Here is a 57,671-nt window from a genome sequence, read left to right as displayed (position 1 = left end):
GAATTATTTTATATTATTATTAATTATTTCAACAAATTAATATTAATAATAATTAATTAAATTAATTAATTTTAATAGGATATTTTACTTATAATATAAATTATATATCTATAAATTATATACCCATTCGTTTATTATCATTACTATCTTGTTGATTATATATATTATCAATTATTATTGATAATTTTAATTTTAATAAAAATTATAAAAATTATAAAAATCATAAATAAAAATAATATAAAATTATAAAAATATAAAAATATATTAATAATGAATTCTATAAATAATATAATAATTGAAAATAATTATAATTTTTTTGTTATTTATTAACAATTGGTTAAAAAATGAAAATAAGACTAAATCAAGATCATGCTATAGCTAAGAAAATTGGATTCATTCCGAAATACTTCAAATTAAACTCTAAAGTATATATGGAAAATGAAAAAAAGCTTTATATAGATTATATTGAAGTTACACAAAAAGGAAAGAAATCTTTTAAAAAATTTTTAGAATTAGCTCATAAAGAAGGATTTAAAATATACATCCCTCAAGCTCCTGTTCATTTGAAAAAAATTATTAGGCAGTATCGTCTCCCTTTTGATCTTTGGGTTGCTGAAGACGAGAAATTATGCTTAGATAACTATGCTGTTATCCATTTACATTGGTTAGAGATTCATCCCGATGAAAATGCTGAAGAAAAGTATTATAATGAAATAGAAGACCATTATTAGATGGATTTAATATACTTTGATTCTATTATTTTTTTATTAGATGAATCTAATATACTTTGATTCTATATTTTTTACAATCTATTATTTTTTATTATTTTTTTATTATTTTAAGTTATTACCTAATATCGTGTTTATTTTCACTACAAGGACTATCAATTTCATTTTTATAAGAATTTAAAGTTTGATTTTCATTATCATCTTCATAATTCTCATATCCAATTTTTTCAAGAACTGTTTTTATATCTACTTTAGTTTTAAAACAACCTGCTCTTGAAAGTAAGACTCCTTGTGGTGCAAAATTAGCTAATTTCATCATAGTCAAATTTAAATCTTCATAACAAGCTACTCCAAGTACAGATTTAAATTCATTGTTTTTAACAATTTTTTTAACAAAAGTTGAACCTGGAATAACAAAGACTTTATAACCCATTTTTTCAGCTTTTGGCTTGATTATACCAATTGCACATTTACCACAGCAATCACAAACAAGACCAGTTTCATCTAATATAGCTTCACATTTAGGATTTCTAAGACAATGTGGAAAAACGATTATTTTATCTTTAGGTTCAATATCATTGAACTTCTTTTCATTAACCTTATTTCTAACTTCTACCCCAATATGATCGACCATAGATTCATCAAAACCTAAACTTTTAGCTAATTGTTTAAGTGGTGAGTAGAAAACATCTAATACAAAGATAATTAATCTTGGAAAAATAAGAATATTTTTTTTAAGAAGGGTTCTACCTAAAATAAGAGCCAAGACTAGTAAAATAAATAGCATAATAGCTATTATAATTAATGTCTGACCAAAAATCTGAAATAAAGTTTCAATCATTATATTACACACATTTTTTATTTTTACAATTAAATTGTATTTTTCTAATATGTTATTCTTAAATAATAAGTATAACTATATTATTTTTTATATATTTTTATAGAGTTATTTTGTTTATATAGGTATTATGATTTTTATAATACCTTGTTTTATATTATAATTAATAAATTAATTTATTTTTATTTATATTATTAAAAATAGTATTATTGAGAATTTATAGTTACAATGATTCAATTTTATAATTTTCAATCTCTCTATTAATAGCTAATCCATTCTCTGTTTTGTCTAATTTTAACCCTGATAAACTATCACAAGAACACAAAATATCTTGTTCAGGATGGGTTCCAGGAGTTATATTACAGTCAAGTTGAACTGATTCTCCAATAGAAAGGACTGTTTTCAGCCTTTTTGAACTTGGATGATCTTTTGGAAGAACAATTATTGGAGATTCCATTTCACGTGTAAGATATACAAGAGCTTTAATTGCTTTTTCATATTTTTCTCCAGTTCCAAAAGCTGATACTGCTATTAAATCATCTTTTTCAAGATACATAACAATTTCTTCTTTTTCAGGAGTTCCTATAAAAAGCATCTGATTATTAGCTACCTTTACAACTCCAACAGTTCCAGTATCTCCAATTAAAAATAATATTTCACTTGGTTTAAGATTAATTTCAGTTTTCAATGTTAAATTCCTCTTATGAAACTATATTTCTATAATTAGCTTAAACATTAGATTAAACATTAGTTTAATAATATTAATTTAATAATATTAGCTTAATTATATTAATATTTAATTAATTTAACTATATTAACTTAATTTAACTTAATTATTAAATTAAAATTTGATTCAATAAAATAAATTATATAAAATAATTAAAAGTTGAAATAAAAGTTGAAAAATTAAAAATTTGATAAGTTTATTCTAAACATTCAACATTATCGCTTTGGCATGATGGACAAACTACTCTTTTACCTAATCCTTTAAACTCATTACCGCAATCTAAACAACGGTATCTTTTAGTTTTGAGATTTTTCAGTTTAACATCTGCCATTGGTCCTCCAACAGTACACATAAAATCACCTTTTTTTATTAAATATGGTATATTATATATTGTTCCTAATATTTATTTTTTTCTTATTCTTTTTTTATTCTTTTTTATTTTTTGATTTAAATTTTTCATTTTTCTATTTATTTTTTTATAAAATTTATGATAATCGTTTATGATTACTATATTCATGTAAATTTAATACTATTACTTTTCATATACTCTTCGAAACTCATTAAATATTAAATTTTTCATATTGTTATACATGAATCAAAAAACATTATGGGATAGTATAGAAGAAACACAGACCATTTTTAGAGAAAAAGAGGTTTTTACTATTGAATATATTCCTGAAGTTGTAGATTATCGAAAAAATCAAATTGATAAAATATTATATAATCTTAAAGATAATTTAGATCAACATAAGCGCCCTTATCATATGATTCTTAATGGATCTTATGGGACGGGTAAAACTTTAACAATTAATTATATTTTTTCTCAAGTAGAAAAGAGATATCATCATGTTAAAACAGTTCATGTGAATTGTAAAAATTATAAATCTCAATATCAGATTTATTTAAAGATTTATGAGAAATTATTCAATAAAAAAAGGCGTGTAGATGGGTTATCAACCTTTACTATTCTCAACAATATAATAAAAGAAATTGTTCGAAGAAATATTATTCTGCTAGTTGCTTTAGATGATATCAATTCTGCAAAATCAGATAGGGATCTTAATAATGTTTTATATAATCTTTTAAGAGCTTCTGAAAGTGATAAGAATGCTAAAATTACTGTTTTTTCAGTTACTAATGATGAAGTGGTTTTGTTTCTAGATAGAAATGTTCAAACTGTCTTTAATGGGATTAATGTTAATTTTCCAAATTATAATTATAATGAGATATATAATATTTTATCTGAAAGATGCCACATAGGTTTATATGAAGGTGCAGTATCTGAGAAGACATTAAGTGACCTTGCAAGATACACATATGATCTTGGTGATTTACGTAAAGGCTTTGATGAAATATATAAAGCTGGTTTAAATGCTGAAGAAGAAGGTTCTCATAAAATATTAAAAAGTCATTTTAGCTGATTTTTATTAAGATTATATTTTAAAATTATATCTTAAAGCTTCATTTTTAAATATTTTTTCTTAAAATTATATCTTAAAATTGTATTTTAAAATTTATATTTTAAAAATATTTATTTCATTCTTTATTTTTTATTTTTCATATTTTTATTTGTATATAATAAAATAAATATATTATAAAAAACTAATGTATAACTATATAAGCATTAATAATATTATGAATGAATTTTATATTGAAGATTATAGTATGGGTTTGCTAAATTGATATATGAAACTAATTGAGGTATAATCATGAAAAAAAATATTTTTCCATTTACAGCTATTGTTGGACAAGAGAAAATTAAAAAAGCTCTTATTTTAAATGCCATAAATCCTTCAATTGGAGGGGTTTTGATTAAAGGTGATCGTGGTACTGGTAAAACTACGGCTGTTAGAGCTTTAGCTAATCTTCTTCCAGAGATTGAAGTTGTTGAGGGATGTTCTTTTAATTGTGATGAGGATAGCTATCGTGAATTTGAACTTTATAAGGTTAATGACAAATCAGCTGATGATGATATTCTTATTATTAAAAAACCGATGAGTGTTGTTGAACTTCCTCTTGGTGCTACTGAAGACAGAGTTGTAGGTTCTCTTGATATTGAAAAAGCACTTAAAGAAGGGATAAAAGCTCTTGAACCAGGTTTACTTGCTCAAACTAATCGTAATATCCTTTATATCGATGAAATAAATCTTCTGGATGATAATCTTGTTGATATTTTGTTGGATGCAGCTGCATTTGGAGTAAATACTATTGAAAGAGAAGGGATTTCGATTTCTCACCCGTCCCGTTTTATTCTTGTTGGAACAATGAATCCTGAAGAAGGTGAACTCCGTGGACAGCTATCTGATAGGATTGGGCTTGAAATAGAAGTTGAGGGAATTGGGAATATTGATGATAGGATTCTTATTATGAAAAGAAGAGAAGAATTTGAAATGGATCCTGCTTCTTTCATAGCTAAATTTGATGATGAACAAAAAGAACTTCAAAATAGAATTATTGAAGCTCAAAAATTGTTAAATAATGTAGAAATAGATTCTACTTCTTTGGAGATAATAGCTAGAATAACTCTTGAATTAGGTGCAGAAGGCCATAGAAGTGATATATCTATTTTGAAAACATCTAAAACAATTGCTGCATTTAATAATCATCTCAAAGTAGATGATAATGATCTTGAAGAAGCTATTTCTCTTGTTCTTGGAAATGATAAATTACTTTCTCAAAGGATTCAAAAAATTAAAAAAGATATTGAAAAGAGAGATGAAGAAAATTCCTCTGATTCTTTAGAAGGTATTCAAAACAAAATCGAAGAACAATTACAAGAATCATTACAAAAAAAATTACAAGATATCAATCAAAATACAGATTTTGGATTAGATAAGGAAAAAACAAGTAATAAATCTGATATAGATGATAATAATAGTGAAGATATTGAAGATATTGAGAAAATTGATTTAGGAAACAATAAATCAAAAAAACTTGATTTTGTAAATGATTCTGATTTTAAAATAAAAGATGAATTTGATTCAAAAATTAACCAGGGGGAAAAAATAGAAAATTTCAATGATATTGATATTGAGGGGAAGCTTGATATAAAAAAATATTAATGATTGAAGGTGAAAAAAGAGAAAAACTCTATGGAAGAAGTGTTAATTCTAAAAATAAAAAAGGGAAATATGTTAAAAGTAAATTCTTAAATAAATCATCAGATGATATAGCTATAGATGCAACTTTACGAGCAGCTGCACTAAGGAATGCTTCTAAAGATAATAATATTAATAATATTGAGAATAATAATAACAATATTAATAATAATATTAAGAATAACAATAGCAATATTAATAATTTAGATTTGAATCATCTAAAAGTTGATAAAAATCTAGATAAATCAAAAAAATCATTAAACATTAAAAATGAAGATTTAAGGGAAAAAATAAGAAAACATGGAGCTAAATTATCTATTGCATTGGTTATTGATATGAGTGGATCAATGCTTAGTAGTGAAAAACTCAACAGAATTAAAGCTATATTACATAAAATTATTCTTAATGTTCATATTAACAAGGATAAATTAGCTGTAATAGGATTTAAAGGAAAAGATTCAGAAATTATTATCCCAAATACAAAAAGACCTAGCTCTTTTTTAGACAAACTTAATAATATAACAGTAGGAGGGACTACTCCGATGGCAGCTGGACTTGAAAAAGGGTTGGAAATTTTAAAAAAAGATTGTAAAAAAGAAGAATACATTCCAATGATTATGGTTTTATCTGATGGGGTAACAAATGTAGGTTTAGCTAGATCTAAACTTAATAATGGATTAGCTACAGATTATGGTGCAAATTTAGGAGTTATTAACAATTATAATAATAAAAAACTAATGAACAGCCCCATCAATGATGTTTTAGATGTTGGTGAGGAAATAGCTAAGTATAATATTCACACAGTAATTGTAAATTTTGAAAAAGAAAAAAATAAAGGACGTAGTGTGAATAAAGAGTTAGCCTTTGTAACTAGTGGCAGATTCTATGATCTAGAACAACTAGGTGATATATTAGCTGAGGATATATTTGAAGATGAACCTATTGATAAAGAATCACTTAAATTTGGTTCTTTTAAAAGTGATTTGTCTGATATGGTTCTTGAAAACATTTTAAACTATGAACGTGAGAATATTTAATACTTAATGATTTTTGATACTTTTATTTTTAATATTAGATTTATTATTTATTGTGATTTATTGTGATTGATTTCCATGAAAAAAAATATTTTTCCTTTTACAGCTATTGTTGGTCAAGAAAAGATTAAAAAAGCTCTTATTTTAAATGCCATAAATCCTTCAATCGGTGGAGTTTTGATTAAGGGTGATCGTGGTACTGGTAAAACTACGGGAGTTAGAGCCTTAGCTAATCTTCTTCCTGAGATTGAAGTTGTAGAAGGGGATATATTTAACTCTGATTTAGATAGCTATTATGAATTTAAGCTTTATGAATTTTATGGCAAAAATAAAGGTGATGAGGTTAAACTTATCAAAAAACCAATGAAAGTAATTGAACTTCCTCTTGGTGCTACTGAAGATAGAGTTGTAGGTTCTCTTGATATTGAAAAAGCATTGAATGAAGGAAAAAAAGCATTTGAACCTGGTTTACTTGGTCAAGCTAATGGAAATATTCTTTATATTGATGAGATAAATCTTCTTGATGATAATCTTGTTGATATTTTATTGGATGCTGCTGCATTTGGAGTAAATACTGTTGAAAGGGAAGGGATTTCAATTTCTCATCCGTCTCGCTTTATTCTTGTTGGAACAATGAACCCTGAAGAAGGTGAACTCCGTGGACAATTATCTGATAGAATTGGTTTAAAAATTTCAGTTAATGGAATTACAGATATTGAAGAAAGAATAGAAATAATTAAACGTATTGATGAGTATGAAAAAAATCCAAAAGTTTTTATAGCTAAATATAAGAATCAAGAGGAGAAATTACAAAAAAAGATTATAGATGGGAGAAAACTTCTTCCAACAGTTGGGATTACGGATGATTATATTGAAATAATAGCTAGAATAGTTAGAAATCTCGGGGCTGAAGGTCATAGGAGTGATATAGCTATTTTAAAAACTGCAAAAACAATAGCTGCTTTTAAAGGAAATTGGAAAGTTCAGATGGAAGATTTAAAAGAGGCGATTCTACTTGTTTTAGGGGAAATAAATCAATGTGATAATGAACAAATCAATAATCAAATTCAACAAGCTCAAAATGAAATGAACCAAGAAAATAATTTTGATGAAGAAAATCAAGATCAAGAAGATTATAATGATGATTCTAATTTTGATGAAGAAAATCAAGATCAATTAGATGATTCTGATAATTCCTCAAATTCTGAAGATTCTGGTGAATTTGGTGATAATCAAAGTTATGATGATAATCCTGATGAAAGTAATTATGATCAAGATGAAAATAATACTGATAATGAAGATAATACAAATATTGATAATGAAAATAATGAATCAAGTGAAGATAATCAAATTAATGATGATGAATTAGATGATTTTGAAGATGAAGATGAGAATGAAAATAATGATTATGGGAATGATAATCAACTTCAAGGGGAAGTAAATGATTCTGAAACATCTGATGATGAATATCAAGTGGATTATAATGAAAATGACTCTGAAAAGGAAATAAATGAGTTTGATATGGAAGATCTTGAGAAAGATATTCGTAAAATGCTTGTAATGGAAGGTCGTGAAAAAGAAAAATTCTATGGAAGTCGAGTTGATTCAAAGAGCGAAAAAGGAAAATATATTAAAAGTAAATATTCTCAAAAAGTATCTTCTTCAGATATAGCTGTTGATGCTACTCTCAGAGCTGCTGCAATGCGTTTTAAAAAGAAAGATAATAATACTGATTTTAAAACTAAAGATAATTTAGAAGTTTCAAATAATTCAAATAACTCAAATGGTTTAAAAATCAATATTAAAAATCAAGATATTCGTGAAAAGGTTAGAAAACACAAAGCAAGAGCTAGTGTAGCTATTGTAGTAGATATGAGTGGATCTATGCTTGGTGAAAAGAAAGTTAATAAAATCCGAGCTATTTTAGATAGAATCATTAAGAACATAAATAGGAATCGTGACAAACTATCAGTTATAGGATTCAAAGGTAAAGATTCTGAAATTATTATTCCAAATACAAAACGTCCTAATTCTTTCCTAGATAAATTAGATAAGATTACTGTAGGTGGAACTACTCCTATGGCATCAGGCTTAGAAAAAGCTCTTGAAATATTGAAAACTGAAAAAAGAAAAGGAGAATTTATTCCAATGCTAATTTTACTTTCTGATGGGATGCCTAATGTTGGTTTAAAAGATAGTTATATTAAAAAAAGTACTGGAAGTCCTGTTAATGATGTTTTAGCTGTTGGAGAAGAGTTAGCTGAAAATGATATTTATACTGTTATCATTGATTTTGAGAAAAAACATAAACATGGTAGAAATATAAATATGGAGTTAGCTTTTTTAGCTAATGGTCGTTATTATGATTTAGAAGATGTTTATAATCCGAGTATAGCTATTGATAAGATATTAACATATGAACGTAAAATTTTATGAGTTAATTGTTATTATTCATTTTTCATTTTTTCTATTTTTTATTTTTTTATTTTTTCTAGTTGTATTAACAGTATTCAATTCTTTATTTTATTAATCTATATTTTTTAATTTAACTTCATAGTGGACAATATTTCATCAAAAAGTACTTTATCTTGTTTTTTAAGTTCTTGATCACAATAAAATGTGATGACGTAGGTTTTTGATTGGTTTTTTTGTACTAATATTAAGTATTGCCAATAATCAGCTTTTGTTGTGCTTAATGAGAAAGCTTTTTTATTGTCAACAGTTATATTTTTGGGATGTTTGTATCTTTCTGTTTCTTGTTGTATTTTTAACTCTTCATTAATAGGATAGTCTGAAATGTAAAAAATTATTCCATCATCCCACCTACTAATATATTCTTTTTTAAATAAACTAATTAATTTCTTAAATTGATCATAGTTCCAATAACTAGGATATTGGAAGTAAATTCCACTTTTATTATAAATTTTAATTTTGTCTGTTGTTTTTTTATTGTCATTAAAGATAAGATTGTTTATATTGTTATTTTGGTTATTATTATTATTATTTGTTATATTTTGTGTATTATTATTTGTGAGATTAACTATTGGTTCTTTGTTTGTTTCTCCCTCAATAGTTGTTTTTATATCATTTAATGTAATATAAATTGGTTGAGTGTTTACAGTAGCTACAAATACAGCTAATATACACAAAATTATTATTAATATAATCGATTTATCCATATTAATCTATATTTATTTTATTTTTTATTCTATTTAGATTTTTGTTTTTATATTATTTTAAAAAATAATTATGCTAATTATAAAGAAAATATTTCACTATTTATGGAAGATTATCATTTATTTAAATGATAAAAAAACCAGTTATAAATAATCAATAAGAATATTTTTAATGATATGATTAAATAAATATCAATATTTGTGTTTTAAAAATTAAAATTATTTTTAATATTGATAAAGTATCCTGTGAGTAAAAATTATGATAAATAAATAATAGAGAAAAAAGATGAATAGTGTTATACCATTTATAGTATAAATTTAATATTTTAAAAAGAATATTTTAATAAATTTTTCAGTATTTTAATATCTGTAAAAATCTTTTAATTTCATTTATTTTTTGGTTTTTTAATATATTTTTTCTTCATTTCTGCAAGTTCACCTTCATTGAAAACGTGTTTTTCTTCTAAGAGGAAAAGTTCCTCGATTTTAGAACATTCAAGAATTCTTGATAATTTGTAAGCTAGAAGTAGTGATGGATTATATTTTCCTTTTTCTATCGCACTTATAGTTTGTCTAGTGACTCCCGCCATTTTAGCTAAATCTTTTTGATTTATGCCCATTTCCTTTCTCACATATCTTACAATACTATTCATAGATAAAATCCAACTTTGTTAGTTATTTTTTGTTTTCTATAGAAATGTTTTCATGAATAATTAAATATATTATACCTTATATTAATTATATTTATATTACATTATATTATTTTATTAATGATATTATATTAATGATATAAATAATATATTAAAATTTTTTCTATAAATAACATTATTTAAAATTCATTTTGAAAATATAACTGTTTTATATTTTAATAATAATTAATATTATAATCATATTTAATATATTTTTTCTTAATAATTAAATATAAAATTTAATATTATATATTTTTTTATTTTTTGTTTCAGCTTTACATTTAATTTTTCATTTATTTTAATAATGTATAGTATTTTATACATAATATGGCTGATTGATATATAATATTGAAGGTTGGTGAATATATGTATATTATTTGTCTTTATATTTCAACAAAGATTAATAATTTTTAAAATATGAATATACTATGTTAATATCTAATATTTAAATAATATGGAATTAAAAGGATAATCACTGATAATTTCTTATTTTAATCAAATATAATTAATAGTATATAATTAATATACAATTGAAATAGATAATTCAGAATAGTGAATATTATTAAATTTTGATATGAATAAATAATGGAATTATGCTTAAAAATAAATGAAAAATTTTTATAATTTTAATTTATCTGATAAGAAATAAATTAATAATATAAAATAATATAAAATCAAATGAAGCTTTTTAAAGCTTTTTAAATTAATTATGAACTAATACTCATAAATAAACAAAATGAATGTAAGAAAAATAGAAAAAAAGAAAAATATAAGAAAAAATATAAGAATAAAGTAAATTAAAAAATCGAATTTTTGTAATTTTATTTATAAATTTTTTATAAATTATTTAATTCAACTAATCAAACTTTTAATAATGCTAGTATTCCATTGTTCTGGATATCCAAACATGTAGAAACTTTTGTTATCTTTTGTGAAATAATAAAAGAAATCTTCATTTCCATAATTTAGTTTGATTTTTGTCACTGTAACATTGGCTATTTTTGTTTTATTAGTTTCATTTGGTATAGCTTTACCTGATCTCTCTTTGTATTGGTTTGATACATTTCTAGCTGCTGCAAGTGCATTATCATATGAACTTGTTGTATGAATAACTAAAGATTTATTGGATTTTGTTTCTCCATTGATAACTGTTTCGTCTGTTACTGTAATTGCTGAATCATTATTTTTTATTATATTATATGAATTATTTCCAGCATTAGTTGGCACTGTAAAATCAGTCCCATTTAGATTTTTCGTGATTTTATTTCCATAATTAAGACTTATTACTCCAGCTACAATAATAGCTATAATAATAACAATTATTACAAAGAATATCTTTCTTTTAGTTTCCATAATTATCACTCATTCAATATTATATATTTTAATATTATAATTTGTATAGATTAGATATTATATTTTATATTATTTTATATTATTTTACTAATGAATTAGAGTATTAAATATATATTATAAATTTGTATATCATGTTTAATGTATATTTTGTTTTCTTTTTTGATATTCATATAAATTTTAAAGTATTATATTATTAAATAACTTAATCTTTTTTATAAAATATTTAAAAATCAAAAATCACTAACATAACCTTTTATAACCATTTATAAATATTTATAACTAATATCATTAAGTATTATTAATTATCTATTAAATATCATTAAACATAATTAAATTTATTATATATAAAACTTAAATAATATTGATGAATGAAAAAATGAATCGATTGAAGATAATTGTTTTCCATGCAAATGAATGTGATAAGAAGAAATGCACTGCTTATAAGATGGAAAAACAAAAAAACTGCAGAATTATATATAATCTAAACCAGATCCCTCGTGGAGCTATTATTTTAAATCCTTTTGCAGAAAGAGCAGTTTCTCCTGAAGACAAACACCTTGTTGAAAAACGAGGAGTAGTTGGTCTTGACTGTTCTTGGAATAAAGTTTCTTCTTCAGCTAAATTTTTTTCTCTAACTAAATATCATAGAAGTTTACCATTTATGATAGCTACAAGTCCTGTAAACTATGGAAAACCATGTAAACTATCTACTGTTGAGGCAATAGCAGCTACTCTTTATATCACTGGTTTTAAAGAAGTTGCAAAAGATATTATGAATGGGTTTAAATGGGGTCATACATTTATTGAACTAAATTTTGAACTTCTTGAAGCTTATAGCTCAGCAAAAACCAGTTCTGAAGTTGTAAATATTCAAAATGAATTTTTAAAACAATACGAAGATTAAATTTTTTTCTTATCAATTTTTTTTATTTTTTTTATTTTAGTAATATTTTTACCTTGAATTGTATATGATAAGTTTTTACTAGTACATTGTTTTTATGTATTAGTATTGTTTATTTATATTCTTATTTTTCGTTTTTATGAGAATCTTTATATATTAGTTTTTTTATATATTTCTTTATTTAGTAATAATTATTTAAGAAAAAGTAATTAAATTTATATTAATTATTATATTTTCAATAATAATCTGAACAATTAATGGATTATAGTTTTTGAGTAATGTTTTTAGGTATATGGGTTTGGAGGGATTAGATAATGCTATATAAAAAAATTATTATAATAGTATTTTTATTGGTGTTCTTTTTATGTGTGGTATCTAGTGTTTCGGCTGCTGATCATACTGTGATTGGTTCTACTTTTGAGGATATTCAGGATTCTATTGATGGTTCTGGTAATAATGATCGTATTTTATTGGGTAATAAGACTTATACTGGTAGTGGTAGTCAGATTCGTGTTCTTAATAAAACAAGTATTGTTATTCAGGGTAAATCTGATAGTGAGCATGCGGTTTTAGATGCTCATCATTTAAGTCGTATAATTGGTGTTGATGAGAATTCCACTGTTACTTTTCTATTTATCGATTTTATTAATGGTGATTCTGGTATAGGTGGTGGTTCAGCTATTATTGCTCATGGTACTATAGTTGTTGAGAATTGTAATTTTAGGAATAATTGGGGTGAAAGTGGTGGAGCTATCTTTATTCGACCAGGAGTAGATGATTGTACTTTCATTAATTGTAGTTTTATTAATAATCAAGGTCGTTATGAAGGTGATGATGAGCATGTTGAAGGTGGAGCTATAGATTCACATGGAAATAGAACAATAATTATAGATTGTATCTTTAAAGGAAATAGTGCTTTGACTACTGGTGGTGCTGTTAATCTTGCTCGTGGAACTGGATATCAAGTGATTAATTGTGTTTTTGAAGATAATTATGCGAATTTTGGTGGAGCCATAAGAATAAACATGGGAGAAGTACTAATAGAAAATTGTACCTTTAAAAACAATATTGCCAATGAATCAAATGGTGGAGCAATAGATTCAAGATATGCAGATCTAACAATAAAAAACTCAAACTTCACAGGCAATACTGCAATTTCTAATGGTGGTGCAATCAATGATCTTTCAAACTCTAATCCTGCCTATTTAAATATTATAAATTGTAATTTTATCAATAATAAAGCTACTAATGGTGGAGGAATATATTCACAAAATCCATTAAATATCACGGATTCAAATTTTAATAACAATCGTGCAGACACTGGAAATTCAGGTGGTGTTTACTCAGCTAAAGCAATATTGATCCAAAATTCTAATTTTATTAGTAATACTGGTAGAGGATTAGTTTTAAGTGGTGATGGAACTATTATTTCAGGTAATAATTTCACAGGGAATAGTGAACATGCTATTAGAAGCAATAATCTTCAAAATGCAATAATAAATAATAATAGGGTCATAAACAATGGCGGCACAGGATTATATATCACTGGAAATAGAAATAAGATTTATAGTAACGTTTTCACAGGTAATAATATTGGTGTTAATGTAAATGGTAATTATACTAATTTTACAAATAATGTTGTCAGTAATAGTGATAGCAATGGTTTAGTTTTAACTGGTGTTGAAGCTATTATTTCAGGTAATAATTTCACAGGTAATGTTGAACATGCTATTAGAAGTACTAATCTTCAAAATGGAATAATAAATAATAATAGGGTTATAAATAATGGTGGTACTGGATTATATATTACTGGAAATATGAATAAGATTTATGATAATGTTTTTAATAGTAATAATGTTGGTGTTAATGTAAATGGTAATTATAGTAATTTTACAAGTAATGTTGTTAGTAATAGTGATAGTAATGGTGTAGTTTTAACTGGTTATGGGGTAACTTTTGTTAATAATAATATTTCTAATAATAAAGGTCATGGACTTGTTTTAAATGGAAACAATCCTAATATTAGAAATAATCGTTTTATTGCTAATGGTAATCACGGTATATATAGTCAATTGATGAATAATGCTGCTGTAACTAATAATGTTTTTTTAAATAATGGATTTCATGGTTTTTACTCTACAATACTTAATAATGGAGTTATAACCAATAATATATTTTCTAATAATAAAGGAGCTGGTTTTTATACTAAAGGAAATAATAATAAATTTTTTAGCAATAATTTCACTCTTAATAATGTAGGAATAAATATTATTGGTAATAATACTAATTTTAAAGATAATAATGTAGCATATAATCTTCTTGAAGGAGCAATATTTTTAGGTAACTACGTTTATGTGACATACAATAATTTCACAGGCAATAAAAGGAATGCTGTTGAAATCAAAGGTAAAAATAGTATTTTTGATTATAATAATGTTAAAGGTAATTCAATTAATAGTGCTGGAAATTGTGTAGTTTTAATCACAGGAAATAATGCAAAAGTAAGATATAATAATATTAAAGATAATAATTTTCACGGTATTCATTTATATGGTGATAATTCCCTAGTTTCTTATAATAATTTGTCCAATAATGTTGGAATAGAGCTGATTGTTCAGGGAAACAAAGCAAAAATAACTTATAACAATGTTTTTAATGGTAGGGGTAATGGTATTTACCTTGTGGGAAATAATGGAAATCTTCTCTACAATAAAGTCCATCATAATCAAATAGGAATAAGTATAAAAGGAAATTATAATAAAGTTTATAAAAACACAGCTAATTATAATAAAAAACAAGGACTATACTTCCAAGGCAATAAGTCAAATATCACATATAATAACTTTAATTATAATCTTAGAAATGGTATTAGAGGTGAGGGAAACAAAAACATAGTTAAGAATAATACTATTCTTAATAATTCTAAAAATGGAAAATACTGTGCAGTATACTTTAAAGGAAACTACAACAATTACACATATAATAAAATTTATAATAACTGGTATCATGGATTACATGCTGTTGGAAATTATAATCGTGTTTCTTACACTGTTTTAAAGAATAATAAACACACACAAGGCATTACAGTTGGAAATAAAAATCTTTTATATAATTTAACTGTTTATAATGGTTCTAAATCAGGATTTGGATTATATGGAAACTATAATAAATTACTAAAAAGTAAAATATATAAAAATAGAAATTATGGTCTTGCTGTTAAAGGTAATTATAATCAACTAAATAGAACAATTGTTTATGATAACAAGATAGGAATAGGTGTTAAAGGATCTAAAAACAGATTCCTACAAAACACAATAAAATCCAATAAAATTGGAATATATCACAAAATCGGCAACAAAGATTATTATAACTATAACTACATTGTTAATGAAAAATATAATCTGTATCGTGTAAAAGGAGCTATTAATGCAGAATATAACTGGTGGGGAGAAAACAAAAAAGCAAAAATTAAAAATACCAAAATAAATAACTATGTAGTAGCTTATTTAATTGCTCCAAACATATTAAAACTCAAAAAAGTTCATAAAATTGGTGTCAAATTTAGAGACAATAAAAACAAAAAATTAAAATTATCAATACCTTCTTTAAAAGTTAAATTTCGTTTTGATTGGGCTATAGTCTCACCTACTTATTATAATGTTACAAAAAATATAGCTAAAGCAAAAATAAAAGTAAAACAATATGGATATTATACATTAATAGCTAGAGTTGACAATCAAAATTTGTATAAATATTATATTGGTGATTCCAAAGGTAAATTGTATGATTTGAAAACTTATATTGCTATGGAGTTTAAAAAGCAGGGGATTAAAGCTAATTCTGTGTTGGTTAATAAAGTTTATAAATCTGCTGTTAAAAAAGCAAATAATGAAAAAAATAAAGGTGAATATAAAGCATATAAATCTCTTAGAGCATATTGGTTGGATATAGTGAAAAAAATGCCTGATGGTCCGAGTAAATGGTTAATGGGAATGGTTTTGGTAAATTTCCCTAAATATGACTTTAATCAGTATCTTAAAGCAGGAGGATTAGGGAAAATTATGAGTAATTTTAGGAATTTAGGTCCTTTTGGCATTTTCTTTGATTATTATACAACTGGAAAAATACAAGATGGGTTAAATAAGAATAATGGTGATTTCCTTAAAATGTTAGGAGAATCATATTTAAAATTTTATGGATATAGTAATATAAAAAATAATGATATTAAAAGTCTTTTAAGTATTATTTTTGGTATTGATAAAAATGGAAATATGAGTATATTCGACACATTGTTAAATGTTGGTTTATTGGCTTTAACGATTTTTACTGGTGGAACATCACTTTCTTCTAGAGCAGGAACCTCTGGAGGAAAATTATTAACAAGAATATTTGGAAAATATGCAAAGGATGTTTCTAGATTCTTTTTAAATCTTGGTGGAAATAAGCTTTTGAGTAAGTCTTGGGAGGTTTTGGTTGATGTTTCTAAAGTTCTTAATGGTAATCCTTTGCCTATATTGAAGAGGTTGATTCCTGATAAGGTTTTGACTGAAACTGTAAAACAATTGTATACTGGATTTAAGTTAAGTACTGGTAGTTGGACAACATTTTTATCTCAAGTACTTAAGTATCCTGCTATTAAAAGTTATTTAGGAAATTTTGGGAAAGCTTTAACATTTGGTCTGGGGTTAAATAGTATTTATAATGCTTATGGTAATGTTAAAAAAATTTCTTCCATGATCCCATCTTATTCTACTATTGTTAATGTTACAAATAATGTCAAATCTGTTGTTACAACTTCTATTAAAACTACTGTTAAAAAAGAAGTCACTAGAATAACTATAAAAGCTGTAAATTATTACAAGGGTGCTAAAACGGTTGTAGGTAATTTTATAAAAGGTACTACTGATTTAGGTAATAAAGCAGTTAAGGTGATTAAATCTACGGGTAATGCAGCGTATGGATTCGTCAAATGGGGTCTTGGAAAAATTGGAATTAAAATATAATCATATTTATTTATAATAGATTTCATGATTTAATAATTTTAATTCTCATTTTAATCAGTTAATATAAATAATTATAATAAAAAAAGATAAAAATTCTAAAAATAAATATTTTAAATATAGGGGAGTTTCTATTATGAGTTTGAATAATAGTGTTATAAATGAGAGGGAGAAGATTAAGAATTCTGCTAATGAGATATTATTAGATTATTCTGATTTGGATGGTTTAGATGATGTTTTTAATTCTATTTGGGAGGTTACTGGTTCTAAGAATTTTAAAGATTTTATTAAAAACATAAAAAGGATTATTAAATATTTTTTAGAATATGGGTCTTATGTGTTAGATGTTTCTAGTGATTTTGCTAATGAATTTCCTCAAATTAAATATATAATTGATGCGTTTCCACAAGGTAGATTTCATTATCTTCTTCCTCTTGGATTTAAAGACAAAATGGGTTTAGAAGGTTATGATAGTTTAAAAGACGTTATTTTTGGGGTATTGGCTTATAATGGTGAAGTTAATCTTTCTGATGTTTTTTGTATACTTAATAAGGTTATGGTTCTTTTGGATGATTTTGATAAAGATATTATTTTTAATGGTCCTGATAAAGAATATTTTATCAGATTAAAGGGATTAGAATTTGATAAAAATGCTAAAAAACTTTTAAATAAAATTGATAAAATTTATAATAAATATATGACAACTAATTCTGATGAGGTTTTTGATGAGAATCCTAATGCAGGTTACCCTTCTGCCATAGGTATTTTTATAGGTGTTAGTGATAAAGCTTTGGTTTTTTTGTGTTGTTGTAGTGCTGTTGTTAATAATCGTGCGGTTGTTATTTTGGATGATGTTATTTGTGCATTTAAAACCTATTTCAAATTATTAAATCTTATAAATAAAGATTAAAAAAATAAGGGACATTTTTAATAATAAATTTTGATATTTTTCGGGAGTGATGTGCTTATGGCTATTAAAATTGATTATGATGTTCCTAAAGAGATGGCTAAGAATAGAGATAAAGCTGATAAGATTTTGAATAATTTTTCTGATGTGGAAGGTTTGCCTATTGTTTTAAATCAGACGTTAAGTCTTATAGATTCTAAAAATATGAGAGTTTTATGTAAATCATTGATTTCATATGTTGAAAAGTTTCGTTTTGATGAATTTAATATTAATAGGATGGATGAAGATTCATTCGCTGAGAATTATCCTCAGTTGGAGTATGCTCAAGTTTTAGATAGATTTAAAATAGTTTATGTTCCTAGTTTGTGGGGAGATACTATTTTATTTGAAAGTTATACTGCTCTTAATAGTTTTTTAACTGGGATATTGTCTATGAAAAAGGAAAATAATGAAACTTGTATTGATGAAGTTTTAAATCTGTTAAATAAAGTCATGGCTTTATTGGATGATTTTGATAATGATGAAAGTTTTATTCCTCCAGATCAAGAATTTTTCAATAAATTAAAGAAAATGAAATGGGGTAAAAATGCTAATAAACTTTTAGATAAAATATTTGATATATATACTAAGATAGGGCATATGATTATAGAAACTCCTACTATTGATTCTCACGATAAATTTCTTACTAATTCTAGGTTTTCTTTGATTTTTTTGAGTGCTTGTAGTGCTATTCATTTTGGCAATAGTAAAATGGAAATTGAAAATGTAATTCATGCTTATCAAGTATATTACAAATTATTAGATGCAAATATTAGTGATTTAATCTAATAAAAAGGAGATGGTTTTTATGAAAATTGGTAAGCTTACAGCTATTTTTTTGAGTGTTGTTTTTTTCGTTATTGTATTAGCTATCATAGCTATTTCTATTGGAATTCTTTTTTCAGGATTTAGTTTTTCTAATAATTGGATTATTAGAATCATATTGCTTGCAATTACTTTTTTTATTAGTAGGAAATTCTATAATTATATTTATACAAATGTGAAAATCAAAGAAGGTAAAGATGAAGTCGCAGTATATTCTAAAGAAGATAAAAAAAGAAAAATAGCTGTTTTTGGAGTATTATTGATTTTTATAATAGTAATAGTTTATATTTCTGCGGGTTTATTATTTTTATCAGATAACAGTAATGATAATAGTAATGTAGCAACTATTAAAAATTTTAATAATTCTGATATTTCTTTTAATTATTCTAGTGATTGGAGTATTGAAAGTAATAATAGTACTGATATTGTTTTAGTGGATTATTATGGTAATTATTTATATATTTCTAAAGGTGAAGCTGGTGGTTATTCATTAGATGAACTTTATAATGTATATAAGTCTGTTTGGGATGATAATAAAAATATATCTGTTGTTAATTCTTCAAATGTTGTGATTAGTGGTATTCCTGCTATTGAAACTTATCTTAAGATAAGTTCTAATGAAACAGTTAAAATAGATGAAAATATTGCGAGTATTGCGTCTTTTTTCAATATAAAATCTAATGGAACACAATACACTAATTCTTATGATGTTCTCTTGCTTAAAGGGGATAATTATTATTCAATTACTTATTATTATACTGGTGATCTTGTAAATAGAGAAGAATTTAAAACATTTATAAAAAGCTTCAAAATATAATAAATAGCTAATAATAGTTAATAATATATTTAGTGATAACAATTAGTGCAAATTTATACATACTTGGAAATAATTATAGGGTATGTAATAATATTTTTAAAAATAATATTTAAATAAAAATAAATATTTAATTAAAAAAATTTTAAATAAAATAACTAAAGCTTTAAATACTATTAAATCAATAAATTTTAATGTTCTTAAGTATCATGAATATTAGAGAAATTCTTATTTTGTTTCATGATATAGTTACTAAGTAATTATAATTTCTTACTTATTATAATTCTTATAACAGATTACTAAATTTAAATATTAACTAATCAATTTTGTTGATTGTTTAGTTAATAAGGATCACGAACGTTTATTCGATCAATAACTAATATTAACTATTATAAGGAGGATTATCAATGGCTAGATTTGAAGAAGCTGAAAATAGAATTTTCAAAGTTAAAATTTGCTTAAAATGTAATGCTCGTAACCCAGCTGCAGCTACTGCTTGTAGGAAATGTGGTTACAAAGGTTTAAGATATAAAGCAAAAGAACCAAGAGGATAATCATTTTTGTAGCTATTTTTCATTAATTGAAATAGCTATAGAATTTATTATTTAATTTATTTAAATCTATTAATCTCTTTTAAAGAGAAAAGTTTAAATACTTAAAAAGAAATAGAATTTAATACTAGTTTTATTTACTTAAATTAATATTATATATTTCTTTATTTGAAATATATTGTTACATTAGTTTCTTGCAGGGATGGTCGAGCGGTCAAAGGCGATAGGTTGAGGGCCTATTGGGTGAGTCCCTTCGCGGGTTCGAATCCCGTTCCCTGCACCATTTTTATATATTTTTACATTATTATAATAGGGTATTGTTATATTTCTTTATTATTATGTTTCTTTATTTTTTATTTCTTTATTTATTGTCCATATTCTTTTGTTTTTCATTTTTATATCATCAAATTTATATTATTAAAGATTATTATCTATATTTATATCTATATTCCTTTATTTTTTTATTATTAATTCTATTACTCATTTTTATAAAATATATTTATCATTGGTTTTTTTTAATTTTATTTAATTAGTATTCTATTTTTACTAATTAGGCTATGATTTTTTTATAAATCTGTTATTTATTTTTTTTATTCGTTTCAACTTATAGTACCCTATTAGTATATTAATTATTTTTCATTTTATTTGAGTACTTTCACATATATTTAGAAGAGAGGTTCTTTCATCAACAAATGTATCTAATACTAATAGATTTAAATATAATTAAAACAGATATTATCATAGTATAAATTATTATTGATTTATAGTATTCTTTAATTATATGAAATATATTAAAACATTTAATTTTATTGATAAACGATAAAATAATGAATAATTAATATTATTGGGAATTTGTTTTATTATATTATCATTTATATTTATTATTAATTAATTATTATGGGTGAATGAATATGAAAGCCGTTATACCAGCAGCAGGTTTAGGTACAAGATTTTTACCTGCTACTAAAGCTCAACCAAAAGAGATGTTGCCAGTTTTTGATAAACCAACAATACAATATGTAATTGAAGAAGCTGTAGCTTCTGGAATTGATGATATTTTAATTGTAACTGGTAAGGGAAAGAGGCCTATAGAGGATCATTTTGATAGATCATTTGAATTAGAATATCATTTAAGTGAGAATGGTAAAGATGATTATTTAAATGAAGTAAAAGAAATATCAGATTTAGCAGATATTTATTATGTACGACAAAAAAAACAAAAAGGATTAGGGGATGCAATTTATTGTGCAGAAAAACATGTTGGAGGAGAACCTTTTGCTGTTATGTTAGGTGATACTATTACTAAAGGGCCTGTTCCATGCACAAAGCAGCTTATTGATGTTTACAAAAAATATAATGCTTCTACAATAGCTGTGGAAGAAGTTCCTTGTGAAAAAGTTGAAAGATATGGTATAATAAAAGGAAATGAAGTTGAAAACAGACTTTACAATATTGAAAAGCTTGTTGAAAAACCAAAGATAGATGAAGCTCCATCTAATCTAGCTATAATGGGTAGATATGTTTTAACTAATGATATCTTCAATCATATTGAAAATACTGAACCTGGTTTTGGTGGAGAAATTCAATTAACTGATGCTATGGCAAAATTAGATACAATATATGGTCAGGTATTTGAAGGAAAAACTTATGATATTGGTAATAGAATTGAATGGTTGAAAACTTCAATTGAATTTGCAATGGATGATGAAGAGGCTAAAGATGAATTGCTTAAATATTTAAAAGATATTATAGCATTTTCATGTTAATTTATATGATTTTAGATTTTCCTCAATTATATTTATAAAATTAAAGATATTATTTGTTTATAATATTATTTTTATTCCATTATTTTCATTATTCTTATTATTCTTATTATTTTAATTATTATAACTATTACATTTTATTTGAATTAGAATTTTATTATAAATTTTATATATTTCATTGGAATTGTGATAAGATGACATTTAATTTAAAAGAAGAGTTAGAATTTACTAAATCTGAACTTAAAAATGCAAAAAATGATATAAAATTAATTGAAGATAAATTGGAATACTGTCAAAATCGTCTTTTAGATATTCGTAATGATAAAGATGATATTAAAAAGAGATTAGATAGATATGAAATTTTAGACATTGATAAAAAGTTAGAAGATGCAGATAAACTTAAAAATGATTATTTAAAGCAAAAGCATAGATTAGAGGTTACTAAAGAACTTCTTGATGATTCTAGAGAAGAAATAATCCTTTTAAAAAAAATAATTGATGATTTTAAAGATTGTAGTGTCTTTAATTTTATTAGAAAAAACTATCCTGAAAGTATCAATAAACATTATATTAAATATGAAAAATATGGTAAATATAATAATTATAAAGATAAACTATAGAATATAGGGATAAGCTATAAAATATAGAGATAAACTATAGAATATAATATAAATATTATTCTAAGATATTAAATAAAAATTATAAAGGAGAAATTCTATGGAGACAGAAAAAATATTAGTTACTGGTGGAGCAGGATTTATAGGAACCAACTTATGTAATGAACTAAGAAGTCGTGGACATGAAGTATTAGCATGTGATCTTTTGCACAATGAAAGAGATGATTATGTACGTGCAGATGTTAGTAAATTTCGCCAGATAGAACGTGTTTTTGATGAAAATGATGATTTTGATTATGTATATCATTTAGCTGCTGAATATGGTAGATGGAATGGTGAAGGTTACTATGAAAACTTATGGGAAACTAATGTCATTGGAACAAAACATATGATTCGTCTTCAAGAAAAGTTAGGATTTCGTATGATATTCTTTTCATCAGCTGAAGTATATGGGGATTATACTGGTGAAATGAGTGAAGATGTAATGATAAATAATCCGATTAAAGATACTTATCAAATGAATGATTATGCTATTACTAAATGGGCTGGAGAATTAATGTGTATGAATTCAGCTACAATGTTTGAAACTGAAACTGTTAGAGTTCGTCCAGTTAACTGTTATGGACCTCATGAAGAATATTCTCCATATAAAGGTTTTATTCCAATATTTATTTATAAAACTCTTCATAATCAAGGTTATGATGTTTATGAAGGGCATAAACGTATCATTGATTATGTGGGAGATACAGCGACTACTTTTGCAAATATTGTAGATAATTTTATTCCAGGAGAGGCTTATAATGTCGGAAGTAAACAAGAATGGGAAAAAGATATCAGAGAGTATTCTGATATTGTTCTTGATGCTGTTGGAGCAGATGATTCTCTTGTAACTTATCATGAAGCTGAACCTTTCACAACAAAAGTTAAAACTATTGATTTCTCAAAAGCTATTCGTGATTTAAAACATGATCCTAAAGTTTCTCCAGAAGAAGGTATTAAAAAAACTGTTGAGTGGATGAGAGAATTTTACAATATTGATTAGTCAATTATTAATATTACATTGATATTATCATTAATATTTGACTTTTAATATTTAACTTTTATAATTTATATTAATAAATTAATTATTAAATGTAATTATTAGAAAATAATTTTATTTAGAAGGTAATTTTATGTCAAAATCAGTAGCTATTATTCCAGCTTTCAATGAAGAAGTAGCTCTAGGAAGTGTTATTCTTAGAACTTTAAAATATGTTGATAAAGTTATTGTGGTTAATGATGGTAGCTCTGATAAAACTAGTGAAGTAGCTAATCTAGCTGGTGCAGAGCTAATAACTCATCCTACAAATTTAGGAAAAGGTCAAGGTTTAAAATCTGGTTTTGAAGCCATAAAATCTCTTAATAATTTAATTGAAGATAATAATGAAACTTATGATATTATTGTAACAATCGATGGTGATGGACAGAATAATCCTGATGAAATTCCTGATTTGATTTATCCAATTGAATCTGGAAATGCTGATTTTGTTAATGGTAGCCGTTATGTTGATGGCTCTGTTGAAGATGATACTCCTTCTTATAGGCGTATTGGTCAAAAAGTTTTAGATAAAGCTACAAATATATCTTCAGGACTAGAAATAACTGATTCTCAAAGTGGATTTAGAGCATTTTCTAAAAAAGTTATTCCTTATTTTAAACTAAAAGATTCTGGTTTTGCAATTGAAAGTGAAATGCTTTCTGATGCTGCAGAAGCTGGATTAAAAATAGTAGAAGTTCCAATAACAGTTAGGTATGATCTTAATGGTTCAACTGAAAATCCTATTACTCATGGAGTTGGAGTTCTTTTAAAAATAATAAAAGATATGGAACTTAGAAGACCTTTAATTTATTTTACACTTCCAGGTCTTATAATATTCATAATTGGTATTATAACTGGAATTTGGTTTTTGAATGATTATATAAATGGTACTAGTATTAACTTTGGTCCAACTGTAATAGCTATTATGCTCATTGTAATTGGATTGTTTTTAATGTTAAATGGAATATTATTAGATTCAATAAGAAAATTAATCAATAGAAAATTGTAAAATTATTATTTATTGTTGAATTAAATTCAAATAGAAAATTGTAGTATTATTTTACATTATAAATCAATAATTATATTATAAATCAATAATTTTGTTATTTATATTTTTTATATTTTTTATATTTTTTATTTATTTTATTTATTTTAGTATAATTCAGTTCCTAATTCTTCTTCTATTGTATCCCAGAACTCACAAGCCCAGCTACTATCTCCAGCAATTACCATATCTAAAAGTCTTAATTCTCCATTTGATAATCTAAACAAGCGATAATCACTTTGTGTTTTTTTCTTTTTTCCAGGTTCTTTATTACAATCTAAGTAAAGTCCATCTGAATAGTCTTCTTCAAAATCACCAGATTTTACAAAATCTCCAACTAATGAATATCCATTTGAAACACTTTTATCAAGTTTTTCAATAGTTTTTAACCAACCACCTTCACTTCTAAATTTCATATCTGGATCTATTGTATTTATTTCTTTTTGCCAATTTAATATCATAAATATCCCCTTTGTTAATGTTAAATTATTTGTTTAAGTTATGTATTATCCCATTTAATAGCTATAATTTAAATAATATTATATATTAGAAATAAGATTTCTATAAATAAGATTTATCAATAATTTATTTATTATTTATTTATTATTAATCCAGTTTCTAATTGTTTTATGTATTTAAATTTATAGCTATTTTAATGAAATATATAAGGAATTACCAATTCTTTGTTTTTATTTCAATAAAGTCGCAATTTATTGAAAAAAATATTATGTTTATTAATTTATAAATCAATAATCCTAGAGAGTTAATGAGAAGTAATATCTAAAAAATTTTTGCAACGAATATTTATAAATATTTAATATCAGATAATTTTTTAATTTTAATTATTAAATATAACAAAATTTATATTAAAAATTTATATTAAATTTATATTAAATATTATATTAAATTTAAATAAAATAAAAATGTAATAATAATGATAAACATATTTATAACATAAATATTTTATTTTCATATATTTGATTATAAAATAATAAAAATAAATATCAAAGATGATTATCCTAATATAATCATAATAATTATTATAATAATTTTTTAAAAAAATATTCATAAAAAAATAAAAATAATCATAAATGAGTGATCTGATGGAAATACTAAATAAATTTGGAATAATACCTAATAATTCTAAGCTATATGAAATGGCATTCATACATAAATCATATGGGGTTAAACATAATATAAGTTATGATTATGAGAGATTAGAATTTTTAGGTGATGCAGTACTCAGCATGATTGTTTCTGAATATATATACAAAAAATATAAAAATATTGGTGAAGGAGATTTAACTAAATTAAGATCAAATTATGTTTGTGAAACTGCTTTAGCTAACTACTCTCATGATTTAGGACTAACTAGTATGATAAAGTTACAACTTGATGATAATAAAGTTAGTATAAATGAGGTTTTTTCTATTAGTGCTGATGTCTTTGAATCTTTACTTGGTGCAATTTATTTAGATCAAGGTTTAGAAACTACTAGAGATTTCCTTTCTAAAACAGTTTTTCCAGCTATTGATGAAGAAATTATATTTTTCAATGACTTTAAATCAAAAATAAAAGAATATGGGGATGCCAATGAACTTCTTGTAGAATATAATTTAATTGAAGAATATGGGGCTCCACATGATAAAACTTTTATTATGGGGATATTTATTGATGGAACAGAAGTTGGCAGAGGAGTAGGAAAAAGTAAAAAAGAAGCTGAGCAAATTGCTGCTGAAAAAGCTATTGAAAAGTTAGATATATAATTATTGGAAATTTAGAAATAATATGATGGTATAAAAATTAAAATAATAAAAATAAAATAAAAATAAGACAAGAATAAGATAAAAACAAGTTTAGAAAAGATAAGAATAAGATAAAACTATGATAAAAATATAATTAAACAAAATTAAAATATATAAAAAATAAAAAATTAAAGATTATTATTCTTGTTTAGATCTATAATCTTTGATAGCTGCTTGTAATGCGTCAGCAGCTAAGTTAGAACAATGCATTTTTACTTTTGGAAGTCCATCTAATGCATCAGCTACATCATTTCTACTAATTTCATATGCTTCATCAACTGTTTTTCCTAAAGCTAATTCAGTAATCATACTACTTGTAGCTATTGCTGCTCCACAACCAAATGTTTTAAATTTTATATCATCAATTTTATCATCTTTGACTTTAATATAAATAGTCATCATATCTCCACAAGTTGGATTTCCTACTGTCCCTTCACCATCAGGATTTTCGATTTCTCCAACATTTCGGGGATTAGTAAAATGTTCCATTACTTTTTCTGAGTACATTTTTTCACCTTTATTAGTTAGTTTCTTTAATTAATTTTTTATAGGTAATTCCTTTCGATAATTAAATATCACAACTTTCAGTATTATTTTTCCAAATGTCTTTGTCTTTATTCCAAATTGAAGACATACTTCGAAGTTTTTCTATGATAGGTGGTATTTCTTTAATTACAATATCCACTTCTTCTTCTGTATTTTCAGGACCAATAGTCAATCTAAGTGATCCATGAGAATCAACATCTTCAAGTCCTATTGCTTTTAGAACATGAGAAGCAGTAAGTTTCTTAGATGAGCATGCAGAACCAGTTGAACTAGCAATACCTTTTGCATCAAGCATAAGGACAATTGATTCACCTTCAATTCCAGTAAAACGGAAGTTGACATTTCCAGGAAGTCTTTTTTCTATATTTCCATTTATATAAGATTTTTCAACACTGTTTAAAACTCCATCAACAAGTTTATCTCTAAGTTTTTTAGTATATTCCATAGTATTATTTAGTTCTTCTTTAGCTAATCTACAAGCTTCACCTAAACCAACTATTCCTGGGATATTTTCAGTTCCTGGAGATAAATCCATTTCTTGTCCTCCTCCATAAAGAATTGGTTCAAGTCTTGTTCCTTTTCTAATATACAATGCACCTATTCCTTTAGGTCCAAATACCTTATGTGAAGAAATAGAAAGTAAATCAACATTCATCTCATTAACATCAACAGGTATCTTTCCAACAGATTGAACAGCATCGGTATGGAATTTAATTTTCTTTTCTTTAGCTATTTTGCCAATTTCTGCAATTGGTTGAATAGTTCCAATTTCATTATTTGCATGCATGATAGTAATGAGAATAGTTTCATCTTTAATAGCTGATTTAAGATCTTCTATTTTGACAATTCCATCTTCATAAACAGGAAGATAAGTCACTTCAAATCCTTTCTTTTCAAGATGAGCACATGTTTCCATTACAGCAGGATGTTCTATAGCTGAGGTTATAATATGGTTTCCTTTATCAGCATTTTTTAGTTTATATGCAATTCCTTGAATAGCTATGTTATCAGATTCAGTTCCACCACTTGTAAATATTATTTCATCTTTATTTGCACCAATAATATTAGCGACATGTTTTCTAGATTCTTCCATAGCTGCTTTAGCTTCTCTTCCAAGAGAGTAAAATGTTGATGCATTTCCAAATGACCTTGTGAAATATGGTTTCATAACTTCAAATACTTCTTCTCTTACAGGTGCTGTGGCTGAATGATCCATATATATCATGATATTACTCCATTAACTTTAATTTAATTATAATATTAATATTAATATAAATTCTATGGTTCTATTAAATGTTGAATATAAGTACTATGTTATTCATGTTTATTAAAATTATTGAAAAAAAAATTATAAATAATTTAAAAAATAATTGACTAATACATATAATTGATAATTATTATTTAATGTAAGATATAAATCTGTATATAAAATATATTAATTTTTTGCAATATATAAAAATTTTTTATAAAAATTTTAAAAATAAAAAATTATTGAATTAATATAATTAGTCTAATAATATAGTCTAAAAATTAGTCTAAAAATTAATCTTTATAATTAGTCTAATAATTAATATAATAATTAATACTTATAATATTAAATATTTGATTTAACTATTAAATTAATTATTAAAAAATTATTTTAAAACTTCAGAGTATTCTTTATAGATATCTTGGAAAACCCAATCCATAGAAAGATATCTTTCACCAGTATCTGGTAATATAACTAAAATCCGTTTTCCTTTATTTTCTTCTCTTTTAGCTACTTCAATTCCAGCATGAGTTGCTGCACCAGAAGAAATACCTGCAAGAACTCCTTCTTCTTTAGCTAATTTTAACATAGCTTTTGAAGCATCTTCATCTTTAACTTGAATTATTTCATCAATTAAATCACTTTCATAGATTTCAGGAATAAATCCAGCACCAATTCCTTGGATTTTGTGAGGTCCTGGGTTTTCTCCAGAAAGTACAGGTGAAGATGAAGGTTCAACAGCAATAGCTTTAAGATTTGGATTTTTTCCATTTTCTTTTAGTTTTCTAGCTATTCCAGTAATTGTTCCTCCAGTACCAACACCAGCTATAACAATATCTATGTTACCGTCTGTATCATTCCAAATTTCCTCTGCAGTTGTGCTATAATGTGTTTCTACATTAACAGGATTTGAAAATTGATGAACTGAGAAACTATTATCGATTTTCTCAAGTAATTCTTCCGCTTTAGCTATAGCTCCATTCATACCTTTATCACCAGGAGTCAAAACAATTTCTGCTCCAAAAATAGCTAATAGCTTTTTCCTCTCAAGTGACATTGTTTCTGGCATAGTTAAAATAAGCCTATATCCTCGAGCAGCAGCTACAAAAGCAAGACCAATACCTGTATTTCCACTAGTTGGTTCAATCAATGTGGTACTTTTGTCAATAAGGCCTTCATTTTCAGCTTTATTTACCATACCTACAGATATTCTATCTTTTACACTACTAAGTGGATTGAAAGATTCAAGTTTAGCTATTAAATCTCCATTTAATCCATCATCAATATTATTTAATTTTAACAAAGGTGTATTTCCTACTAACTCAGTTAAACTATTTGCAATTTTTTCACTCATTTTTTCATCTCAATCATTATTTTTTGTAATTTTCTTATTTTTATTTTCTTATTTTTTTATTTTATCCTTGTCATGTTTTTTTGGTTAATATCCTTTAATCTTCAATATTAATATCAATTTCATTTAGTTTATTTCTAATTTCATCTGAAAGATCATAATTTTTTTCTTCTCTAAGTTTTTCTCTTGTAAAAGAAATTATATCAAGAAGTTGAGAAGATTTGTCTTCCTTTTTTTCTTCTTTTATAGTAAATATATTTAATTTGAATATAGCTTCAAAATCTTTAAGTAATGATAATGATTCTCTAATGAATTTTAAATCTTCTATAGAAACATCACTATTATTTTTATCATCAATTTCATTAATATGTCCATTAATGACTTTTGTAAAACTTAATATAATAGCTAATGCTCTCGGAGTATTAAAATCATCATTCATATGAAAGAAAAATTCTTCTTTTGCTGAATTTAATTGATTTAATAATTTATATTTATTTGGATCATCAGTAATGTTAGATTTTTCAGAGGTTTCTAAAACTTCTAAGTTTTTTAGATAATCTAAAGTTTGTTTAAGGTTATCAACAGTTTTATTTAATCTATGTAAATTTTTTAAGGCTTGATTTAATGATTTGGATGAAAAGTCAATTGGGCTTCTATAATGTGTTGAAAGAACAAATAGTCTATAGGCCATAGGATTCCATTCTTTCAAAAGATCTCTTATGGTAATAAAATTTCCAAGAGATTTTGACATTTTAACTCCATCGACATTTAAAAAACCAGTGTGCATCCAATAATTTACCATAGGTTTTTTACCAGATATAGCTTCCATCTGTGCTATTTCTGCATCATGATGAGGGAATATTAAATCTAATCCTCCTCCATGAATATCATATTGTGGACCAAAATATTTTTCTGTAATTGCAGTATCTTCAATATGCCAACCAGGTCGGCCATTTCCCCATTTAGACTTATAAAAAGGAGTTTCATCAACTTCAGTTTTTTTCCAAAGTGCAAAGTCTTTTGGATCTTTTTTGGTTTTATCAATAGCTATTCTATGGGAATCTAGTTTGTCTAGTTTTCTATTTGATAATTTCCCAAAATCTTTAAATTTTGATGTTTCAAAGTAAACTCCAGTTTCTGTTTCATAAGCATAACCTTTACTAATCAATATTTCAATTTGATTAAAAATTTCATTTAAATGATAAGTTGCCCTAGGATATAGATTAACAGAATTGACATTAAGTTTTTCCATATCTTCTTTAAACTTTTCTTCAAAATCCCTAGCTAAATCTTCAGGGTCGATTTCTCTCTCTTTAGCTCTATTAATAATTTTATCATCAATATCAGTAATATTTTCTACATAAAAAACTGAATATCCAATAAATTCCAAATATCTTTTTATCATGTCAAATGAGATATAGGTACGCCCATGCCCAATATGAGCATCATCATAAACAGTGGGGCCACAAACAAAGAGATTAACGTTTTTATCATTGTTTATTGTTTCAAAAACTTCTTTTTTTCGACTTATTGTATTATATATCTCTAACATTTTTAACCTCTTTATAATGTTTGTTCTTTCTTGTTAATATTATTATCATTTTCCTTAATAATAATGAGTTTTTTATGATTATTTTATATTTTATTAAGATTTTTATTAATTATAATTAATTATATAAATTTAAATAATCAAGATAATCAAAATATATCTTAATCAAAATATATCTAAATCATAAAGTTTCATCATTATTGTTATTTTTCCTATTTTTATAGTATTTGTCAGCTTATTTTCTCTTAATTTTCATTCATTATCATTAAAATCCTTTAATATATAAAATTATTTACCAACAGCTTTATTTAATCCTTGATCAATATCAGCTATAATGTCTTCAACATTTTCAACTCCAATAGATAACCTAATAAAATCAGGTGTTACTCCAGTAGCTATTTGCTCTTGAACATTTAATTGAGAATGTGTAGTTGATGCAGGGTGTATAACTAATGATTTAGAATCTCCAATATTAGCTAAATGGGAAAGTAAATCAACATTATTGATGAATTTTTTACCCTCTTCTAATCCACCTTTAATAGCAAATCCTATAAGTGCACCATATCCGCCTTTTAAATATTTTTTTGCGAGTTTATGGGAAGAATCAGTTTCAAGTCCAGGATAATTTACCCATGAAACATTTTCATGACCTTCTAAGAATTTAGCTACTTCAAGTGCATTTTCACTATGTTGTTTCATTCTTAGAGATAAAGTTTCTGTACCTTGTAAAAGCAAGAATGCATTGAATGGACTTAAACTTGGTCCAACATCTCGTAGGAAGTTTCCTCTAGCTCTTATAATATATGCTAGTTCATTAAAAGCTTCTGTGTATGATAATCCATTATATGCAGGATCTGGTTTAGTAAATTCAGGGAATTTTCCATTTGCCCAATCAAATTTATCTCCTGTAACGATTATTCCTCCAAGAGTTGTTCCATGACCTCCAAGGAATTTTGTAGCTGAATCTACTACAATATCTGCACCATATTCTATTGGTTTAACAAGCCCAACAGCAGAGGTATTATCTACAATCAAAGGAATATCATTTTCATGAGCTAACTTTGATAATTTTTCAAAATCAGGAACATCTAACTTAGGATTTCCTAAAGATTCTGCATATAATGCTTTAGTATTTGAATCAATTGCTGCTTCATATGCATTTAAATCTTGAGAATCAACGAACTTTACTTCTCTTCCGAAGTTAGGGAAAGTATTATTGAATAATGAATAAGTCCCTCCATATAAGTTGTCTCCAGATACTATATTTTCTCCTACACTAGATAAGTTTAGTATAGATGTAGTTATAGCAGCAGCTCCTGATGCAAATGATAAACCTGCTACACCGCCTTCAATAGCTGCAACTCTTTGTTCAAGTACATCATTAGTAGGATTAGTTAACCTTGTATAGATTTGTCCAAACTCTTGAAGAGCAAACAAATTTGCTGCTTGTTCTGTATCATTAAAAACATAAGAAGTTGTTTGATAGATTGGAACTGCTCTTGCACCGGTTGCCGGATCTGGTTCTTCTTGACCAGCATGTAATTCTAATGTCCTGTTTCCATATTGTTTTTCTTCGTTATTATTATCACTCATATTAACACCTATAACAATTTTAAATTTTTGATTTTAATTGTAAAATAGTATTTTTGACATATCGTCAAAATCCTAATTTAACAAAATAGATCAATTTTAATATAGATTAATTAATAAAATAAACAAAATTAACTTAATATAAGAAAATTAGTTCTAATTTTAAGTTAATGATTTTTTATATTCTATATCTTGATTTTATAACTATTGTTATATAATAACTATTGTTATATTATTATTTATAAATGTTTTGGTTTTTCTTGTTTTTAAACTTAATGTCGATATAAAAATATTAACATTTATATACTATAAAATAGATAATATAATTTAATATAACAATTGTAATATTAATGTTATATTTCTAATTTGCCATTGTTAGATATGTATATCATTCTTGAAGGCATTAACATGTATTTATTGTAGTGATTTATTATAACTAAAAAATTTTATAGGTAATAAAGCATTTGCATAATAATTAATTGTTTTTAAAGTAGATTTTTGTAATTAAATTTTTCATTGATTTAAATGTTTAAAAGAATAAAAGAAGATATATTAATGGTTAATCTAAGAGATCCTGCAGCAAGAAGTTCATTTGAGATATTTCTCTGTTATTCAGGTTTACACTCTATATGGTACCATTTATTTGCCCATTATCTATGGAATCATGGCAGATATTTATCAGCAAGAATTGTTTCATCGATTAATCGATTTTTCACAGGAATAGAAATTCATCCTGCAGCTAAAATAGGACGTAGAGTTTTTATTGATCATGGAATGGGAGTAGTTATTGGTGAAACTGCTGAAATTGGTAATGATGTAATTTTATACAAAGGAGTTGTACTTGGAGGAACAAGCACAATCAGGGAAAAAAGACATCCTACTGTTGGAGATGGAGTTGTCATTGGTTCAGGGGCTCTTATAATTGGAAATATTACTCTTGGAAATGGATCTAAAGTGGGAGCAGGATCAGTTGTTTTGGATAATGTTCCTAATGGAGCTACTATTGTTGGGGTTCCTGGAAAAATAGTTCAAGAAGAAAGAAAATGTGCTATAGATCTTGAACATCAAAATCTTCCAGATCCTATTGATAAAACTCTTCAAATGCTTTTAAAAAGGCAAAAATATTTAGAAAATGAAATTATTAAACTTAAACAAGATAATAAAAGTTAATTATAATACAAAATTAAAAATATAAAATAAAAAAAGATTAATTAATAAATAAGTCTAGATTAAAATTGATATATTATGATATTATAACTATTATATAACTATTAATATGAATGGTAATTTTGAATATTAATTTTATTTAAAAAATTATAATAAAAGTTAATAAAGATATATTAAATATATAATGTTAATAATAAAATATACTGTGTTAATAATAAAATTTAAACATATAAAAAATTAAATTTACAGGAGGTGAAAATGATGAAACCACCATGTGAGATTGTTGTATGGTACTTAATTCCAGGAATTAGATCAGTTTTAGCTAAAGAACTTTTTGAGCTTGGAATGAAGCAAAAAGAGATTTCATCAATTTTAGATATAACCCAACCTGCAGTATCTCAATATCTTAGTGATAAACGAGGCAATGAAGTTGGATTTAATATTGAAATTTTAGGAATGATTAATAAATTAGCGCATGATTTAAAAGATGGGAAAATTGAAAAAATAGATATTATTCCAAGAATCTGTGAAATTTGCAGAAAAACTAAAGCTGAAGATATTTTATGTTTGTTACATAAAGAAAAAGATGTTGTTCCTGAAGGCTGTAAAGCATGTTTAGGTAGTGATTCAAGTACTTGTGATAATGAAGTTCTTCGTAAAAAGGGTATTGTTGCAAAAGATTGTAATGTTTGCTCTGATCCTTCAGAATATATATTATTTTATGATATTTAAGTGATAAATATATTATATTTAGTTTTATTTAGTTATCTGTATTTAATTTATATTTAATTCATAATTTATTTATATTCATTTTATATATTTTACATATATTTTTTATTATTTTTATTATTAAATATATTATAAATTAATTTAAATATACTAAAAATATACTAAATTTAATTATTATTACTTTATATTTAATTTATTTAGAAATTAATATAGTATAATATTAATTTAATTGATAAATATTGATTTAATATTTAATTAGAGATTCAATTAATAAATATTAATTTAATTGATGAATATTGATTAATTGATGAGATTTAATTGAAAATATTTTGATAATGTTTTTCTATTTTTTTAAATGCTCAGGATGAGTATACACATTGAATTTATCTTCTCTTGCAAATCCTATCATAGTAATATTAGCTTCATCTGCTACAGTATATCCAGATAGTGTTGGTGCTGCATTAGAAGCTATTAAAGGAATTCCTACTCTAGCTAGTTTAATCAATACATCTGCTGGCATTCTCCCACTATAAACTATATATGAATTTTTAAAGTCTAGTTTTTCTCTTGCAGATGCTCCAATAACCTTATCAACTGCAACATGTCTACTTATATCTTCTCTGGAAATAAATTTATCTTTTTCATTATTTACTAATCCAGCTACATGTGTTCCTCCAGTTTTTTCCCAAGTAGTAGCTTTTTCTCTAATTTTTTCAATATTCTCTAGTATTTCTTCACCACTGACTTTAAAATCTGATTCTACTTTGTTTATCAAATCAATTTTTGTTCTCCAACCTCCAAAACAATCAGATCCAACAATAAGTTCTTTCATAATATCAAAATCTTCCAAGTTCACAGTAGCTGTTATTTTGTTACCATTAACTTCAAGTTTTTCTATATTATCAACAGTTTCAATAATTCCTTCTCCTAACATATATCCCACAGTAAAATCTTCTAAAGAATTAGGGCTAATTGAAAAACTTCTTGTTAATGTTTCATTAATTACTACAGTTATTGTTTCATCAGCGACTATTTCTTCTTCTTTATCAATATAAGCTCCATTTTTATAAAATGAAGCTTTAACATTATCAGTCATTAACATATTTTTCAATCTCCTCTATATTTATACAAAATTTATAATGCTAGTTTAAAATATTGATTTAATTTAGTCTTAATTAGAAAATTTTAACAACCATTATAATCATCCTATTATCTAATTTATTTAATAAATAGTCTAATTAATCATTATTTTGATGTAGTTCTTTTTCAAGAACACTTATTTCTTTTAAACCATCTTCAATAGTAAAAGATGTTACATATGGTTTGATTTCTTTTGAAATCAATAAGTCTATAGCTCCAGGACCTACATTTGATACCAAGAGAATACTTACATCTTCGATTAAGTCTACACTATCAATCATGATGTTTCCTTCATGTTTTCCATTGTTACAAGGAGGATTATTCTCTCTATTTTCAAGAAATTCATAAGATCCATCATCTTTTATTTTATATATTAAAAATCTCTTTGCTTTTCCAAAGTGTTCATTAATATTTTCATTATCTGTACTTGCAACTGCAACTTTAAATGTCATTTTTTCCTCCTTTTGTATTATTTATATATTTATCTATTATTTTTATTATTTTTTATTATTTTATATTAAAATTGATTTATAATTGATTTAATTATTACATTATATTTTTCTATTAGAATTATTAGTATCAAAAAATACATATATTTAAATAACTATTGTTATAAATATTTAATAAAATTATTTAAATTATAGTATTTATATCTTATCTATAAGTAAAGTTATAAGTAAAGTCTATAAAAATGTGGAGTTTATGTAAAAATTAAGATTATACTATAAAATGAATAATGAACTTTTTTGAATAGTTATATAATAATTAAGATTCTTTAATATCCAAAAATTTAAATATTGATTAAATCTTATATTATAGTAATGCCAAGGTAGCTTAGAGGCCAAGCGGTGGACTGCAAATCCATTTTAACGGGAGTTCAAATCTCTCCCTTGGCTTTAAATATATTATTTAATATATTTGATATGATATTCTCTTTTTTAATAGTTATTATTTAACACCTTTTAATCTTAAAGCATCATGTAATAGTGAATTTCCATCACACTCATAACAATGATTCTCAAGACCCCAAGGAACTTTATTATTATAGACAATATCACTAGCTTCTAGTATTGTTTCTTTGTACCAACTTGCAAAAGGAGCCCTATGTCCTTCTAATTTAGATCCTGGATTTGGAGACCATACAAATGGAATAACATTAGCTCCTAACTCTGAAAGAAAAGTTATTCCTTCTAAAAATGTATTTTTAGGTTCTAATCCCATGACCATAGCTACATAAACATTTCCTTCTCCAAAAATCCCAATAGCTTGTTTAATTGATTTTATAAATTCATCATGACTTGTACTTGATGATTTTCCAGGACATATAGCTTCATAATATTTTGGATCCCAGACTTCCATATTAAAACTAAGAGATTGGATACCAGTATCATAGTACCCTTGAATTATATCATCTCCTTTTGCAGGAGCTGGAGCTATCAAACCTGGAATTCTTTCCATTCCTGTCTGATTTTTCATTTCAAATAATATGTTTCCAACAACTTCAAGCTCTTTTCCACTTATATAACAACCCCCTGTCATATTAATATGTTTAGCTTGACCTTCATTAAATGCAGTTGCTGCAACTTCACCTATATCCTTAGCTTCTTTTTTTCTAATCACTGATTTATAGGTAGTAGCTGTTGAAACAAGGTTACAAAAAGAGCATTGTTCATTATTTTTAAAATTAGAACAGTAATTCTGGAAACAAAAGAATAAACAGTCCTTTCCACCTAACTGGCCTATTTTAACCATTTCTTTTCCAGAACTTGTTTTTTGATTGTAGTATTCTGGACGATTCATCCATTTAACTTCACAGATCTCATGATTATTGTGGTGCAAAATTAATTTTTCCCCTTCAAGTTTTCGAACATTGTAGGGGGAAGAAGAATTTAATCTATATTGAACTATAGTGCCATCAGGAAGATAAAAATCATCTGGAAGTTTTACATCAACATGTGTTTCAAAATCCCAACCAAATAGTCCATGGTTCTGTTCTTTGTATTTTGTTCCAATATCTTTTAAACTTTCTTTATCTGCTCTTATTCCTTCGGTAAGTAGTGTTGCTTTTAATAATAAATAATCTACCATAATTATAACCTCCTTATAATTTCACTATAGTCTCATTTTCATCTAATATTTATCAATGTAGGCATCATTTCAATTCAACTTCAATAGGATTTGATTTGTTAGCTATTATATTATAAATATAAGCAGATATTGTAGTAAATATAAATATTCCTATGAATCCTCCTATAATACTTTCAATCAATATAATATAAGATATAGAAACAAATAAAAAAATCACTATAATAAGAACAATTATATAAGGAATAATTGAGGAAATAGCAGAAATTAATCCAAATTTCAATGGGTTAATGTAAATGACTTTATTAGTATAATTAACACTATTATTTACTTCATTAGTGCTGGTATCTAGTTTAACTCCATCCAGTTTAAGTATTATTCCTCCAATTTTTTTAGATATTAAATTATATACAAAAATTCCTAAAAATGGTAGAACAAATGATAATACAATAACTATTAAAATAATTATCGGGTTTGTTAAAATATCAATAGTTTGACCTATTGTTGAAATTGTTGGTGTAAGACTTAATAATGAAGATAAATCAGTTAAAATAACCTCTAAAATTAATTTCAAGAGTGGATAAGTTAAAATCACAAACACAATATTTATTAATGTTATAATAGCAGAAACTGGTAATATAGAAATTTTTTTAACTTGCCCATCATCATATAAATCAAATGAAACTGATATTTTTTTTGAAAGAAAGTTATAAAGAAAAGTTCCTATAAAATAATAAACAATAGCTCCTAATAAAGATCCAAATGCTATTGAAAATAGAATAGTCAATGAAAGAAAACTTAAATTTCCATTGATAATTGAATAAATAAAAGTCATTATTCCTAATATTATTCCCCAAATAAAAATTATATTTGACCCAACAAGAGTAACAGTACTTGAATCTATTGATTCTAATTTTTTTCGTTTAAACATATTATTTTTTCCTATAAAAATTCATTTAATGAATTCATTTTTATTTTTATTATTTTTTTATTATTTTTATTATTCGATGATTTATTATTATGTATAGATAAAATATCTAATTAATATTAAAATAATCATATAAATTATTAGACATATTCATGTTTGAACTATTTTATTCAGCTACAGAACTGTTTACAGTCACATTAGAATTATTATCTTCTTTCATTGGCATTGGACAGTTACATTTGCTTCCTTTTTCCATACTACACATATTACAACAGTAATTATCTCCAGAAGCATGATCATGACAATTCAACATTTTACACTGATGGCATATGTCTTCTTCGTCTCCTTGAAATATAAATAATGATATAGCAAAAACAGATATAAATACAAGGATTAATATCACAGCTATTATCACATAATTCTTTTTTTTCATATAATTCTCCTAATTATTGAGTATATTATTAAAGTCATATAATTAAATTATATAATTAAATTATGTATTATAGAACTAAATTATGTAATTAATTAGATTGACTAATATATCAAAATTTTTTAATTTAAGGTTCTAAATAACTTAATCCTGAAACTATGGTGTTTATGAATTGTCAGTTTTAAAACCATTCTTTTACAAAACACCAAATAAATTATTCAATCACATTCAGGACATTTTTCTTGTTTTGGAGCGTTTGAATCCTTATTGCCTCCATCTTTTTCATTATTGGTATTTTTTAATTGATTATTATTTAATTGGTTATTATCAGATTTTCCTTGAGTATTCTTATTCAGATTATTATCTTCTCCTTTTAGATTAGAGTTATTATTAGAACTACTTTTTAAATTTCCATCATTACTTAAATTTTCAGAAGAATTATTAGATGATAATTCACTAGAGCTATTGACATAACTATCTTGACAGTTATCTGATGTTTTAAAGAAACTTTCATTTATAGCATAAGCTCCAATAATTCCTGCAAATGCAACTATAATAATTGCTATTATTATTAAGTATTCTTTTTTTAAAATTTAAATCACCTTCAAAATCACGATCAAACTGTAGTTGCTATACTTTAAACGTTAATTTATATTGCTTCAAAGGAGAAAAGATATTGCCTGCAATATCTTTTATAGTCTTTTTTGGTATAACAATATAATATTTTATATTAGGTTTGAGTTTAGCTTTAGGACTTATTATTAACTTATTATTCAAAATTTTAACATCAATACTCACTTTTTTCTTATTTTTAGTATTGATTAAAGTAATTTTACTTAATGATTTAGAATTTACTTTGTCTATTTTCTCAGAATAAGCTATAACTACATTTTTACCTTTAAGTTTACCATAACTCTTAGGACTTGAAGATTTAATCTTTGGAACTACTTTGTCTATAACATATTTTTTAGTTAAAACATTGGAATCATGTCCTAAACTATCTTTACCATAGAAATTTAATTTTGAACTTTTAGTTATCTTAATAGGCTTACTATACAACTTATAAGCATCATTATTCAACTTATAATAAATTTTACCATTACCTTTGATTGATAAACTCACTTTAAAATTCTTATTAATCTTTTTTGATGAGGGATTAGCAGTAACTGGAGATTTATTTATTGTATAATTATAACTAAAAACTTTAGAATTTGAAGTATCACTATAAAGTATGAATTTCAAAATTTGGCTATGGTGAACCATTATTACTTTTCCATCATATTTTTTACTTTTATTTGTTGGTGCTGAACCATCAGTTGTATAATAAATAGTTCCATTACTACTTGAAGATACTTTAAGTGTGTGTATTTCACTATAATAAGTACCAGGTTTAATATTTGGAGTAATATTTGGATTTTCATCTATAATGTATTGATATGAGTATATCTGTGAACCAACACCTTTTTTATCATATGATATAAATTTTAAACTTTGACTGTGATGTATCATTATCACATCACCATCATATAGATTACTTTGATTATTTGGAGTAGATCCATCTGTTGTATAATAAATAACCCCACCACTACTTGAAGACACTCTAAGATTATGAATCTGATTATAATATGTACCAGCTACTAGATTTGGAGTTATGGTAGAATTTTCATCAATAATAAAGTCAAAAGTGTAGACTTGTGAAGTTTGTGAACTATTAGTAACATTATAACCAATAAATTTTAAAGTTGTATTTTGATGAATCATAATAGATTTACTTTGATTATAAAGCTTGCTTGATTCATTAGGTGTAGATCCATTTGTAGTATAATAAATATTTATATTTTCCTTATCCGATATTAATTTAAGATCATGTATTTGATTATAGTAAGTACCAGAATCATAAGTTGATTCAATATTAATCTCATCAGTAGCAGATAATGGAACTATTGTAACAAAGCATGATATTCCAATAATGATTAATATAAGATAAATTTTTTTTAACATATTCTTTTCCCTCTTTTGTTTTTTTCAATTTTTGTCATTTTATTAAATTATTTTTAGTTTAATGGCATTTTGTTTACTGAATATAGTTTAAATAAAATTTTTTTTATAAATTAAAATGCTCTTATTTTTTCTTTTACAAAATATTTTTCAATTTGATTGATAATTTTAATAATAAATACTGAAAGCAATGTTACAGTAACAACACCTGCCCAAATGTAAGGAACATTACCTGCCATTTGAGAAGTCATAATAAAATATCCTAATCCTTTTCCAGTTGTCATACCCATCATTTCAACACCAAATACAGCTAAAAATGCAAATATCACACTTAAACGAAGTCCTGTAAAAATATTAGCTAAAGAAGCTCTTAGCTGTACTTTCCAAAATATATCAAAATTATCAAAATTTGATGCTTTCGCTATTTTTATATATTCTTCTTTAATATTTCTTGCTCCTGATACTGTATTATTTAGTAATGGCCATAATGCTGCCCAAAATATCACTAAAACTATTGAAAGTTCATTTAATAATGTTAACAGGATAATAAAATGGAAAAATCCAAAAGGATTTAATTGTTCTAAAAATCTAAATAATGGATTAATTGATATTTCTAATTTTTTATAAAATCCAGCGACTAAAAATCCTAATGGAATTGCAACTAAAATAGCTAAAAAAACACCAATTGTTATTCTTAAAAAAGTATAAAGGGCATCTTCAATAATAATTCCATTAAAAATTAAATATAGCATAGTATAAGCAGTAGTTGTAAATGAAGATACAAAATTCTCATCAAAAAACCCAGTAATAGAAAGAAATTGCCAAACTATTATAAAAATAATAATAGCTATATATTTAATAAAATAAGACTTAATTAAGTTGAATATTTTATTATTAAATAGCTTATTATTAAATATTTTACTATTAGATATTTTGGATTTAATGAATTGATTTTTACTATTCTTCTCCATTATAATCCTCTTTAATTAGTTTATTTTGTTTTGTTTTATTTTTGATAAATTAATTCTAAAATTAAATCACCCTCTTTTGATACTTTTAAAAGTTCAGATGCTTTTCCAAAGAATAAATTTATACTATTAGCTCTCTGTTCCTTGTTGGAGATGTTTTCTACTGAGATCACTGATATTTTTTTTATTTGGCATTTTTTACCGTTATAATATAATTATTATAATTTTCATTTTATTCTATTAAAATAAATATAACAATTGTTATTAAAAATTTTAAAAAAAAGAAAATTTAAAATTTTAATTATTGATTAGGTAAATTAACGTCCCATGCATCTTTAAATTCAGTTGTGTAAAGATCTTTTGGTTCATACTCTCCTTCTTTTATCAATCCATCTGCAACCATTGCATCAATCCACTCTTGGATGTATCCATCTACTTCTGCATCAAATTTACCTGATGGGCTGTACCAATGAACATTAGCTGTATATGGTAAATCAATGTTTTTAGAGGTTATTTCTCCTGCTTCTTGACGGTTTTCATTAGACCATTGGTTTGATTCTTTAAATGCTTTTATAAAGTTTTTAACAACATCTGGATGTTCTTTTATGAATTTTTCATCAACTACAGCAAATGATAATCCTGCAGCAGGACCAAATGCTTCAGTAGATGTAGTAAGAATTCTTAATTTTTTACTTGAATCATTAGTATCATTACTATCTTTTTCTGCTTTTGCATAGAATGGTGGGTGTAATGTAGCAACATCTATATCTCCTTGTAATAAAGCTTGTTCTTGTTGATTATCAGGAAGAGTTACGTACTCTACAGTATCATTTGGGGTTATATTATTTTTTCTTAACCATGCATTAGTTTCAAGATCAGCACAGACACCAGTAGCTAATACTCCAATTTTGACTTTACGACCATTATCTTTTACAAATTTTTGTAAATCTTCAGCACTTTTTAAAGGACTATCGTCCTTAACTAGCCAATGCATATGTTCTTCTTCAATAGAACCGTTAATTGGTTCTGCACCAGTTACTGCAACAGCTTTGACTTTAACTCCACTTTTTAGTAAATTTATCAATGCATTTGGATGTCCATCATACACATTTAGCTCTCCACTTGAAAGTGCTGCAGGTTGTTGAGCATATGGGATATCTCCTTTATCAACTACAGTTACATTATTTTTTTTAAAGAATCCTTTTTCATTTCCTACAAACCAAGGAGTACCTGAACAATCTTTTGTTATTGCTCCGTTTATACTCCCTGCTTCAGTAGTTTGTGGTAAAAGTACCACGGCAGCTAAAACTGCAATAATAACTACAACAGCTATAGCTATAATTCCTAATTTTTTATTTACCATTTTGTTTTCTCCGAATTTTTTAAATAAATTTTAAATAAATCTTCAATGAGTTTTATTTTAATTTAAATTTTTTAGATTTCTAATTTTCATTATTATTTTATAGATAAAATTGATACAATTAATAAATTAATAAATTAATAAAATTATAAAATTATAATCATAAAATTATTAATCTTTAAATAAGAGATCAATCTTACTATTTTATGTATATTCAATTTATTGGATATGCGCGAAAAATAGGCAGGATATTATTTCCTGTCTATTACTTTTTAAAACTTCCATAAGTTTATTTTTTTTAAGTATCTTTTCTCAATACATCATTACATCACCTCATAATGTTTAAAGTAAAATATTAAATTAATATATCTCTTTTTTAAAGATTTTTTAATATTTTATTAAAGTTATATTAAAATTATTAAATTATATCAAACTTATTAAAGCTATATTAAAGCTATATTAAACTTATTAAACCTGTTAAACTTATTCAATCTGAATTATTAAACTTGAAATAGTTATATTTAAGCTTCAGTCTCTAGTTTCCATGTGGAAACTCTTTTTTCTAAATACATTAATACATAATTTACAATGTATCCAAGTATTGCAACAGTCACAATTCCTGCCCACATTTTAGGAATCTGCATGACCATTTGAGCCTGCATGATCATATGTCCTAAACCAGATGTTGAACCTAACATTTCTGCACCAATAAGCATGAAAAATGCAAATACTGCTCCCATACGAATTCCTGTAAAAACTGTTGGTAGAGAAGCTGGAATTAATACTTTTGTAAATATAGCTACTTTTCCAAGACCAGATGATTTTGCCATTTTTACTAAAACTGGATCAACATTTGAAATACCTGTTATTGTATTAAGCATTATTGGCCATTGAGATACCCAATATATAATAGATATCTTTGAAAGTTCACCTATTCCTAAAAATACAATAAATATAGGAAACAATGTAAAAGGGTTTGCCTGAGATAAAAGTTGCAAAAGTGGATTAACAGCTTTTTCAAAGTTTTTAAAAAAACCTCCTAATAAAAAGCCAAGAGGCAATGCAACTAAAATAGCTATTCCAAAACCTGCAAATACTCTCCATAAACTTACTAAAGTATTATATTGTAATGTTCCATCTAGACATAAAGTCCACATTTCAGCAAGAATTGTAGTTGGAGTTGGAATAAATATTTGATTTACAATGCCAAGTGTTGGAAGGATCTGCCATGCTAATAAGAAAATTATAATTGCAATATAATTATGAAGCAGAGATTTGATAATGGAAATTGGTGAAGTTTTTGACAAGTTAATTTAAATCCCTACTCCTTTATCTATAATTTCTTCAAATTTTCCATTTTCATTCTCATTCTCATTTTTGTTCTTATTATTATCATTATTGTTTCCATTATCCTCATCATTTTCCTTAATTTCTTCAGTTTCTTGAGATTTTATTACTTCTTCTTTTAAAAGTTCCCATATTTTATGTCTTAAACTAGAGAAATCAGAACTACTTTTGAAATCTGTTTTAAATCTATGTTTTCTTGAAAATGGAATATTTACTATTTCTTTTATCGTACCAGGTCTTGCTGTCATTATTACTACTTTATCAGCTAAAAATATTGCTTCATCAATACTGTGTGTAATGAAAACAACTGTTTTTTCAGCTTTTTCACTTTTTTCAGTTTTCGTTGTAATTTTTAGTAAATCTTCCTGTAATATAGATCTAGTTTGAGCATCTACTGCTGCAAATGGTTCATCCATTAATAATATTTCAGGATCAATAGCTAATGCTCTTGCTATAGCTACTCTCTGTTTCATTCCTCCACTTAATTCATTTGGATATCTATCTTCAAATCCAGATAATCCTACAAGAGATAAATATTTTTTACCAATTTTTTCTCTTTCTTTTTTATCAACAGTTGCTTCTAAAGGAAAAGTTACATTTTTTAGTGCATTTCTCCATGGTAAAAGAGCATATTGTTGAAATACAATTCCTCTGTCTAATCCTGGTCCTTCAACAATATTTTCATCAATTTTGACTTCACCAGAATCTGGTGTTGAAAGTCCTCCTATAATATCAAGTAATGTTGATTTTCCACAGCCACTTGGGCCTAAAATAACTAAAAATTCACCATTATTAATATCCAGATCTATTCCATCTAATGCTATCAAATCTTCTTTTGATTTATTTTTACTTTTAAAAATCTTTTTAACATTTTTGATACTTATTTTAACTGATTTATTTGGTTGTTCATACCATATTATACCTTTTTTATCTGTATTTGTTTCACTTATTTTTTCACCCTCCTTTAAATTTATTTTAATATTCAATTTTTTTCCTATTTTTTCTTATTTTTCCTATTTTTTTCTATTTTTTATTCTTGATATAACAATTGTTATAATATTTTTTATTTCATTTCTTTTAATATTAAAATACAAAAGATTAGTCTAAATTATTAAAAATAATATAATAAATTAAACTATTTATTTTATAAATGTTTAAAATATTATAAAATATAAAAAATAGTTATAAAGGACCTGCTTTATCATAAAAAAGATCTTCAATTAGGTTCAAACCACCATCATAACCAACATAATTACTTCCTAAAACATTTCTATTAAATGAAGGGAAAGAAACAGTTACATGTGTAGTTTCTAATTCACCTGTAATAACTGATTCGAGCGAGCTAGCATAGAGGTTTAAAAACGGTCTATCTTTTAATAGTTTAGTTATTTTAAATGAATCGATTTCAAAAATAATGTCTGGAGTAAATTGAATTTCTTCAGAACTTGTTATTTCATTAACTATACTTTCCCTGTATTCTTCAGGAGGATTATCAGTAATTATAACAATATCTGGAAGTTGACCAACTTCATCAGTCAGATATCTTGTGATACTTAAAGCAGTATTAGAATCAGCAACAACTCCAAAGTATACATTAGGAACATCAAACTGTAGAATATCCCCTGCATATTCAACCATACGATATACTCTACGATTTTCAGATTCAGTAAATTTTTTGAGTTTTTGTTTATTGATTGGAAGTATTTCGGCTAATTTATATAAGAATTTTGTTGTTTGTATAGGTCCTGTAGGTGAACCTGGAAAGCTAATATATGGTGTTCCAAATTTTTCTTCAAGCTTTTTAGCTGCTCTATGTCCTACCCATGGAGATAAAACAATATTATATGCAGCAGCTGGTATCTTTTCTATATTTTCAACTGTATTAAATTCTCCAAATAATACATTAGCTTCAATATTAAACTTTGCAAGCAAATCTTTTATAGCTTTAAGTTCTCCTTTCCAAAATATATGCTGATATGGAACAACACCTAATATATTCACGAGTGTCTTTCTTTTTCTTTTTGCAGGAGTCAGATATTGGTCTATAAGTGCTTCAAAAAACAACTCATAACCTTCAAATGAATTTCCTTTAAATCCAGGTGCATTCACATGGATAATTGGAGCTTTATCTCGAAATTCATTAACTATTGCATCAACATCATCTCCAATAAGTGATGGTACACATCCTGAGATAACAGTAAAAAATTCACCTGTTGAAATTTTAATAGTAGAATCAATTAATTTTCTTAATTTGTCTTCTCCTCCAAAGATTACATGTTCTTCAACTAAACATGAACATGGAGTTGAAGATCCTCCATAATCTCCAGGAGCGTTTTGCCCTCCTCCATAATTAGCACCAAATAGTTGACTCATACCACAACCTGATCCTGAATGAAGAATTGGAACTCCTTCATTCAATCCAACTGCTGCTTCATAAGCTCCAGATAATGTACAACCATATCTTGGAGCTTCTACAATTCTAGGTGAACTTGATTCATCAACTTTATTTTCAGCTTTATTGCTCAATTTTTCCTCTCCTAATTTTAATTAATAATTTGTTTTATTTTCAATATTTTTCATTTTCCCGTTTATTTCCTATTATTTCATATTATTTCCCTTTTTCAGCAAAATATAATGGATCTGGTTGGTCTAAATACCATTGTTTCACACCTACTCCTGTATTTTCTTTTGAAAGTCTTTGGAGAGATTCATTTTTAAGTGCTTGAAGTAAGAAGTTTCCATATGCAATTGCACCAGCATATCCTGCTTGAGTACTCCATTTTCTTGGATCTCCTCTTAATGAATGTAATCTTGAAACAGATCCTTCACGTTTCCAAGCTCCTCCTTGGAAAGGACAAGTTAAAGCCATATCAGGTTTAGTTTGTTCAGTAATGTGAAGTTGTTCTGCAGCTTGGAATGTATTTACCATTACATTAAAGTCTCCAACTTTATCAATAACTTCTTCTAATTCATCTACTAAAATATTATCAAAATCTTGAGCCATTGCTGAAGATGATTTAATTCCTAATTCATCAAAGAAAGGTAGCTGAGTAACAAGTCTTCCTTGTCCAAGTGATCCTAAAACGTCGATCTTTTTACCATCTCTTTCAATTTCTATTTCTTTGAATTTATCTCTGATTTCTTTTAGTTTAGGTACCCATTTTTTATGTTCTTCAGCTATAAGCTCTTCCACTTCTTTTTCTTTTCCTGTGTATTTAGCTATTTCTCTAAGCCATTCATCAGTATTTTGTATACCAATCGGAGATGGATACATAAAGAATGGAACATCATGATATTGATGAAGTCCTCTTGAAAGATAATCAGTATATGTTGGACAAATTGGTGCTGTAACAGCTGCTTCAGCTAATTGTTCAAAGTCTTCAACACTTGCAAATTCTGGAATAAAATTTACTCTAAGACCTAATTTTCCAAGTAGTCTTTCAATTTCAATTCTGTCTTGCCATGCATATGATAACATACTAGCTATATTGACCAAATCTTTTTGTTTCTTTTTAGGTTTTTTAACTAGATATTTTAATACTCCATGCCAAAATGCATCATATCCAGTTTGCATTATTTTAGATCTTACTCCTTCACAATGTACTGGAACTATTGTTGCTTTTATTTCTGGTTGTATTTCGTTTACAGCTGATTCTATATCTTCTCCAATGATTCCTGTAACACAAGTTGTTAAGATAAAGATAGCTTTTGGCTCATATCTTTCTTCAGCTTCTTTAATAGCTTCAATTAGTTTTTCTTTAGCTCCAAAAACAACATCATCTTCACCAAGATTTGTTGTAAGCCAATTTAAATTATAATTAGTTGGTTTTCCTAAAGATTCTGGGATAGCTCCATATAACTCTTTATAACTTAATGCAGCATGAGAACAACCTACTGGTCCATTGAATATTATAGCTGCATCTCTTATAGTTGAAACTCTCACAGAAAGGTAAAAATTTAAAATACATCCTCCAGATTGTTGAAATCCTCTTTCAGTACATTTCAAATTCCCTTTCTTTGCATCTTCAAGAAGTTCACTAGCTTTTCCAAAATACACATTAGTTCCATTTGCACGTTGTTCACGTGTAGGACATGTGTTTTTGTCTAATTCAACTATATAATCTTCTGAATCTTTTTCATTTTTTGCCATTTTATTACCTCAAATATTATTCCTTAAATTCCTCAAATATTATTCATTTTAAATTTTAAATTTTTAAATCACCTATAATTTTTAATTTTTAACTCATCCTTAATTTTTAATTTTAAATCATTTTGAAATTCTAGATTTTGAAATCTCCCTCTTCTTGTTTCTTTAACTCTATTAATTTATCAGACCAAGATTCAGCCCATTCTTTTAATTCATCGCTTTCTAATGGTGAAGGTACATATTCAACTTTGTTTTTGTAAATATCCTTAGCTAATTTTTTATAAACTTTTGCTTGGTCACTGTCGGGATCTGCTTCTATTGTTGTCTTACCAGATAATTCTGCTTGAGTAACAGCTAATGATCGTGGAACAAATCCTGCAATTGTACTTTCTGTTTGTTTTGCAAAGTCATTCAAAATATCTTTTTGGGCTGAAAATGTTATGGAGTTTGCAATAACTCCGCTAAAAAGTGCTCCACCACCGGAAGAATACTTTTTAATACCTTTAAATAGATTATTTGCTGCATAAATAGCCATAAAATCTGCAGATGATACTGTATATACTTGATCTGCTACACCTTCTCTGATTGGCATTGCGAATCCTCCACATACAACATCTCCAAGAACATCGTATAGTACAATATCTGGAGCATATTCTTCAAAAACATTTTCTTGTTTTAAAAATTCTACTGCTGTGATTATGCCTCTTCCAGCACATCCTACTCCTGGTTCTGGACCTCCAGCTTCAATACAATGTATTCCATTAAAACCTTCATATATCACATCTTCTACTTTTACTGCTCCTCTCCCTTTTCTTAATGATTCTAGTACAGTTGGGATTGATTTTCCTCCTGTAAGTGTATTTGTTGAATCACTTTTTGGGTCACATCCTATTTGCATTACATTATATCCAGCATCTGATAATGCTGCACTAATGTTTGACGTAGTGGTAGATTTTCCAATTCCACCTTTTCCGTAAATAGCTATTTCTTTTATTTTTTTCAAATTTTCTACCTCATTTAGATAATCGAATAAACATAACAATTGTTATATTTATTTAAACTTTTATTGAAAGCATGATACAACTTTAAAAATTGATAAAGATTAATTTTAACTTAAGATTAATCTTAATATAAAAAAATAAAAGATATTTAAAAAATCTAAAATATTTGTGAAATATATGGAATATATAAGAATATATAGTATATATAGAATATTTAGAAAATTTAAATATTTAATATCATTATATATAAAAAATTTCAGTGAAATAAAAATTTAAAAATATTAAAAAATTTATTAGAAATTTATAAGGTCTTTAAATATTTTTATAAAAAATATTTTTATATAATTTTATAAATTTTTAATTTTTATTAATTTTTATTTAATTTTATTAATTTAATAAAAATGTACTCAAAATATTATAATTAATAAAATATTTCACTGAAATAATTTATATTAGTTTACATTAAATATGCTTGATTAATCTTAACCATTAATCTATCAATTTAATAATCAACATATAAATTCAATGATTGAATAAGATTTATGCCTCAAAAATAGTTTAAAACACATAAAAAAAGATTTTTTCATATGCACTTTAGTAAATCGGATACTATTCATTGAACCAATAAATGAATATTCTTTCATCTCTTTCATATCACACATAGAATTCAATTTTTAGCCTCCATTACTTATTTTATATATAAATTTTTATTTAATATTTCATTAGAATTCACATAAAATTTTATTTTAATATCCATAAAATTCATTTAATAATTTTGTTAATACATTTTTGATGATTTAATTTATTCATTTAATATAGGTCTTTTAATGGGTTTTAGCATTTATTTTTATTATAATGTATATTTCAATTAAATGTATTTATTTTTATTCATTTTTTATTTAATTATAGTTAATTATAGTTATTTTAATTAAATTTCATTGAATATTTTTCAATTTTATTAAATTATTTCATTGATATTCCTTTTTATCTGAATTTCTCATTAATTTTTATTAATTTACATATATTTTTTACATATAGTTTATATACTTCTTTTACATACAATTTTAACTTTTCTTATAGTGTATGAAATAAATTTTATATTAAATAAAATATTAATTTCATAAAATATAACAATCGTTATTTAATAAATTATCAGCATCATATATAAAGGTTACTATGAATAACAAAAAAATATGAGATTATCATATTTAATTTTATATTTAATTTTATTATAATGATGAAAACTATGGTTTAAAAAATAAAAATCCATAATGATAAGGAGGTAGATCTAATATTTCTTTTTTCAAGAGATCAAACCCAACATTTAATGTTTGTTGTTTAATATTATCTGGTCTGGGGCGTATTTCCATACTTGGTCCTCGAGGAGTATTTGAATCATAATTCCAATGTATTATACCAAGTTTTCCATTTTTCTTAAGAATTTTATATGATTCATTTAGTAAATCTTCAGGACTTTCATGGTGTAATATATTAAATAACATTACATAGTCTACTGAATTTTCTTCGATTCCTGTTCCATTAAGAATAAAATCTCTTTTATATAAATCTACATTTTTTATATTTTCATTAGCTAATCTATTTTTTGTTATCTCTAAAACTTCATTATCAATATCAAATGAAAATATATTTCCATTAATTGTTTTTGAAGAAGGAATAGTGAAAGTACCATAACCACATCCAAATTCTACAAGAGTTTCTATCTCTTTGTTAATTTCTAATTTTTTTAGTATTAAATCAACATCTAATAGCTTTTCCCAATAAGACTTCTCAGGCATTCCACTTTCACGTATCTTCAATATATCACCTCTTATTGTTGATAAATTTTATTTTAATTATTTAATGGTTAATAATGGTTAATTAATTTTAATTTGTAATTTTTATTTATTCTTTTCATTTTTTATTTTTCATTATTTCCATTAATTTCATTTTTTACTTTTTTCATTTTCATTTTTATTTTTATTTTACATTTTTGTTTTTTTAAAAAGTGATATTCATGTAAATTGATAATTATGGAAAAAATTTAAATACTATAATTAGAATAATTTCATTAAACAATTTATAACAATTGTTATTTAAACATATGTATTTTTTTATAAATTTTATTATAAAAAATTAAAGAAGTAATAGGAGCAAAAAAATAAAAATAAGGGTAAAATAGCTAATAATAGTGTAATGGGAAATGATTTGTAAAAGAATTTAATTAAAAAGTAATTATATAAGAATTAATCTAGCAATTATCTAATGAATTGTGATATTTATGAAATATAATTATTTAATAAAAATATTATAAAATAGGAGAAAAAATGAATTATAATTTAATTATAGCTAGATATGGAGAAATAGGAATAAAAAGTCCTCGTGTTAGGGCACGATTTGAAAGAAAGCTAAAATCTAATATAGAATCTGCTTTTGATTGTAGAATAAATATAAGTCAAGGAAGAGTATTTGTATTTCCAAATGACTTTGATGAAGCTTATGAAAAATTAAAAAGAATTTTTGGAGTTGTTTCTTTTTCTCCAGCTATTTGTACTGTTACTAGCTTTGAAGATATTGAAAAAGCATTATCTAACTATAGTGATAAATTAGCTGATGAAGATTTAATTGATTCTGATACACCATTTGCTATTAGATGTAGACGTGTTGGTAATCATGATTTTTCATCACAAGAATTAGCTGCTTTTGCTGGAGGAGTCATAATTGAAAAATTAGGATGTCCAGTTGATTTATCAAATCCTAAATTAGAGATATTTGTTGAAGTTAGGGATAATGAAACTTATATATATCACAAGAAGATTAAAGGACCTGGAGGTTTACCTCTTGGAACACAAGGAAGACTTGTTGCTCTAATTTCAAGTGGGATTGATTCACCAGTAGCTGCTTATTTAATGATGAAAAGAGGATGTTCTATAACTGCAATCCATTTTGATAATGATCCTTTTGCGGGTTCTAAAGTAACTGAAAACTTTGAAAAGTTAGTAGATAAATTAAATGAATATTCATATGGTTCTCCAATAAAAACTAAGATTATTAAATATGGAAATTATCTAAAAACTTGTAAGGAAAATGCTCCTGAAAAGCTTACTTGTGTTTTATGTAAATCTGGAATGTATAGAGTAGCTAGTGAAGTTGCTAAAAAAGAAAATGCATTAGGTATTGTTGATGGAAGTAGTGTAGGACAAGTTGCATCTCAAACTCTTCCTAATATATTAGCTACTCGTGATGGAGCTGAATTTCCTATATTAAGTCCTCTTATTGGGCTGGATAAAGTTGAAATAGAAAAAATAGCTAGAAAAATAGGAACATTCCCTATATCTGAAATTGATGATGGTGGATGTTCAGCTGTTCCTCGTTATCCTGAAACTAAATCTGATATTAATAGAGTTCATGAAGCTATTGAATCTATATCTCAAGACGAAGAAATTGGAAAAATTATTGATGAAATTTATTAAGTAAGCAGAAGTAATTGGAAAAATTATTGATGAATTTATTAAAAAATATTATAAAATTAAAATAAATTAAAAATATATAGAGGTTAAATTATGGTGTTAATTGTAGGATCTGGTGTTGGTGGAGCTATTATTGGAATGGAACTAGCTAAATCGAATATTCCAGTAACAATCGTTGAAAAAGGTCCATTTTGTGATGTGAAAGATTCATATAAATATTATGATGAGATTGATGACTATTTAGATCTTTCAAAAACTGTCTGTGTTGGTGGATCAAGTGTTGTAGCTGCAGGTAATGGGGTTAAACTTCTTGAAGAGGAATTAGCTAAATATGATGTAGATATATCTAAAGAACTTGATGAAGTTGAAGAATTAATAGGTATCCATGAAATGGATGATTCTCATTTTGGTAAAGGTACAAAAAAGTTTATGGAAGCAGCTAAATCTATTGGACTTCCAGTTGTAAAAATGCCTAAATTCATTAGAGAAGAAGATTGTACACAATGTGGAAAATGTGCATGGGGATGTCCTAATGATGCAAAATGGTCATCACAAGATTTTGTTAAAATAGCTATTGAAAATGGAGCTAAGCTAATTGATAATACAGAAGTAACTGAAATTATTGAAGATGGTGGATCTGTTAAAGGCGTTAAAGTTAAAAATTCTGATGGTTCTATTGATATTATAGAATCTGATATTGTTGTATTAGCTGCTGGAGGAATTGATTCAGCTATTATTCTTCAAAATTCTGGTATAGCTGCTGGTGAAAAATTATTCATGGATCCATTTGTTACTGTAGGTGGAGTTATAAAAGATATTAATTATAATACTGAAGTTACAATGAATGCATTGGTAGTTGGAGGAAATTTTGTTTTAGCTCCTCATTATTCAATATTATTGAATGAAAATATTGGTGATGATGATGTTAAAAAAAGTGATATTTTAAGTATTATGGTTAAAATTCCAGATGACAACCATGGGAAAATTATAGATGGAGAAATCATAAAAGAAAACACTATAAAGGACGTTCGATTTATAGCTGAAGGTGCAGCTACTGCTGGAGCTATTCTTGTAGCAGCAGGAGTTGATCCAACAACAATAGTCTCTACTAGATTAAGAGGTGCTCATCCAGGAGGAACAGCTGCCATAGGCGATATCGTTGATACAAACTTAGAAACAGAATATAAAGGTTTATTTGTTTCTGATGCAAGTGTTATTCCTGAAGCACCTGGAGCTCCTCCAATAGTAGCTATTTTAGCTTTATCCAAGAGACTTTCAAAATATTTGATTGAAAATATATAATATATCAAGTATATCTATGAAATCACCTCCATTATTAAATTTTTATGCTAAAAAATAAATTTCAATTCTTCTTTAAAAACCTTGGTTCATCTGTAAAAAACATGATCCTGTTTTAGTATGAAAAATAATATTTTCATCATTAATAAAAAAAACTTCCAAACCAAATATAAAATAACTAATATGAAAGTACTAATATATAAAAACAATAGATAGAAAACGTTCACTATCTATTTTTGTAACATTATTATAATATATTGAATATATATTATACAAATCCAAAAAAAAAACACCACCCATACAACAAAGCCTTATATCAGCCCAAAATCAATATTCAGCCCCCTATAACAACATAAAACCACCCCACTTAAAAAAAAATATAGATACAAAAACAATTTTTTTCAGACCACATAGATCTAAATTTACTACTAAAGCAGCTGAAAATCTTAATATTAAGCTTGTTTATTTACCTCCTTATTCTCCAGACTTAAACCCAATAGAATTTGTGTGGAAATCAATTAAAAGAGAAATTTCTCCTTTATTGATTAATAATTTGGAAGAATTAAGAGAAAACATAAAAATAAACTTTTATAATTTAACTAAATCCATTTCATTTGCAAATAAATGGATAAAAAAATTTTTAAAAAATAAAAACATTATTTAAAAAACTAATGTCTTAAACTATAAATTGGTTTGGTCATAGAATTTCTAAGAAAAGTTTAAAGAAAAAGCCTTATAAATGGGGTTATTCAAGCTAAAAAGGATTTTATATAGGGTTAAAATTAACATTAGCTATAGACTGTAAATCTATGCAATCATTAACCATGTTAAACATGAAGGAAGTCCCAACGATGCGAAAATATTTGATGAAATTATGCAAAAACTGAAAAAAAGAAGAATTATCCGAAGAAGAGATAGAATACTCTTTGATAAAGGATATTTTAGTAAAGATAATTATCAAACAGCAATAATAAAGCATAAAACTTCTATTTTAATATTTCCATGAGGTAAAAACCCATTAAGAAAAGTTTTCGACAACATTTCATATCCAATTGAATGTTTCACTGGTGAAAATAAGAATAAAAATTTGTACCTCGAATTAACTCGGAAATCAAGAGAAATGTTTAAAAAATGGAAAGATTACAAAGGAATAAGAAGTAAAATCGAAGATTTCAACAAAATACTAAAACAAGCACTATCTTTAAGAAGAATACATCACTATACAAAAGAATTTATCTATAAAACAACATATTTAAATGTACTTTTAGCAAGACTCATCACATCACAAGAATACAGAACAAAAAAACCCATACAACAACTCACTGAAATGTGAAAATCTAACACCCTAAACTTATTTTAAACTATCTTCATCTATTTTAACATAATTTATCTATTTTTAGTTATCTAGTTTGTCTAAGTTATTTTAAAATCATATATTATTTTAATATTATATATTATTTGAAGAATATTTATTATTTAAAATATTTGCGGTGTTGTTGTTGAATATGCAATTTTTAACGGTTAGTAGTGTACCATTGTTATATGATAGCTCCTCCACTAGTGGCATTACTGTTGATGAATGTGATGTTAATAATAGTTACATTACAACAGAGTAGTATATTGAATATGTTGTTTGTTCCTTGTGCGTCGATGATTATTTGATTAGCTGATCCGTTTCCTTGGATTGTCACATTCTTATTAATAGTTATTCCTTTATTGTTAGATCCTGTGTAATTACCAGGAGCAAGTACTAAAATACCACCATCATCCGTACTGTTAGTAATATCAGTTGCGAAGGTAGTGTTCATGGTAAGTGCAAATAAAACTGTTAGGATTAAAGCCAAATACAAAATTCTTATATTTTTTCTCATTAACATAAGTTTTTTCCACACCCTGTTCACTTATTTATATTACACATTAAATTATATAATTAAAGCCCTAAAATAAAAAAAATATTATCCAATAAAGGAGTATTATATTTTAGCATCCTGATTTATAATAAACATAAAGTTAAAGTAAATAGTAAAAAAAGCAGTACCTCTCCACATAATAATATTATTTATTACTATAAACTTTATATATTATTAATAAAGAGATAATATAGGTGATAATAAATAACTTCATAAAAGTAAATAACTTCATAAAGGGTGGTTATCGGGCGTAATTATGAAAATACCTTGAAGATAGTGCTATTATCATCCTATATTATTCCACTTTACATATATTGTTGATTAATAAAGACCAATATAAGACATATATTGTAATAAAAATCTTGGTTATAAAATCATTTTTATTACATATCTTATTATATAAGAGAGCATTTTACAAAGAT

General features: G+C 25.3%; 49 protein-coding genes, 2 tRNA genes and 2 pseudogenes. 25 read left to right on the top strand and 28 right to left on the bottom strand.

The features are described 5' to 3' along the window. The first annotated feature begins 344 nt into the window (after positions 1 to 344). A complete protein-coding gene (locus KQY27_RS01595; protein WP_224424825.1) occupies positions 345 to 731 on the top strand; it encodes a hypothetical protein in 387 nt (128 codons plus the stop codon). A gap of 115 nt (positions 732 to 846) precedes the next feature. Here KQY27_RS01595 and KQY27_RS01590 read toward each other — a convergent pair whose 3' ends face one another. From KQY27_RS01590 to KQY27_RS01580, 3 genes are all read right to left on the bottom strand, one after another. After that, positions 847 to 1,569 (bottom strand): DUF116 domain-containing protein, encoded by a 723-nt coding sequence (locus tag KQY27_RS01590; protein ID WP_224424824.1) that lies wholly within the window; start codon positions 1,567 to 1,569, stop codon positions 847 to 849. Positions 1,570 to 1,789: 220 nt separating this feature from the next. Then, positions 1,790 to 2,254: a hypothetical protein gene (locus KQY27_RS01585; RefSeq protein ID WP_224424823.1), complete on the bottom strand. Its 465-nt coding sequence runs from the start codon at positions 2,252 to 2,254 to the stop codon at positions 1,790 to 1,792. 235 nt (positions 2,255 to 2,489) lie between these two features. Then, positions 2,490 to 2,645 carry a hydrogenase maturation nickel metallochaperone HypA gene (locus KQY27_RS01580; RefSeq protein ID WP_224424822.1) on the bottom strand — a complete coding sequence of 52 codons (156 nt, stop codon included), beginning with the start codon at positions 2,643 to 2,645 and terminating at the stop codon, positions 2,490 to 2,492. A gap of 238 nt (positions 2,646 to 2,883) precedes the next feature. Here KQY27_RS01580 and KQY27_RS01575 point away from each other — a divergent pair, with 238 nt between their 5' ends. The 4 genes from KQY27_RS01575 (at position 2,884) to KQY27_RS01560 (ending at position 8,861) form a co-directional block, all read left to right on the top strand. Next, complete coding sequence (locus tag KQY27_RS01575) at positions 2,884 to 3,714, top strand: AAA family ATPase (protein WP_224424821.1); 831 nt, start codon at positions 2,884 to 2,886, stop codon at positions 3,712 to 3,714. Between the two features lie 288 nt (positions 3,715 to 4,002). Further along, positions 4,003 to 5,355: an ATP-binding protein gene (locus KQY27_RS01570; protein ID WP_224424820.1), complete on the top strand. Its 1,353-nt coding sequence runs from the start codon at positions 4,003 to 4,005 to the stop codon at positions 5,353 to 5,355. Continuing rightward, a complete protein-coding gene (locus KQY27_RS01565) occupies positions 5,355 to 6,428 on the top strand; it encodes a VWA domain-containing protein (RefSeq protein ID WP_224424819.1) in 1,074 nt (357 codons plus the stop codon). Before KQY27_RS01570 ends, KQY27_RS01565 begins: the two co-directional genes overlap by 1 nt. 75 nt (positions 6,429 to 6,503) lie before the next feature. Further along, a complete protein-coding gene (locus KQY27_RS01560; protein ID WP_224424818.1) occupies positions 6,504 to 8,861 on the top strand; it encodes a VWA domain-containing protein in 2,358 nt (785 codons plus the stop codon). A 104-nt stretch (positions 8,862 to 8,965) separates the two neighbouring features. Here the strand turns inward: KQY27_RS01560 and KQY27_RS01555 are convergent, their stop codons facing one another. The 3 genes from KQY27_RS01555 to KQY27_RS01545 form a co-directional block, all read right to left on the bottom strand. Next, positions 8,966 to 9,604 carry a hypothetical protein gene (locus KQY27_RS01555; RefSeq protein WP_224424817.1) on the bottom strand — a complete coding sequence of 213 codons (639 nt, stop codon included), beginning with the start codon at positions 9,602 to 9,604 and terminating at the stop codon, positions 8,966 to 8,968. Between the two features lie 383 nt (positions 9,605 to 9,987). Then, complete coding sequence (locus KQY27_RS01550) at positions 9,988 to 10,254, bottom strand: helix-turn-helix transcriptional regulator (RefSeq protein ID WP_224424816.1); 267 nt, start codon at positions 10,252 to 10,254, stop codon at positions 9,988 to 9,990. 888 nt (positions 10,255 to 11,142) lie between these two features. After that, on the bottom strand, positions 11,143 to 11,643 hold the full coding sequence (locus KQY27_RS01545; RefSeq protein ID WP_224424815.1) for a hypothetical protein: 501 nt from the start codon (positions 11,641 to 11,643) through the stop codon (positions 11,143 to 11,145). Between the two features lie 385 nt (positions 11,644 to 12,028). Between KQY27_RS01545 and KQY27_RS01540 the strand changes: the two genes are divergently transcribed. From KQY27_RS01540 to KQY27_RS01490, 11 genes are all read left to right on the top strand, one after another. Further along, positions 12,029 to 12,547 (top strand): DUF367 family protein, encoded by a 519-nt coding sequence (locus KQY27_RS01540; RefSeq protein ID WP_224424848.1) that lies wholly within the window; start codon positions 12,029 to 12,031, stop codon positions 12,545 to 12,547. Between the two features lie 311 nt (positions 12,548 to 12,858). Further along, positions 12,859 to 17,547: a right-handed parallel beta-helix repeat-containing protein gene (locus tag KQY27_RS01535; protein WP_224424814.1), complete on the top strand. Its 4,689-nt coding sequence runs from the start codon at positions 12,859 to 12,861 to the stop codon at positions 17,545 to 17,547. A 133-nt stretch (positions 17,548 to 17,680) separates the two neighbouring features. Beyond that, entirely contained in the window at positions 17,681 to 18,454 is a 774-nt protein-coding gene (locus tag KQY27_RS01530; RefSeq protein WP_224424813.1) for a hypothetical protein, read from the top strand. 57 nt (positions 18,455 to 18,511) lie between these two features. After that, on the top strand, positions 18,512 to 19,279 hold the full coding sequence (locus tag KQY27_RS01525; protein WP_224424812.1) for a hypothetical protein: 768 nt from the start codon (positions 18,512 to 18,514) through the stop codon (positions 19,277 to 19,279). Positions 19,280 to 19,298: 19 nt separating this feature from the next. Then, positions 19,299 to 20,132: a PsbP-related protein gene (locus KQY27_RS01520; RefSeq protein ID WP_224424811.1), complete on the top strand. Its 834-nt coding sequence runs from the start codon at positions 19,299 to 19,301 to the stop codon at positions 20,130 to 20,132. A 404-nt stretch (positions 20,133 to 20,536) separates the two neighbouring features. Next, positions 20,537 to 20,683 carry a 50S ribosomal protein L40e gene (locus tag KQY27_RS01515; protein WP_224424810.1) on the top strand — a complete coding sequence of 49 codons (147 nt, stop codon included), beginning with the start codon at positions 20,537 to 20,539 and terminating at the stop codon, positions 20,681 to 20,683. Between the two features lie 193 nt (positions 20,684 to 20,876). Beyond that, positions 20,877 to 20,963, top strand: a tRNA-Leu gene (locus KQY27_RS01510). Positions 20,964 to 21,591: 628 nt separating this feature from the next. After that, a complete protein-coding gene (gene galU, locus KQY27_RS01505; RefSeq protein ID WP_224424809.1) occupies positions 21,592 to 22,446 on the top strand; it encodes a UTP--glucose-1-phosphate uridylyltransferase GalU in 855 nt (284 codons plus the stop codon). Positions 22,447 to 22,637: 191 nt separating this feature from the next. Next, positions 22,638 to 23,063: a hypothetical protein gene (locus KQY27_RS01500; protein ID WP_224424808.1), complete on the top strand. Its 426-nt coding sequence runs from the start codon at positions 22,638 to 22,640 to the stop codon at positions 23,061 to 23,063. 97 nt (positions 23,064 to 23,160) lie between these two features. Beyond that, positions 23,161 to 24,102, top strand: coding sequence for an NAD(P)-dependent oxidoreductase (locus KQY27_RS01495; RefSeq protein ID WP_224424807.1), 942 nt, complete (start codon positions 23,161 to 23,163; stop codon positions 24,100 to 24,102). A 130-nt stretch (positions 24,103 to 24,232) separates the two neighbouring features. Further along, positions 24,233 to 25,147 carry a glycosyltransferase family 2 protein gene (locus KQY27_RS01490; RefSeq protein WP_224424806.1) on the top strand — a complete coding sequence of 305 codons (915 nt, stop codon included), beginning with the start codon at positions 24,233 to 24,235 and terminating at the stop codon, positions 25,145 to 25,147. 143 nt (positions 25,148 to 25,290) lie between these two features. Here the strand turns inward: KQY27_RS01490 and KQY27_RS01485 are convergent, their stop codons facing one another. Next, positions 25,291 to 25,644 (bottom strand): hypothetical protein, encoded by a 354-nt coding sequence (locus KQY27_RS01485; RefSeq protein WP_224424805.1) that lies wholly within the window; start codon positions 25,642 to 25,644, stop codon positions 25,291 to 25,293. A gap of 642 nt (positions 25,645 to 26,286) precedes the next feature. Here KQY27_RS01485 and rnc point away from each other — a divergent pair. Beyond that, positions 26,287 to 26,949 carry a ribonuclease III gene (rnc, locus tag KQY27_RS01480; protein WP_224424804.1) on the top strand — a complete coding sequence of 221 codons (663 nt, stop codon included), beginning with the start codon at positions 26,287 to 26,289 and terminating at the stop codon, positions 26,947 to 26,949. A gap of 177 nt (positions 26,950 to 27,126) precedes the next feature. On the opposite strand, the gene nifU is transcribed toward rnc, so the two are convergent. From nifU to KQY27_RS01455, 5 genes are all read right to left on the bottom strand, one after another. Continuing rightward, positions 27,127 to 27,495, bottom strand: coding sequence for a Fe-S cluster assembly scaffold protein NifU (gene nifU, locus KQY27_RS01475; protein ID WP_224424803.1), 369 nt, complete (start codon positions 27,493 to 27,495; stop codon positions 27,127 to 27,129). A gap of 61 nt (positions 27,496 to 27,556) precedes the next feature. Further along, positions 27,557 to 28,756, bottom strand: coding sequence for a cysteine desulfurase NifS (gene nifS / locus KQY27_RS01470; protein WP_224424847.1), 1,200 nt, complete (start codon positions 28,754 to 28,756; stop codon positions 27,557 to 27,559). A gap of 412 nt (positions 28,757 to 29,168) precedes the next feature. Further along, a complete protein-coding gene (cysK, locus tag KQY27_RS01465) occupies positions 29,169 to 30,137 on the bottom strand; it encodes a cysteine synthase A (protein WP_224424802.1) in 969 nt (322 codons plus the stop codon). A 94-nt stretch (positions 30,138 to 30,231) separates the two neighbouring features. Next, a complete protein-coding gene (gene cysS / locus KQY27_RS01460; RefSeq protein WP_224424801.1) occupies positions 30,232 to 31,686 on the bottom strand; it encodes a cysteine--tRNA ligase in 1,455 nt (484 codons plus the stop codon). 285 nt (positions 31,687 to 31,971) lie between these two features. Further along, complete coding sequence (locus tag KQY27_RS01455; RefSeq protein WP_224424800.1) at positions 31,972 to 33,276, bottom strand: O-acetylhomoserine aminocarboxypropyltransferase/cysteine synthase family protein; 1,305 nt, start codon at positions 33,274 to 33,276, stop codon at positions 31,972 to 31,974. Between the two features lie 522 nt (positions 33,277 to 33,798). Here KQY27_RS01455 and cysE point away from each other — a divergent pair. Continuing rightward, positions 33,799 to 34,443 carry a serine O-acetyltransferase gene (gene cysE, locus KQY27_RS01450; RefSeq protein ID WP_224424799.1) on the top strand — a complete coding sequence of 215 codons (645 nt, stop codon included), beginning with the start codon at positions 33,799 to 33,801 and terminating at the stop codon, positions 34,441 to 34,443. Positions 34,444 to 34,701: 258 nt separating this feature from the next. Continuing rightward, a pseudogene (locus tag KQY27_RS01445) lies at positions 34,702 to 35,079 on the top strand (transcriptional regulator); the annotation flags it as partial. A gap of 433 nt (positions 35,080 to 35,512) precedes the next feature. Here the strand turns inward: KQY27_RS01445 and fdhD are convergent. Together fdhD and KQY27_RS01435 are read right to left on the bottom strand one after the other, a co-directional pair. After that, entirely contained in the window at positions 35,513 to 36,271 is a 759-nt protein-coding gene (gene fdhD, locus KQY27_RS01440; RefSeq protein WP_224424798.1) for a formate dehydrogenase accessory sulfurtransferase FdhD, read from the bottom strand. A gap of 136 nt (positions 36,272 to 36,407) precedes the next feature. After that, complete coding sequence (locus tag KQY27_RS01435) at positions 36,408 to 36,761, bottom strand: NifB/NifX family molybdenum-iron cluster-binding protein (protein WP_224424797.1); 354 nt, start codon at positions 36,759 to 36,761, stop codon at positions 36,408 to 36,410. 371 nt (positions 36,762 to 37,132) lie between these two features. Between KQY27_RS01435 and KQY27_RS01430 the strand changes: the two genes are divergently transcribed. Then, positions 37,133 to 37,205: transfer RNA gene (locus KQY27_RS01430), tRNA-Cys, on the top strand. Between the two features lie 52 nt (positions 37,206 to 37,257). Here the strand turns inward: KQY27_RS01430 and KQY27_RS01425 are convergent. From KQY27_RS01425 to KQY27_RS01370, 13 genes are all read right to left on the bottom strand, one after another. Continuing rightward, entirely contained in the window at positions 37,258 to 38,397 is a 1,140-nt protein-coding gene (locus KQY27_RS01425) for a radical SAM protein (RefSeq protein ID WP_224424796.1), read from the bottom strand. Positions 38,398 to 38,461: 64 nt separating this feature from the next. Continuing rightward, positions 38,462 to 39,325 carry a hypothetical protein gene (locus KQY27_RS01420; RefSeq protein ID WP_224424795.1) on the bottom strand — a complete coding sequence of 288 codons (864 nt, stop codon included), beginning with the start codon at positions 39,323 to 39,325 and terminating at the stop codon, positions 38,462 to 38,464. A gap of 163 nt (positions 39,326 to 39,488) precedes the next feature. Beyond that, positions 39,489 to 39,755, bottom strand: a complete 267-nt coding sequence (locus tag KQY27_RS01415) for a hypothetical protein (RefSeq protein ID WP_224424794.1) — start codon at positions 39,753 to 39,755, stop codon at positions 39,489 to 39,491. 627 nt (positions 39,756 to 40,382) lie between these two features. Beyond that, entirely contained in the window at positions 40,383 to 41,753 is a 1,371-nt protein-coding gene (locus tag KQY27_RS01410) for a chitobiase/beta-hexosaminidase C-terminal domain-containing protein (RefSeq protein WP_224424793.1), read from the bottom strand. 110 nt (positions 41,754 to 41,863) lie between these two features. Continuing rightward, a complete protein-coding gene (locus KQY27_RS01405; protein ID WP_224424792.1) occupies positions 41,864 to 42,721 on the bottom strand; it encodes an ABC transporter permease subunit in 858 nt (285 codons plus the stop codon). 35 nt (positions 42,722 to 42,756) lie between these two features. After that, entirely contained in the window at positions 42,757 to 42,891 is a 135-nt protein-coding gene (locus KQY27_RS09205) for a hypothetical protein (RefSeq protein WP_255596582.1), read from the bottom strand. 128 nt (positions 42,892 to 43,019) lie between these two features. Beyond that, positions 43,020 to 44,081, bottom strand: coding sequence for an ABC transporter substrate-binding protein (locus tag KQY27_RS01400; RefSeq protein WP_224424791.1), 1,062 nt, complete (start codon positions 44,079 to 44,081; stop codon positions 43,020 to 43,022). A 518-nt stretch (positions 44,082 to 44,599) separates the two neighbouring features. Next, positions 44,600 to 45,385, bottom strand: coding sequence for an ABC transporter permease (locus KQY27_RS01395; protein ID WP_224424790.1), 786 nt, complete (start codon positions 45,383 to 45,385; stop codon positions 44,600 to 44,602). A gap of 6 nt (positions 45,386 to 45,391) precedes the next feature. Then, on the bottom strand, positions 45,392 to 46,411 hold the full coding sequence (locus KQY27_RS01390) for an ABC transporter ATP-binding protein (protein ID WP_224424789.1): 1,020 nt from the start codon (positions 46,409 to 46,411) through the stop codon (positions 45,392 to 45,394). Positions 46,412 to 46,607: 196 nt separating this feature from the next. Next, a complete protein-coding gene (locus KQY27_RS01385; RefSeq protein WP_224424788.1) occupies positions 46,608 to 47,951 on the bottom strand; it encodes a nitrogenase component 1 in 1,344 nt (447 codons plus the stop codon). Between the two features lie 82 nt (positions 47,952 to 48,033). Then, positions 48,034 to 49,575, bottom strand: a complete 1,542-nt coding sequence (locus tag KQY27_RS01380; protein WP_224424787.1) for a nitrogenase component 1 — start codon at positions 49,573 to 49,575, stop codon at positions 48,034 to 48,036. Positions 49,576 to 49,705: 130 nt separating this feature from the next. Continuing rightward, the gene (gene nifH / locus KQY27_RS01375; RefSeq protein ID WP_224424786.1) at positions 49,706 to 50,575 is read right to left on the bottom strand and encodes a nitrogenase iron protein; all 870 of its coding nucleotides are present in this window, start codon (positions 50,573 to 50,575) and stop codon (positions 49,706 to 49,708) included. A gap of 1,242 nt (positions 50,576 to 51,817) precedes the next feature. Further along, positions 51,818 to 52,390, bottom strand: a complete 573-nt coding sequence (locus tag KQY27_RS01370; protein WP_224424785.1) for a class I SAM-dependent methyltransferase — start codon at positions 52,388 to 52,390, stop codon at positions 51,818 to 51,820. A gap of 507 nt (positions 52,391 to 52,897) precedes the next feature. On the opposite strand from KQY27_RS01370, the gene thiI reads away from it, so the two are divergent. The 5 genes and pseudogenes from thiI to KQY27_RS01345 all read left to right on the top strand — a co-directional run bounded on the left by thiI (position 52,898) and on the right by KQY27_RS01345 (position 56,672). Beyond that, positions 52,898 to 54,043, top strand: coding sequence for a tRNA uracil 4-sulfurtransferase ThiI (thiI, locus tag KQY27_RS01365; RefSeq protein ID WP_224424784.1), 1,146 nt, complete (start codon positions 52,898 to 52,900; stop codon positions 54,041 to 54,043). A gap of 90 nt (positions 54,044 to 54,133) precedes the next feature. Next, the gene (locus KQY27_RS01360; protein ID WP_224424783.1) at positions 54,134 to 55,342 is read left to right on the top strand and encodes a GMC family oxidoreductase N-terminal domain-containing protein; all 1,209 of its coding nucleotides are present in this window, start codon (positions 54,134 to 54,136) and stop codon (positions 55,340 to 55,342) included. Positions 55,343 to 55,784: 442 nt separating this feature from the next. Beyond that, positions 55,785 to 55,886, top strand: a pseudogene (locus KQY27_RS01355) (transposase); the annotation flags it as partial. A gap of 258 nt (positions 55,887 to 56,144) precedes the next feature. Next, on the top strand, positions 56,145 to 56,345 hold the full coding sequence (locus KQY27_RS01350) for a transposase (protein WP_342765733.1): 201 nt from the start codon (positions 56,145 to 56,147) through the stop codon (positions 56,343 to 56,345). Positions 56,346 to 56,426: 81 nt separating this feature from the next. Beyond that, positions 56,427 to 56,672, top strand: a complete 246-nt coding sequence (locus KQY27_RS01345) for a hypothetical protein (RefSeq protein ID WP_224424782.1) — start codon at positions 56,427 to 56,429, stop codon at positions 56,670 to 56,672. 205 nt (positions 56,673 to 56,877) lie between these two features. Here KQY27_RS01345 and KQY27_RS01340 read toward each other — a convergent pair whose 3' ends face one another. Beyond that, positions 56,878 to 57,216, bottom strand: coding sequence for a hypothetical protein (locus tag KQY27_RS01340; protein ID WP_224424781.1), 339 nt, complete (start codon positions 57,214 to 57,216; stop codon positions 56,878 to 56,880). Positions 57,217 to 57,671 lie beyond the last annotated feature (455 nt).

The sequence above is a fragment of the Methanobrevibacter sp. TMH8 genome (genome assembly GCF_020148105.1).
Lineage (GTDB): Archaea > Methanobacteriota > Methanobacteria > Methanobacteriales > Methanobacteriaceae > Methanobinarius.
Note: the sequence above shows the minus strand (reverse complement) of the source record. Positions and strands in the feature narration are given on the sequence as shown.

What these genes read in the sequence shown, in the direction of transcription:
- KQY27_RS01595 (WP_224424825.1), top strand. Translation starts at nt 345, where the DNA reads ATGAAAATAAGACTAAATCAAGATCATGCTATAGCTAAGAAAATTGGA.
- KQY27_RS01590 (WP_224424824.1), bottom strand. Translation starts at nt 1,569, where the DNA reads ATGATTGAAACTTTATTTCAGATTTTTGGTCAGACATTAATTATAATA.
- KQY27_RS01580 (WP_224424822.1), bottom strand. Translation starts at nt 2,645, where the DNA reads ATGTGTACTGTTGGAGGACCAATGGCAGATGTTAAACTGAAAAATCTC.
- KQY27_RS01575 (WP_224424821.1), top strand. Translation starts at nt 2,884, where the DNA reads ATGAATCAAAAAACATTATGGGATAGTATAGAAGAAACACAGACCATT.
- KQY27_RS01570 (WP_224424820.1), top strand. Translation starts at nt 4,003, where the DNA reads ATGAAAAAAAATATTTTTCCATTTACAGCTATTGTTGGACAAGAGAAA.
- KQY27_RS01565 (WP_224424819.1), top strand. Translation starts at nt 5,355, where the DNA reads ATGATTGAAGGTGAAAAAAGAGAAAAACTCTATGGAAGAAGTGTTAAT.
- KQY27_RS01560 (WP_224424818.1), top strand. Translation starts at nt 6,504, where the DNA reads ATGAAAAAAAATATTTTTCCTTTTACAGCTATTGTTGGTCAAGAAAAG.
- KQY27_RS01555 (WP_224424817.1), bottom strand. Translation starts at nt 9,604, where the DNA reads ATGGATAAATCGATTATATTAATAATAATTTTGTGTATATTAGCTGTA.
- KQY27_RS01550 (WP_224424816.1), bottom strand. Translation starts at nt 10,254, where the DNA reads ATGAATAGTATTGTAAGATATGTGAGAAAGGAAATGGGCATAAATCAA.
- KQY27_RS01545 (WP_224424815.1), bottom strand. Translation starts at nt 11,643, where the DNA reads ATGGAAACTAAAAGAAAGATATTCTTTGTAATAATTGTTATTATTATA.
- KQY27_RS01535 (WP_224424814.1), top strand. Translation starts at nt 12,859, where the DNA reads ATGCTATATAAAAAAATTATTATAATAGTATTTTTATTGGTGTTCTTT.
- KQY27_RS01530 (WP_224424813.1), top strand. Translation starts at nt 17,681, where the DNA reads ATGAGTTTGAATAATAGTGTTATAAATGAGAGGGAGAAGATTAAGAAT.
- KQY27_RS01525 (WP_224424812.1), top strand. Translation starts at nt 18,512, where the DNA reads ATGGCTATTAAAATTGATTATGATGTTCCTAAAGAGATGGCTAAGAAT.
- KQY27_RS01520 (WP_224424811.1), top strand. Translation starts at nt 19,299, where the DNA reads ATGAAAATTGGTAAGCTTACAGCTATTTTTTTGAGTGTTGTTTTTTTC.
- KQY27_RS01515 (WP_224424810.1), top strand. Translation starts at nt 20,537, where the DNA reads ATGGCTAGATTTGAAGAAGCTGAAAATAGAATTTTCAAAGTTAAAATT.
- galU (WP_224424809.1), top strand. Translation starts at nt 21,592, where the DNA reads ATGAAAGCCGTTATACCAGCAGCAGGTTTAGGTACAAGATTTTTACCT.
- KQY27_RS01500 (WP_224424808.1), top strand. Translation starts at nt 22,638, where the DNA reads ATGACATTTAATTTAAAAGAAGAGTTAGAATTTACTAAATCTGAACTT.
- KQY27_RS01495 (WP_224424807.1), top strand. Translation starts at nt 23,161, where the DNA reads ATGGAGACAGAAAAAATATTAGTTACTGGTGGAGCAGGATTTATAGGA.
- KQY27_RS01490 (WP_224424806.1), top strand. Translation starts at nt 24,233, where the DNA reads ATGTCAAAATCAGTAGCTATTATTCCAGCTTTCAATGAAGAAGTAGCT.
- KQY27_RS01485 (WP_224424805.1), bottom strand. Translation starts at nt 25,644, where the DNA reads ATGATATTAAATTGGCAAAAAGAAATAAATACAATAGATCCAGATATG.
- rnc (WP_224424804.1), top strand. Translation starts at nt 26,287, where the DNA reads ATGGAAATACTAAATAAATTTGGAATAATACCTAATAATTCTAAGCTA.
- nifU (WP_224424803.1), bottom strand. Translation starts at nt 27,495, where the DNA reads ATGTACTCAGAAAAAGTAATGGAACATTTTACTAATCCCCGAAATGTT.
- cysK (WP_224424802.1), bottom strand. Translation starts at nt 30,137, where the DNA reads ATGAGTGAAAAAATTGCAAATAGTTTAACTGAGTTAGTAGGAAATACA.
- cysS (WP_224424801.1), bottom strand. Translation starts at nt 31,686, where the DNA reads ATGTTAGAGATATATAATACAATAAGTCGAAAAAAAGAAGTTTTTGAA.
- KQY27_RS01455 (WP_224424800.1), bottom strand. Translation starts at nt 33,276, where the DNA reads ATGAGTGATAATAATAACGAAGAAAAACAATATGGAAACAGGACATTA.
- cysE (WP_224424799.1), top strand. Translation starts at nt 33,799, where the DNA reads ATGTTTAAAAGAATAAAAGAAGATATATTAATGGTTAATCTAAGAGAT.
- fdhD (WP_224424798.1), bottom strand. Translation starts at nt 36,271, where the DNA reads ATGTTAATGACTGATAATGTTAAAGCTTCATTTTATAAAAATGGAGCT.
- KQY27_RS01435 (WP_224424797.1), bottom strand. Translation starts at nt 36,761, where the DNA reads ATGACATTTAAAGTTGCAGTTGCAAGTACAGATAATGAAAATATTAAT.
- KQY27_RS01425 (WP_224424796.1), bottom strand. Translation starts at nt 38,397, where the DNA reads ATGGTAGATTATTTATTATTAAAAGCAACACTACTTACCGAAGGAATA.
- KQY27_RS01420 (WP_224424795.1), bottom strand. Translation starts at nt 39,325, where the DNA reads ATGTTTAAACGAAAAAAATTAGAATCAATAGATTCAAGTACTGTTACT.
- KQY27_RS01415 (WP_224424794.1), bottom strand. Translation starts at nt 39,755, where the DNA reads ATGAAAAAAAAGAATTATGTGATAATAGCTGTGATATTAATCCTTGTA.
- KQY27_RS01410 (WP_224424793.1), bottom strand. Translation starts at nt 41,753, where the DNA reads ATGTTAAAAAAAATTTATCTTATATTAATCATTATTGGAATATCATGC.
- KQY27_RS01405 (WP_224424792.1), bottom strand. Translation starts at nt 42,721, where the DNA reads ATGGAGAAGAATAGTAAAAATCAATTCATTAAATCCAAAATATCTAAT.
- KQY27_RS01400 (WP_224424791.1), bottom strand. Translation starts at nt 44,081, where the DNA reads ATGGTAAATAAAAAATTAGGAATTATAGCTATAGCTGTTGTAGTTATT.
- KQY27_RS01380 (WP_224424787.1), bottom strand. Translation starts at nt 49,575, where the DNA reads ATGGCAAAAAATGAAAAAGATTCAGAAGATTATATAGTTGAATTAGAC.
- thiI (WP_224424784.1), top strand. Translation starts at nt 52,898, where the DNA reads ATGAATTATAATTTAATTATAGCTAGATATGGAGAAATAGGAATAAAA.
- KQY27_RS01360 (WP_224424783.1), top strand. Translation starts at nt 54,134, where the DNA reads ATGGTGTTAATTGTAGGATCTGGTGTTGGTGGAGCTATTATTGGAATG.
- KQY27_RS01340 (WP_224424781.1), bottom strand. Translation starts at nt 57,216, where the DNA reads ATGTTAATGAGAAAAAATATAAGAATTTTGTATTTGGCTTTAATCCTA.